At 32.0% G+C, this 57,671-nt stretch carries 54 protein-coding genes and 1 tRNA gene (1 of these 55 running past the window's edge); 19 read left to right on the top strand and 36 right to left on the bottom strand.

What is annotated here, in order from left to right:
• The 6 genes from B2U95_RS01510 to B2U95_RS01535 form a co-directional block, all read right to left on the bottom strand.
• A partial coding sequence (locus tag B2U95_RS01510) for an efflux RND transporter permease subunit (protein ID WP_296311768.1) occupies positions 1-237 on the bottom strand: 237 nt, incomplete at its 3' end.
• A gap of 71 nt (positions 238-308) precedes the next feature.
• On the bottom strand, positions 309-707 hold the full coding sequence (locus B2U95_RS01515) for a hypothetical protein (protein WP_296311771.1): 399 nt from the start codon (positions 705-707) through the stop codon (positions 309-311).
• A 65-nt stretch (positions 708-772) separates the two neighbouring features.
• Positions 773-913: a FeoB-associated Cys-rich membrane protein gene (locus B2U95_RS01520; RefSeq protein WP_296311774.1), complete on the bottom strand. Its 141-nt coding sequence runs from the start codon at positions 911-913 to the stop codon at positions 773-775.
• The gene (feoB, locus tag B2U95_RS01525; RefSeq protein ID WP_296311777.1) at positions 914-3,013 is read right to left on the bottom strand and encodes a ferrous iron transport protein B; all 2,100 of its coding nucleotides are present in this window, start codon (positions 3,011-3,013) and stop codon (positions 914-916) included.
• Positions 3,006-3,239, bottom strand: coding sequence for a FeoA family protein (locus B2U95_RS01530; RefSeq protein ID WP_296311965.1), 234 nt, complete (start codon positions 3,237-3,239; stop codon positions 3,006-3,008). The genes feoB and B2U95_RS01530 overlap by 8 nt, the downstream gene beginning before the upstream one ends.
• 92 nt (positions 3,240-3,331) lie before the next feature.
• A complete protein-coding gene (locus B2U95_RS01535; RefSeq protein WP_296311780.1) occupies positions 3,332-4,012 on the bottom strand; it encodes an SCO family protein in 681 nt (226 codons plus the stop codon).
• A 191-nt stretch (positions 4,013-4,203) separates the two neighbouring features.
• Here B2U95_RS01535 and rseP point away from each other — a divergent pair, with 191 nt between their 5' ends.
• Together rseP and B2U95_RS01545 are read left to right on the top strand one after the other, a co-directional pair.
• Positions 4,204-5,550 (top strand): RIP metalloprotease RseP, encoded by a 1,347-nt coding sequence (gene rseP / locus B2U95_RS01540; protein ID WP_296311782.1) that lies wholly within the window; start codon positions 4,204-4,206, stop codon positions 5,548-5,550.
• Between the two features lie 92 nt (positions 5,551-5,642).
• A tRNA-Asn gene (locus tag B2U95_RS01545) sits at positions 5,643-5,716 on the top strand.
• Positions 5,717-5,890: 174 nt separating this feature from the next.
• On the opposite strand, the gene B2U95_RS01550 is transcribed toward B2U95_RS01545, so the two are convergent.
• The gene (locus B2U95_RS01550) at positions 5,891-6,844 is read right to left on the bottom strand and encodes an NAD-dependent epimerase/dehydratase family protein (RefSeq protein WP_296311784.1); all 954 of its coding nucleotides are present in this window, start codon (positions 6,842-6,844) and stop codon (positions 5,891-5,893) included.
• 167 nt (positions 6,845-7,011) lie between these two features.
• Here B2U95_RS01550 and B2U95_RS01555 point away from each other — a divergent pair, with 167 nt between their 5' ends.
• Both B2U95_RS01555 and B2U95_RS01560 read left to right on the top strand, forming a co-directional pair.
• The gene (locus tag B2U95_RS01555; protein WP_296311787.1) at positions 7,012-7,539 is read left to right on the top strand and encodes a hypothetical protein; all 528 of its coding nucleotides are present in this window, start codon (positions 7,012-7,014) and stop codon (positions 7,537-7,539) included.
• A gap of 102 nt (positions 7,540-7,641) precedes the next feature.
• Positions 7,642-9,711, top strand: a complete 2,070-nt coding sequence (locus B2U95_RS01560; RefSeq protein ID WP_296311790.1) for a M13 family metallopeptidase — start codon at positions 7,642-7,644, stop codon at positions 9,709-9,711.
• 73 nt (positions 9,712-9,784) lie between these two features.
• Here the strand turns inward: B2U95_RS01560 and B2U95_RS01565 are convergent, their stop codons facing one another.
• On the bottom strand, positions 9,785-10,489 hold the full coding sequence (locus B2U95_RS01565) for a hypothetical protein (RefSeq protein ID WP_296311792.1): 705 nt from the start codon (positions 10,487-10,489) through the stop codon (positions 9,785-9,787).
• 68 nt (positions 10,490-10,557) lie between these two features.
• Entirely contained in the window at positions 10,558-11,367 is an 810-nt protein-coding gene (locus B2U95_RS01570; RefSeq protein WP_296311795.1) for an NAD(P)H-binding protein, read from the bottom strand.
• A 115-nt stretch (positions 11,368-11,482) separates the two neighbouring features.
• Between B2U95_RS01570 and B2U95_RS01575 the strand changes: the two genes are divergently transcribed.
• Complete coding sequence (locus B2U95_RS01575) at positions 11,483-11,968, top strand: CBS domain-containing protein (protein ID WP_296311797.1); 486 nt, start codon at positions 11,483-11,485, stop codon at positions 11,966-11,968.
• Here B2U95_RS01575 and B2U95_RS01580 read toward each other — a convergent pair.
• Positions 11,965-12,315, bottom strand: coding sequence for a hypothetical protein (locus B2U95_RS01580; RefSeq protein WP_296311800.1), 351 nt, complete (start codon positions 12,313-12,315; stop codon positions 11,965-11,967). The two genes, B2U95_RS01575 and B2U95_RS01580, sit on opposite strands and share 4 nt — an antisense overlap.
• A gap of 39 nt (positions 12,316-12,354) precedes the next feature.
• Positions 12,355-12,612, bottom strand: coding sequence for a hypothetical protein (locus B2U95_RS01585; protein WP_296311803.1), 258 nt, complete (start codon positions 12,610-12,612; stop codon positions 12,355-12,357).
• A 405-nt stretch (positions 12,613-13,017) separates the two neighbouring features.
• Between B2U95_RS01585 and B2U95_RS01590 the strand changes: the two genes are divergently transcribed.
• A complete protein-coding gene (locus B2U95_RS01590) occupies positions 13,018-13,350 on the top strand; it encodes a single-stranded DNA-binding protein (protein WP_296311806.1) in 333 nt (110 codons plus the stop codon).
• Positions 13,351-13,424: 74 nt separating this feature from the next.
• On the opposite strand, the gene B2U95_RS01595 is transcribed toward B2U95_RS01590, so the two are convergent.
• The 8 genes from B2U95_RS01595 to B2U95_RS01630 all read right to left on the bottom strand — a co-directional run bounded on the left by B2U95_RS01595 (position 13,425) and on the right by B2U95_RS01630 (position 19,926).
• Positions 13,425-14,732, bottom strand: coding sequence for a T9SS type A sorting domain-containing protein (locus B2U95_RS01595; RefSeq protein ID WP_296311810.1), 1,308 nt, complete (start codon positions 14,730-14,732; stop codon positions 13,425-13,427).
• Between the two features lie 675 nt (positions 14,733-15,407).
• Positions 15,408-15,932 carry a ferritin gene (locus B2U95_RS01600; protein WP_296311814.1) on the bottom strand — a complete coding sequence of 175 codons (525 nt, stop codon included), beginning with the start codon at positions 15,930-15,932 and terminating at the stop codon, positions 15,408-15,410.
• A 67-nt stretch (positions 15,933-15,999) separates the two neighbouring features.
• A complete protein-coding gene (locus tag B2U95_RS01605) occupies positions 16,000-16,551 on the bottom strand; it encodes a YceI family protein (RefSeq protein ID WP_296311821.1) in 552 nt (183 codons plus the stop codon).
• 6 nt (positions 16,552-16,557) lie between these two features.
• Positions 16,558-16,920 carry a hypothetical protein gene (locus B2U95_RS01610; protein WP_296311825.1) on the bottom strand — a complete coding sequence of 121 codons (363 nt, stop codon included), beginning with the start codon at positions 16,918-16,920 and terminating at the stop codon, positions 16,558-16,560.
• A 13-nt stretch (positions 16,921-16,933) separates the two neighbouring features.
• On the bottom strand, positions 16,934-17,788 hold the full coding sequence (locus B2U95_RS01615; RefSeq protein WP_296311828.1) for a DUF5777 family beta-barrel protein: 855 nt from the start codon (positions 17,786-17,788) through the stop codon (positions 16,934-16,936).
• Positions 17,789-17,842: 54 nt separating this feature from the next.
• A complete protein-coding gene (locus tag B2U95_RS01620; protein WP_296311831.1) occupies positions 17,843-18,439 on the bottom strand; it encodes a T9SS type A sorting domain-containing protein in 597 nt (198 codons plus the stop codon).
• Between the two features lie 24 nt (positions 18,440-18,463).
• A complete protein-coding gene (locus B2U95_RS01625) occupies positions 18,464-18,844 on the bottom strand; it encodes an OB-fold protein (protein WP_296311834.1) in 381 nt (126 codons plus the stop codon).
• A gap of 11 nt (positions 18,845-18,855) precedes the next feature.
• On the bottom strand, positions 18,856-19,926 hold the full coding sequence (locus B2U95_RS01630) for a hypothetical protein (protein WP_296311838.1): 1,071 nt from the start codon (positions 19,924-19,926) through the stop codon (positions 18,856-18,858).
• 108 nt (positions 19,927-20,034) lie between these two features.
• On the opposite strand from B2U95_RS01630, the gene B2U95_RS01635 reads away from it, so the two are divergent.
• From B2U95_RS01635 to B2U95_RS01645, 3 genes are read left to right on the top strand one after another with little or no spacing between them, the layout of a single operon-like run.
• On the top strand, positions 20,035-20,559 hold the full coding sequence (locus tag B2U95_RS01635) for an RNA polymerase sigma factor (RefSeq protein ID WP_296311841.1): 525 nt from the start codon (positions 20,035-20,037) through the stop codon (positions 20,557-20,559).
• Positions 20,560-20,606: 47 nt separating this feature from the next.
• Complete coding sequence (locus B2U95_RS01640; protein WP_296311848.1) at positions 20,607-21,524, top strand: FecR family protein; 918 nt, start codon at positions 20,607-20,609, stop codon at positions 21,522-21,524.
• Positions 21,508-23,802 (top strand): TonB-dependent receptor plug domain-containing protein, encoded by a 2,295-nt coding sequence (locus tag B2U95_RS01645; RefSeq protein WP_296311851.1) that lies wholly within the window; start codon positions 21,508-21,510, stop codon positions 23,800-23,802. Before B2U95_RS01640 ends, B2U95_RS01645 begins: the two co-directional genes overlap by 17 nt.
• 4 nt (positions 23,803-23,806) lie before the next feature.
• On the opposite strand, the gene B2U95_RS01650 is transcribed toward B2U95_RS01645, so the two are convergent.
• From B2U95_RS01650 to B2U95_RS01675, 6 genes are all read right to left on the bottom strand, one after another.
• Entirely contained in the window at positions 23,807-24,709 is a 903-nt protein-coding gene (locus tag B2U95_RS01650) for a histone deacetylase family protein (RefSeq protein WP_296311852.1), read from the bottom strand.
• Positions 24,710-24,733: 24 nt separating this feature from the next.
• Positions 24,734-27,115 (bottom strand): hypothetical protein, encoded by a 2,382-nt coding sequence (locus B2U95_RS01655; protein ID WP_296311855.1) that lies wholly within the window; start codon positions 27,113-27,115, stop codon positions 24,734-24,736.
• Between the two features lie 117 nt (positions 27,116-27,232).
• Positions 27,233-29,359, bottom strand: a complete 2,127-nt coding sequence (locus B2U95_RS01660; RefSeq protein ID WP_296311856.1) for a Tex family protein — start codon at positions 29,357-29,359, stop codon at positions 27,233-27,235.
• 6 nt (positions 29,360-29,365) lie between these two features.
• Complete coding sequence (gene metG / locus B2U95_RS01665; protein ID WP_296311858.1) at positions 29,366-31,426, bottom strand: methionine--tRNA ligase; 2,061 nt, start codon at positions 31,424-31,426, stop codon at positions 29,366-29,368.
• A 105-nt stretch (positions 31,427-31,531) separates the two neighbouring features.
• Positions 31,532-33,136: a DUF1501 domain-containing protein gene (locus B2U95_RS01670; RefSeq protein ID WP_296311859.1), complete on the bottom strand. Its 1,605-nt coding sequence runs from the start codon at positions 33,134-33,136 to the stop codon at positions 31,532-31,534.
• A 9-nt stretch (positions 33,137-33,145) separates the two neighbouring features.
• A complete protein-coding gene (locus B2U95_RS01675; protein ID WP_296311861.1) occupies positions 33,146-34,603 on the bottom strand; it encodes a DUF1800 domain-containing protein in 1,458 nt (485 codons plus the stop codon).
• A gap of 206 nt (positions 34,604-34,809) precedes the next feature.
• Between B2U95_RS01675 and B2U95_RS01680 the strand changes: the two genes are divergently transcribed.
• Positions 34,810-35,784, top strand: coding sequence for a S66 peptidase family protein (locus tag B2U95_RS01680; RefSeq protein WP_414727652.1), 975 nt, complete (start codon positions 34,810-34,812; stop codon positions 35,782-35,784).
• Positions 35,785-36,459: 675 nt separating this feature from the next.
• Positions 36,460-36,819, top strand: a complete 360-nt coding sequence (locus B2U95_RS01685; protein WP_296311863.1) for a YraN family protein — start codon at positions 36,460-36,462, stop codon at positions 36,817-36,819.
• Here B2U95_RS01685 and B2U95_RS01690 read toward each other — a convergent pair.
• Genes B2U95_RS01690 through B2U95_RS01705 form a run of 4 tightly spaced genes read right to left on the bottom strand, consistent with a single transcriptional unit; the run spans position 36,816 to position 39,268 of the window.
• Positions 36,816-37,154: a hypothetical protein gene (locus B2U95_RS01690; protein WP_296311866.1), complete on the bottom strand. Its 339-nt coding sequence runs from the start codon at positions 37,152-37,154 to the stop codon at positions 36,816-36,818. The genes B2U95_RS01685 and B2U95_RS01690 overlap by 4 nt on opposite strands.
• Before the next feature lie 60 nt (positions 37,155-37,214).
• A complete protein-coding gene (gene nadD / locus B2U95_RS01695; protein ID WP_296311870.1) occupies positions 37,215-37,793 on the bottom strand; it encodes a nicotinate (nicotinamide) nucleotide adenylyltransferase in 579 nt (192 codons plus the stop codon).
• A gap of 1 nt (position 37,794) precedes the next feature.
• Positions 37,795-38,421, bottom strand: coding sequence for a guanylate kinase (gene gmk / locus B2U95_RS01700; RefSeq protein ID WP_296311873.1), 627 nt, complete (start codon positions 38,419-38,421; stop codon positions 37,795-37,797).
• Positions 38,411-39,268 carry a YicC/YloC family endoribonuclease gene (locus B2U95_RS01705; RefSeq protein ID WP_296311878.1) on the bottom strand — a complete coding sequence of 286 codons (858 nt, stop codon included), beginning with the start codon at positions 39,266-39,268 and terminating at the stop codon, positions 38,411-38,413. The genes gmk and B2U95_RS01705 overlap by 11 nt, the downstream gene beginning before the upstream one ends.
• A 134-nt stretch (positions 39,269-39,402) precedes the next feature.
• Here B2U95_RS01705 and B2U95_RS01710 point away from each other — a divergent pair, with 134 nt between their 5' ends.
• Positions 39,403-39,885: an acyl-CoA thioesterase gene (locus B2U95_RS01710; protein ID WP_296311881.1), complete on the top strand. Its 483-nt coding sequence runs from the start codon at positions 39,403-39,405 to the stop codon at positions 39,883-39,885.
• Between the two features lie 5 nt (positions 39,886-39,890).
• Here B2U95_RS01710 and B2U95_RS01715 read toward each other — a convergent pair whose 3' ends face one another.
• The 3 genes from B2U95_RS01715 to B2U95_RS01725 are packed head-to-tail and all read right to left on the bottom strand — an operon-like array spanning position 39,891 to position 42,265.
• Positions 39,891-41,024, bottom strand: coding sequence for a peptidogalycan biosysnthesis protein (locus tag B2U95_RS01715; protein WP_296311885.1), 1,134 nt, complete (start codon positions 41,022-41,024; stop codon positions 39,891-39,893).
• Position 41,025: 1 nt separating this feature from the next.
• Positions 41,026-41,919, bottom strand: coding sequence for a DMT family transporter (locus B2U95_RS01720; RefSeq protein WP_296311887.1), 894 nt, complete (start codon positions 41,917-41,919; stop codon positions 41,026-41,028).
• Positions 41,912-42,265, bottom strand: coding sequence for an arsenate reductase family protein (locus B2U95_RS01725; protein WP_296311890.1), 354 nt, complete (start codon positions 42,263-42,265; stop codon positions 41,912-41,914). Before B2U95_RS01725 ends, B2U95_RS01720 begins: the two co-directional genes overlap by 8 nt.
• Before the next feature lie 115 nt (positions 42,266-42,380).
• On the opposite strand from B2U95_RS01725, the gene B2U95_RS01730 reads away from it, so the two are divergent.
• Positions 42,381-43,628, top strand: coding sequence for a cation:proton antiporter (locus B2U95_RS01730; RefSeq protein ID WP_296311893.1), 1,248 nt, complete (start codon positions 42,381-42,383; stop codon positions 43,626-43,628).
• On the opposite strand, the gene B2U95_RS01735 is transcribed toward B2U95_RS01730, so the two are convergent.
• Positions 43,625-44,344 (bottom strand): DUF3298 and DUF4163 domain-containing protein, encoded by a 720-nt coding sequence (locus B2U95_RS01735; protein ID WP_296311895.1) that lies wholly within the window; start codon positions 44,342-44,344, stop codon positions 43,625-43,627. The genes B2U95_RS01730 and B2U95_RS01735 overlap by 4 nt on opposite strands.
• A gap of 155 nt (positions 44,345-44,499) precedes the next feature.
• On the opposite strand from B2U95_RS01735, the gene B2U95_RS01740 reads away from it, so the two are divergent.
• On the top strand, positions 44,500-45,639 hold the full coding sequence (locus B2U95_RS01740) for a cystathionine gamma-synthase (RefSeq protein ID WP_296311899.1): 1,140 nt from the start codon (positions 44,500-44,502) through the stop codon (positions 45,637-45,639).
• 19 nt (positions 45,640-45,658) lie between these two features.
• On the opposite strand, the gene B2U95_RS01745 is transcribed toward B2U95_RS01740, so the two are convergent.
• On the bottom strand, positions 45,659-46,462 hold the full coding sequence (locus B2U95_RS01745; protein WP_296311901.1) for a THC0290_0291 family protein: 804 nt from the start codon (positions 46,460-46,462) through the stop codon (positions 45,659-45,661).
• A 206-nt stretch (positions 46,463-46,668) separates the two neighbouring features.
• On the opposite strand from B2U95_RS01745, the gene gdhA reads away from it, so the two are divergent.
• From gdhA to B2U95_RS01765, 4 genes are all read left to right on the top strand, one after another.
• The gene (gdhA, locus tag B2U95_RS01750) at positions 46,669-48,012 is read left to right on the top strand and encodes an NADP-specific glutamate dehydrogenase (protein ID WP_296311903.1); all 1,344 of its coding nucleotides are present in this window, start codon (positions 46,669-46,671) and stop codon (positions 48,010-48,012) included.
• A gap of 123 nt (positions 48,013-48,135) precedes the next feature.
• Positions 48,136-50,523: an ABC transporter substrate-binding protein gene (locus tag B2U95_RS01755; RefSeq protein ID WP_296311905.1), complete on the top strand. Its 2,388-nt coding sequence runs from the start codon at positions 48,136-48,138 to the stop codon at positions 50,521-50,523.
• 8 nt (positions 50,524-50,531) lie between these two features.
• Positions 50,532-51,251 carry a DNA repair protein RecO gene (gene recO, locus B2U95_RS01760; RefSeq protein ID WP_296311907.1) on the top strand — a complete coding sequence of 240 codons (720 nt, stop codon included), beginning with the start codon at positions 50,532-50,534 and terminating at the stop codon, positions 51,249-51,251.
• Between the two features lie 24 nt (positions 51,252-51,275).
• Positions 51,276-53,711, top strand: coding sequence for a TonB-dependent receptor (locus B2U95_RS01765; protein WP_296311912.1), 2,436 nt, complete (start codon positions 51,276-51,278; stop codon positions 53,709-53,711).
• 61 nt (positions 53,712-53,772) lie between these two features.
• On the opposite strand, the gene B2U95_RS01770 is transcribed toward B2U95_RS01765, so the two are convergent.
• Entirely contained in the window at positions 53,773-56,766 is a 2,994-nt protein-coding gene (locus B2U95_RS01770; protein WP_296311915.1) for a T9SS type A sorting domain-containing protein, read from the bottom strand.
• A gap of 57 nt (positions 56,767-56,823) precedes the next feature.
• On the opposite strand from B2U95_RS01770, the gene B2U95_RS01775 reads away from it, so the two are divergent.
• The gene (locus B2U95_RS01775; protein WP_296311922.1) at positions 56,824-57,294 is read left to right on the top strand and encodes a regulatory protein RecX; all 471 of its coding nucleotides are present in this window, start codon (positions 56,824-56,826) and stop codon (positions 57,292-57,294) included.
• Between the two features lie 54 nt (positions 57,295-57,348).
• Here the strand turns inward: B2U95_RS01775 and B2U95_RS01780 are convergent, their stop codons facing one another.
• Positions 57,349-57,671, bottom strand: partial view of a DUF6646 family protein gene (locus B2U95_RS01780; protein WP_296311926.1) — the 3' portion only. It continues 169 nt past the right edge of the window; 323 of the gene's 492 nt are visible here — the last part of the coding sequence; its start codon lies off the right edge, out of view; its stop codon occupies positions 57,349-57,351.

A 57,671-nucleotide genomic window follows, 5' to 3' on the forward strand; every position in this document is an offset into this window, starting at 1 on the left:
AACACCAGGAAGATTCGCCATTTCTAATTCCACAGGATAGGTAATAAACTGTTCCATATCTTGTGTAGATAGGTTTCGAGATGTTGTAATAACCTGTACTTGATTGTTAGTCACGTCTGGCACGGCTCCAATAGGGATTTGAGAGAGGGAATACAATCCAAATCCTATAATAAACGACGTAAATAGTAGAATAATAAACTTATTCCGTAGGCTGAATTTTATAATATATGATAGCATAATTCATTGAATAAAATAGTGTCAACTCATTATATAATAAGTTGTAATTAACAAAATTTGATAAAAATGAATTAAGCCTGTTTGGGAGGTTGTAGAAGTTCTTTATCGAGAAGTGAATGATAAAGATTTAAGTAATGAAAGTTAGATTCAGTTGTGTCTAAGATTTCAATATCATCTGAACATAGAAATGAGTGATGAGGCATAAATGCAATTACAGAGGATACATGACCTTGGCATTGAAAAGGTAATTGCTCATGGTCTTTCTGTTCTTCTTGGTGATTTTTGCTATGCTCTGCTTTTAGGTCTCCGTAATGTTTAGATAAAAAGACAAACAAATTATCACCATATTCTTGTTCGTGAAATTGAGCATGTTTCATCAGTTCGTCTAATTGCATGATATCGTCTGCTCCAATATTGAAACTTTGAATTAGCATTAATGCAGAAAGGGATATGGCAAACAATTTACTCACAGTAACAAAGTTACTAAATTTTAAATAAAAAAATATAGGATTATGTGAGTTGTGCTTAAATTAATTTAATGACATCCACAGCCATCATCTCCACCACAGGCTTTAGAAGATTTTTTATTGGGTGACCAAACAAATTTTCTCACTAAAAAAAGTAAGGCAAGAGCCAAAGCTGAAAAAACTAATATATTTTGAATAATTATATTCATCTATTTTAAAACTTGGAAAGCTGTTAATGCTACAATATAGGCAAAAGCTGTCATTATAACGAGTTGATACATTGGCCATTTCCATGAATTGGTTTCTCGTTTTACAACAGCAAGCGTACTCATACACTGCATGGCAAAGGCATAGAATAACAACAAAGATATTCCGGAGGCCAAATTAAATAAAGGCTTACCGCTTTTGACATCGACCTCTTTAGCCATTCTATTGGTAATTGTTTCAACTTTATCGTTACCTACACTATAAATGGTTGCTAAAGTGCCTACAAATACTTCGCGAGCTGCAAAAGAACTGACTATGGCTATTCCAATTTTCCAATCATAACCTAAAGGTCTAATGGCTGGTTCAATAGCATGGCCTGCAATACCAATGAAGGAATGTTCTAGTTTATGTGATGCTATTTTTTGTTGTAATTCATCATCAGTTAAATTTTCTGAAGCATATTGCTCAGTAACAATTTGTTCTGCATTATTAAAATTTTCTCCAGGTCCGTAAGATGCCAAAAACCAAAGCACAATTGAAATAGCAAGTATTATTTTACCAGCACCAAAGACAAAAGATTTTGTTTTTTCGATAACAGTAAGTGCTACATTTTTAAACATTGGTAATTTGTAGTTAGGCATTTCTACGACAAAGAATGTTTTACTTTTTATTTTAAGAATCTTATTTAGAATCCATGCTGAGCCAACAGCTGCACCAAAGCCAATAAGATAAAGTAGCATTAAGGTTAATGCCTGATAACTTAAGCCCAAAAACCGACCTTCAGGAATTACTAACGAAATAATGATTAGATATACAGGAAGTCTTGCAGAGCATGTTGTAAATGGTGTAACTAAAATAGTGATTAAGCGTTCTTTCCAACTTTCAATATTACGCGTGGCCATAATTGCAGGGATAGCACAAGCAGTTCCTGATATAAGTGGCACAACACTTTTTCCGCTCAACCCAAAGCGTCGCATAATCCGATCCATTAAAAATACAACACGACTCATATAACCACTTTCTTCGAGGATGGCTATAAACAAGAATAAAAAGGCGATTTGCGGAATAAAAATAACAATACCTCCAAGTCCAGAAATAATGCCTTCTGCCAATAGGTTAGTAAACGCTCCTGCTGGTAATGTATTTTTTGTCCATTCACTTAATGAAGCAAACGAACTATCAATAAAGTCCATTGGCACACTAGACCAGTCGTAAATAGCTTGAAAAATAGTAAGTAGAATGATACCAAAAATTAAATAACCCCAAACTTTATGAGTTAGTATTCTATCGAGTTTTATTCTTAAATCTTTAGCTGTTTTAAGATCTATAGTTTGTCCTTTTTTTAGTGTTTCATTAATAAATTGGTAACGCTTTATGGTTTCTTTTTGTTGAAGCTTTTTTAAATCTGCTTTAGATTTCGTTTTAAAATTAGAAACCGCATCGATAGTTTTTCTATCGGTTTTACCGAAGTTGACATCTTGTGTAATTACTAACCAAAGCTTATATAATAATTGATTTGGAAATGCTTTTCTTAAATTTTCAAAATACGGCTCGTCTATTGAAGATGCTCTCATGCATGGGTTTGTAGAGAGCTCTTTATAATTGGTTATGAGTTCTTTTAACTCATCGATTCCTTTGTTTTTGCGAGTGCTTATTAAAGCAATTTTAGTTTCGAGTTGTTCTTCTAAATAATCAATATCTAATGAAATACCTTTGTAGGTCATTCGGTCAGACATATTAATTACTAAGACTGTAGGTATTTCTAAATCTTTAATTTGTGTAAATAATAAAAGATTACGCTTAAGGTTTTCAACGTCACTTACGACGACTGCAACATCTGGGAAATCTTTATCATTTTTATTAAGAAGTAATTCTATAACAACATTTTCATCTAGAGAAGAAGCATTTAGGCTATATGTACCTGGTAAATCTATAATATGTGCTTTTACACCACGAGGTAATTTGCAAATACCTTCTTTCTTTTCTACTGTAATACCTGGATAGTTTCCTACCTTTTGGTTTAAACCAGTAAGTGCATTAAAAACAGATGTCTTTCCGGTATTTGGATTTCCAATTAAAGCTACATTAATTTGCTTACTCATCCGTTGTTTCTATTTGAATATGAATTGCAGTTTCTTTTCTAATTGCTAAATGAGAACCATTGATATTTAAATACATAGGATCTGCAAAAGGTGCAACCTGAACAAGCTCTACAGAATTACCTGGTAAGCAACCCATTTCTAGTAGTTTTAATGGAATATGAACCGAAGATACATCTATGATAATACCTCGTTGTCCACGTTTTAATTCTGCTAATGTCAAGCTTATTCTTATTTAGATTAATTTTAAAGAAGTAAAAATAAGTGAAAATTATTAGTGTAAAAAGGATGGTTATAGTTATTTGTTGGCTTTAACTTTATTTAAGAACCACCAAAAGACTTTAAGGTTTCTATATCTTCTAAAAGGCGTTCAATATCTTCAGGTTGAGTACCATCATAAAATCCTCTAATTCGACGTTTCTTATCAATAAGCAAAAAGTTTTCGGTATGTATCATATCGTACTGATCACCATTGCCATCTGTTTTTACAGCCAAGTAGCTTTTTCGTGCCAGTTCATAGATTTGCTTTTTATCTCCGGTTACTAAATTCCATTTACTATCGATGACACCTTTCTCCTTTGCGTATTTTTTTAGCTGAGCAACACTATCAATTTTAGGTGTTACCGAATGAGACAATAACATTACATCATTATCATTAAGAATTTCTTTTTGGATTTGGTACATATGATCTGTCATTATAGGACAAATCGTTTGGCATGTCGTAAAAAAGAAATCTGCAACATATATTTTGTCTTTGTAGTTATCTTGAGTTATAGTCTTTCCATTTTGATTGATTAAACTAAAATTGGCAATCTTATGATATTTTTGTTGGTGTTGAATCGTACTATCCACTAACTCTTGGTTCACCATAGATGGGTTCCATACAGGTAATTGCTGCTTTACATTTAATACATTATAAATAATGGCAATAATAATGATAGAGAGAATAGAAAAGAAAATAGCAAAGTTTTTATAACCTTTAAAGAAGGCGAGAAATGACATAATAGCGAATTAAAAATTGAACAACAAAGGTACGATTTGGGTTAATTTTTCTATGTGTTTTTAACATAAAAAACAGTTGTCTAACCATAGATTTATAAATCTGTGTTAAAAATAAATCGATTGGAAATACAATTATTTTCTAAGTTGCTTTAAAACCTTACTTTTGTCAATCGAAATTTGAAAATGATTACATGGAATTTATAATAAAAATATCTCAATTTTTACTCAGTTTATCTCTACTAATTGTACTACATGAGTTGGGACACTTTATACCAGCGAAGCTTTTTAAAACTAAAGTCGAAAAGTTTTATCTGTTTTTTGATGTAAAATTTTCATTGTTTAAAAAGAAAATAGGTGATACCGAATATGGTATTGGTTGGTTACCACTAGGTGGTTATGTGAAAATTGCCGGAATGATAGATGAGAGTATGGATAAGGAACAAATGGCACTGCCACCAAAGCCTTGGGAATTTCGATCTAAACCAGCTTGGCAGCGCCTTATTATTATGTTAGGTGGTGTAACTGTTAATTTTATTTTGGCCTATGTTATATACGTTGCTATATCTTTTGCTTACGGCGATTCTGATGTTACCGTAGATAGTTTAAATGATGGGTATTGGATAGACAACCCTGCTTTATTAGATATTGGTTTTAAAACGGGAGATAAAATTTTAGCAATTAATGAGACTCCTATTGTTAATGATTCTGACATCGGTTTTAACCTTATTAGTGCAGAATCTGTTACCATTAATAGAAGTGGGGTAGAACAGGTTATTGATTTGCCAGAAGACTTTTTAGGAAAATATTCATCAAGTAAAAGCAAAAGAAACTTTGAGTATCGTGTTCCTTTTATGGTAGGAAAAGTACCAGACACCTCTATAAACGCAAAGAAAGATTTAAAACAAGGGGATATTATTAGGAGAATAAATGGAAAGGAATTGAAATATTTTGACCAACTTAATGATATTGTAAGTGGTCTAAAAAATACAGTAGTTTCTGTTGAGGTTCTAAAAGCAGATAATACTGTTGTACAACAAGAATTAAGTATAGACAAGTACGGAAAATTTGGAATAGCGCCATGGACAAATAATTTCAGTCGTTTTGATGAATTAGGCTATTTAGAAGTTACTAGAAAGCAATATACATTTGGAGAAAGCTTTGCAGCTGGAGGGTATAAATTCACAAAAACAATAACGAACTACTTTGGTCAATTAAAAGCAATTTTTAACCCAAGCACTGGAGCTTATAAAGGTCTTGGTGGGTTTAAAGCTATTTACGATCAGTTTTCACCAGTGTGGAGTTGGCCCTATTTTTGGGGTTTAACGGCCTTTCTATCTATTATGTTAGCTATATTAAATTTATTACCAATACCAGCCTTAGATGGTGGTCATGTTATGTTTTTACTCTATGAAATGATATCTGGCCGTAAGCCAAGCGAAAAATTCTTAGAACGCGCACAAGTTATTGGTTTCTTTATTTTAATTGCTTTAGTATTATTTGCAAACGGTAATGATGTATTTAAAGCCATTACAAATTAATTTTTTTAAACCTCAGATAAAAAATAATATTTCATTTGGTGAGAACAAAAAAAATGATTTATATTTGCGCTCGCTAACGCGAAAAGTAACCTTCCTCTTTAGCTCAGTTGGTTAGAGCATCTGACTGTTAATCAGAGGGTCCTAAGTTCGAGTCTTAGAAGAGGAGCATATAAAGCCATTACGTAAGTAGTGGCTTTTCTGTGTTTAAAAAGTGTTTTATCAGAGACTGATGCTATATTTTTTATTCTAAGAGAAATTTACACCCATACATTGAGAGTATTAAACACAAAAAAACACCATCATTAATGATGGTGTTTTTTTAAAGTATACTATAGAAACTTTAAGATTTATACTTCTTCTTTAATTCCTTAAGCATCACATTTGTCATAGTGTCTAAATCATAACCATACTTCCAATTCCAGTCTTTGCGAGCCACACTGTCATCAATAGAGGATGGCCAACTATCTGCGATGGCTTGTCTAAAATCTGGTTTATATGTTATTGAAAACTCAGGAAGCTGTGCTTTGATACTTTCAAATATTTCTTGTGGTGTAAAACTTAATGCAGATAAGTTATAAGAAGACCTAATGGTTAGGTTATCTTCTGGTGCCTGCATTAAATCAATAGTCGCTTTAATAGCATCATCCATAAACATCATTGGTAAGCTGGTGTTTTCAGATAAGAAACATTTGTATCTGCCCTTTTTAATAGCATCATGATAAATTTCTACAGCATAATCTGTTGTGCCTCCACCAGGCATTGCTTTATAACTTATAATACCAGGATAACGAATACTCCTTACATCTACTCCGTACTTATTATAGTAATACTCACACCAACGTTCTCCGACCTGTTTGGTAATGCCGTAAACGGTTGTTGGCTCAGAAATAGTGTGTTGAGGTGTGTTTTCTCTTGGAGTTGTTGGTCCGAAAACAGCAATACTACTTGGCCAAAATATTTTTTTTATAGTTCCGCCTTTTGCTAAGTTAAGTACATGAAAAAGTGAATTCATATTTAAATCCCACGCTTCCATAGGGTACTTTTCTCCAGTAGCGCTTAATAAGGCAGCCATAAGATAAATAGTATCTATATTATGATTTTTACAACAATCTTTAATCGCATTAAAGTTTTTTGCATCAATAATTTCGAAAGGGCCAGAGTTAACTAAATTTAATTGTCGTGTATTAATATCACTGGCAATTACGTTATCTGTACCATGTATTTCTCTAAGTTTGGTTGTAAGTTCAGTACCTATTTGGCCACAAGCGCCAATGACTAATATTTTTGTAGACATATATGGGTTATTATATTCTCAAAAGTAATAAGAAATAGGGTTTATAATTATGAAAATCATTAAAAAAAAGATGATTTTTTAAGAAATTGATAATCAGGTATTTTAACTGTATACTAATTCTAAAAAATTATAGTTTAAGTATCTTTACCACTAAATTAGTTCAGATCATGAAAGTTATAGTCGTTGTTTTTAGTATTGCATGTTCGTTTTTAATTATAAGTTGTGATAATTCAAAAACAGACCAAACTTCTGCAGTTAAGAATGAATCCCAAACTGAATTAAAAATTTCGGCTAAAGCAATCGAAGGTTTTAAATATGACGACTATGCACTTAGTAATGAAGGACAAGATTTAGTGAACGGATGGGAAAAATATCAAGAGTTATCAATTCAAATTAACTACTTGAAGAAAGCTGATTTATCATTTTTTAATAGTGATAAGAAGTTGCTGACAGATTTTATTTCAGACTTAAATGAAAATGTTCCTGAGCGTTTACAAACTAATTCTATAACTTCTAGAGTTTTAATTGTTGAAACTAAATTACTAAAGCTCAATGAAAATTTAACTATTAGTAATATTACCACCGAGACCAAGCTTAGCAGTATTAAAGAAGTCCTTGTAGCATTTTCTAATCTTATTTTTCAGATTAATTGGAAGTTAGAATTTGATGTTTACAACAAAATTGAGGCAGAATAACTTCTTAACAGCTCCTTAAATTTTTGTTAAATTGTAACATTTTTAGGATTCTTAAGTCTTATTCATAGTTACTTTTAATTAAAACTAATCAATATAAACATTATGAAAACTAATCTTAGTCGCTTACTAGCGATAACAAGTTTGGCTTTTTTTACTATGGTCGCATGTAAAGACGAAGCCAATAAAGATTCTGCAATGGCAGAAACGAAGATTCCAGGGATTATCCTAGAAAACATGGATACTTCGGTAAATCCTAAAGACGATTTCTATAATTATGTTAACGGAAGTTGGATGAAAACTAATACAATACCAGTTGAAGAAGCAAGTTGGGGAGGCTTTGGTGTTTTAAGAAAATCTACACGAAACGATGTATTAGAAATTGTAAGAACGTCTAAAGAACTCGGTACTTATGCAGAGGGTAGTGATCAGAAAAAAGCACTATTGTTTTTTGAATCTGAATTAGACACTATTGCTAGAGATGAGCTAGGTATAAAACCAATACAACCTTTAATGAAGGCTATTGACGGAATTAAAAACCTATCTGATATGCAAACTGTATTTGCTGAAACTATTGGTGTAGGTGCTCCATTTTTTAGTCTTCAAATATTTGCAGACATAAATGATAGTAGTATTTATGCACCTTATATAACGCAAGGTGGTTTAGGATTGCCAGATCGCGATTATTATGTATTACAAGATGAAAAATCTAAAGAGCGTCGCCAACAATATGTAGATCATGTTACAAGAATGATGCAGTTTATAGATTACGATTCAGCTGAAGCAAAGGAGGCTGCCGAAATGATTTTAGCATTAGAAACTAAATTAGCAGAGCCTCAATTTGACAAGACGGAGCGACGTAACTTTAATAACTTTAATAATCCTAGAAGTATTGAACAACTTTCAGAATTAACACCAGCTGTTAACTGGAATAAATTTATATCTGAGATGGGAGTAGAACAAAAAATCGATACGGTTTATGTTGTTGAGTTGAGATATATGAAAGCGCTTCAAAATATCTTAAAATCCACTCCAATAGAAGATATTAAGACTATAATGAAATGGAACACTTTAAATTCTAACTCAGGGTTTTTAAGTACTCAAATTGAAAAGGCTAATTGGGATTTTTACAGTAAAACGTTAAGAGGAACAGAAACACAAAGACCAGCTCAAGACCGAGCAATGGATAATGTTACAGGACGTGTTGGAGAAGCTATTGGTAAATTATATGTAGATTCTAAGTTCCCTCCAGAAGCTAAAGAAAAAGCAGAGAAAATGATTGCTAATGTAATCAGCGCATTTAAAGCTAGAATAAATAAGCTAGATTGGATGAGCAATGAGACCAAAGTAAAAGCTATTGAGAAACTCGATAAATTTACGGTTAAGATAGCATACCCTAATGAGTGGAAAGATTACTCTGAATTAATGGTTAAAGAGGGTAATAGTTATGCGGATAACATGATGGCTTTTTCTGAGTGGTCAATGAAAAAAACTTTAGCTGATTTAGGTCAGAAAGTTGATAAAGCAGAATGGAATATGCCGCCACAAATGGTAAATGCATACTTTAATCCATTAAATAATGAGATTGTTTTTCCTGCAGCGATCTTACAACCTCCATTTTATAACTATACAGCAGATGAGGCTGTAAACTATGGTGGCATAGGAGCTGTGATAGGACATGAGATTTCACATGCTTTTGATGATCAAGGCTCACAGTTTGATAGTGACGGGAATTTAATTAATTGGTGGACACCAGAAGATTTAGCAGAATTTACTAAAAGAGGAGATGCCCTTGTTGAGCAATATTCGGCAATAGAATTATCCGAAGGTTTATTTGTAGATGGTAGAAATACTATAGGTGAAAACATTGGGGATTTAGGTGGAGTTCTTGGAGCTTACGATGGCTTACAACTGTATTTTGAGGAAAATGGAAGACCAGATGATATTGATGGTTTTACCGCAGAGCAACGTTTCTTTATGTCTTGGGCTACTGTATGGAGAACTTTAAGTAGACCTGATGCTTTAGAGACTCAAGTAAAAACAGATCCACATTCTCCAGGTGTAGTTAGAGCAACACAACCACTTAAAAATATTGATGTCTTCTATGAGGCTTTTGGTATTAAAGAAGGTGATGCTATGTACTTAGCGCCAGAAAAACGTGTTAGAATTTGGTAATAGATTTAGCGCTTAATTAAAAAAAAAACGCAACCTAAGGGTTGCGTTTTTTTATACTATATACACAAGAATTTTAATTCTTAGTAGTTGTGGTTTTCTGAGCTTTTTGTGCTTCTAAAGCATCTCTACTTATTCTTGCTAAATTAAAGTTTGGATCTACTTCTAAAGCTTCATTCATTAATTTTAATGCTACATTTAGATTTGTATCTTGGTTTTCTTTGAATACCAATAACCCTTTTAGACATAAAAAAGCAGCTTTAAGAGAGGCTTCGTAAGGTTGTTGGGTCTCATAGAAGGCATGTTTCATATCATCCTTAACGTTAGTTAGTCCATATTCTATATTAGACTTTGCACCTACTAAATCATCAACTTGAACTTTCATATCAGCTATTTCATAAGCTAAAGTTGGATTAGGATCTCGTTTAAATAAAACTTCATAGTGCTCTAAGGCAAGTTTAGGTCTATTTAAGCTTTTTAAAGCTAAAGCCTTAACCTCTGTATTCATATTTGAATCACCTTCATTTTTTTCAATACCAATAGTGTTAAGTGCTTGCATATAATTACCATTAGATAAGTATAAATAAGCTAAGGTATCTTTTCTTTCAACCGATGGCTCTAAAATATCTAGATGCGTATGTGCGTTAATAACACCTTGAACATCACCACGAGTTTTCATAGTTTCAAGGAACGTTTTATAATGCTTTTTTAAGTCAGCATTAGTTTGTGCAAAAACTCCTACTGAAAGTAGTAACGCCATTGCCATTGTAATATGTTTCATTTCATTTTAATTTAAGTGGCTAAATCTATAAAAATTAATTATAAATGGACTTAAAAATCTATTAATTTCTATGGAGCCTGTTTAAAAGTATATTTCAAATTTTGTACCAATATAGAACTATCAATTATTTTGCCCTTACTTTTTTTAGCTTTATTAAATTTAGGAAGTGCCAAATCGGCTTTTAAACAATACTCAGAATAATATCCTTTTTTAGTTGGATGTGCTGGGTATGTTGCATTTATCGAGATATTCCAAGTGTTTTTTCTAAGTAGCATAGCTATTATTTCAATACAATCTTGTTTGTGTATAAGATTAATAGGTGCTTCAGGGTTTGCGATATTTGTTTTCCCTGATAAATATTTTGCAGGATGACGCTTATCATCAAACAGACCACCAAAGCGCAAAATCGTAGTTTTAAACTTAGCGTTTTCACGAAGAGATTCTTCTATTTCAATAAGTTGTTTTCCATTATTTGAATTGGTATTTGGTAAAAGATCTTCAGTAATTTTAGAGAAGTTAAAATCATCTTGATAAACAGAGATAGAACTAATAAAAAGTACATTTTTTATGGAGCTTTTTTCAATAGCATTAATTAAATGTATTAGTTCTGCACTATGATTTTTATTGGGACTTTTTCTTAATCCAGGCGGAATATTAATAATTATAGTAGTGCTTCCTTGGAGAAATTTAGAATAATTGCCAATTAATTTATCCTCATCTAGTTCAATTAAAAAAGGATCTATTCCGTTAGATTTTAAAGTACTTAATTTATCCATCGAAGTTGTAGAGCCTTTAATAGAAAAGCCTTCATTTATTAAGGCTTTTGCTAAAGGAAATCCTAACCATCCGCAGCCTATTATACTAATTTGATCTTTCAAAAAATTAAAAAATTATAGTCAATAGCAAAAGTACAATTATCCTTTATGTAAATACCACATGTTTTGTTAACCCATTAATTTTTAGTAACTTTAGTTGAATACAAAATATAAGATTATGGGAATTAAAAGTTTTCAAGGTTCACGAAGACAGCAAAACACGGTAGAACCTAATGCTCTAAAAGTAAGAGATTATATGACTACTAATCTTATAACGTTTACTGCTGACCAGTCTGTGCAAGATGTTGTAGAGGCTTTAATAAAGTTTAAAATATCTGGAGGACCTGTTGTTAATGATAAAAATGAACTCGTTGGTATAATATCTGAAGGGGATTGCTTAAAACAATTAAGTGAAAGCCGCTATTATAATATGCCTTTAGATCACGATAATGTTGAAAAACGTATGGCTAAAGATGTCGAAACCATTGATGGTAATATGAATGTTTTTGATGCTGCAAATAAGTTTCTTCAGTCTAAAAGAAGACGATTTCCTATAGTTGAAAATGGTAAATTAATTGGTCAGATAAGCCAGAAAGATATTCTAAAAGCGGCACTTAATTTAAAAGGTGTAAATTGGAATAGCACTACTAAAGGAAATTCTTAATCGTCGCGTTTTACTAAAGCATAATAATCCCCTTCTAAAGGTAAATATCCTTGATCGTACACAAAATAATAAGTAGTACCAGCCTTTGTAATATAGATACTAGTAAAATAATTAAAGTCGAATCCTTTTTCTATGAGCTTAGCTCTTGAGCATTTTGTCTTTTTATTAGGATTTAGTGTTTCAAGTATTCTATAATTTTTTCTTAATCTGTTATTAGTGTTTCTAATAAGGTTTTTAGAATCTTTATTAATGCGATTATTAAAGGCATTTCTACAGCCATCGCTGCAGAATTTTTTATCCATTCTACCCACAATCCTATCACCACATTCAGGACATTGTTTCTGCATAACTTTTAATTAAGAACCACAATATAGTTATTATATCAGTTATAACCCACTGGCTATTATATTGGTATTGTTTACTTTTTTGTAAACAGTTGTTGCATACACCTTAGATTGTAAAAATGAGGTAATATTATCTATACTAGATTTTGGTTTGTTAGTCGTAACAGATGCATTAAAAACACTATGACCTTTTAAGGTTTTGATTTTAGGATAGCTTCTCAGATTATGAAACTTACCAGGTACGACTAGATCTATATATAGATCGACAATGATTAAATCAAAAGCCTTAACATTAGCCATTATAAAATCGATCGCATCAGCGCAGTGTATTTTTAAATTTGTATCCTCTATTAGATCAATTTCAACGGCTTCAATTTTAAAATTCTTTGTAAAGAACCCTAATTGTAGTTAGCTTTTTCAGAGTTTAAGTTTTTTTTTCGTTGTATTACGTTATTTCTAAAACACCACTATATTTAGATTTTACAGTTTTTGTGACAGGGTAAATATAGCTGAGAAGTCTTTTCATTGCTGGTAAATATAAGTTTTATAATGGCATCTATATACAATTTTAAACGACTACAAGTATTTACAAACGAATTTAAATATGTAACTACCGAGTAAGATTTGGTAAGCATTACATCTTTGCAGTGTTGAATCAATGAAGGTTCAATAGTATTAACTGTTTAACATTAAAATTTAGAACACATGAACACATTAAGAAACAAAGTACAGTTGATTGGTAACTTAGGAAATGACCCAGAAATCACCAATTTTGAATCAGGTAAAACTTTAGCAAAATTTGCAATTGCAACTAACGAGAGTTATAAAAATTCACAAGGAGAAAAAATTACAGATACCCAATGGCATAATATAGTAGCTTGGGGAAAAACTGCACAAATTGTAGAAAAGTATATTACAAAAGGAAAAGAGGTTGCAATTGAAGGTAAACTAACAACACGTTCTTGGGAAGATAAAGATGGTATGAAGCGTTACACTACAGAAGTGGTTTGTAGTGAGCTTTTAATGTTAGGAAAGTAATATCTTTTCTTTTAAAATAGGTAATAAAAAGAGCAGCCAATTGGCTGCTCTTTTTTATTTAGAATATAAATTTTTTATTTTTTTACTATTTTTTTGGTAATGCTTTGTCCATTACTAACGTTAGTTAATTTCATGAAATATAAAGCACTAGTTAAATTATCTAAGTTAGAAAGTGTTAAACTACCATTAGAAGCAGTTTTACCTTCACTTAAAATAACTCTTCCATTGATATCAATAAGATCTAAAGTATAATCATCAGAGAAGTTATTTGCTAGCTTAACTGTAATTGATGACATAAATGGATTTGGGCTAACCTCTATCCCAGCCAAATCAAATTCTTCAACAGTTAATGAACCACCACAAATTGACCAACCCATATCTTCAAAAAATCCAAGTGTCATTGGTCCAGGATTATGATTTGCTTCACCTTGACCTATCGCAAAGGTCATTAAAGAATTAATAGTGCCGTTAAAAGTAGATTCATCCCAGTGACTATAACTAGAACCTTGATTCCAAGAAGTAGGAAGATATAATTTAGGCGCAACACCACCATTTTGTCCTGTGGAAATAGCGCTAATATTAAATAGATCATTACCTGTTAATTGGTCACCTAAAGCGATACTAGGATCTGTAAAAGATAGTATTGCATCACCAGTTCCGTTTTGTATAAATGTGTCATAGACTATTGGAATATTATTAAACCTAATTTCACCTTCTCCAGCACCATCTACACTTGCTCCGCCAAAAAAGCCAAGCCCGTGACCCAACTCGTGTAATACAACAGATACAAAATCAGTTTGATTACCTGGAGGGTTTGCATCTAAACCAAAATACCAGTTGGCAGTACTACTAAAATTTGCATTAATATCAATCGTAACTCCACCGAATGTGTCAGATTCCATATCTTCAATTTTCTCCCACAATGCACGAGCATAAAATACGTTTGGAATAGCATCAGGGTGGTTAGATGTGAAAGCACTATTTGAACCAGCACTACCTAATACTCCAGGAGATAAAGCGGCAAAAGTAGCATCTACCCTAATTGGTTGGCTAGATTCTATTGACATTGACCATATATCTACCGCAAATTGAAATGCTGTTTGCGCTTCAGGGAAAGATTCGAATCCATTGTATGTTACTATAAAGGTAGAACAAGCTGTTCCTCCTCCTTGCATTTTTTGAATAACATTTTGAGATCTAGGTATTGAAATAAAACCGTTAAATTCTCCTTCATAAAACACACATGCTGGTTCTGTGGGTGTATAAACTTCTGGAACAAAGTCTAAAACCTCTTGGCTTGTTCCTACAAAAGAACATAGTAGTAAGCCAAATACAGAAAGTGGCTTCATAAAAGTATTCATATTTAATGTAATTTTATTCATAGTATTATTGATTTTTGCCATAAAAATAAGATAAATTTAATTAATAGCTCTTAAAATATAATTATCTTAGTTTAACGCACGTAATACCGCATAAATCTTAATAAAGATAGGTTTTACTTTATAATTAAAGTTTATTAAGGCTACGAATTGATAGTTTAGAAGTAAGTATACACACCTTAAGTATTTAGTTTAGTAGTCTAGGGTTTTTAGTATCTACTACTTTAGAAAAATATGCTGTTATAATATAAGCCTTTGTCTTAATACAATACTTTCAGAGCTTATCTAAACAGCGGTATAGTTACTAACCAATTAGTGTGGTAATATAAAATGAATTAAAGTATTAAGCTGCTTTTTTAAGAAGATCAAAACAAGGACATTTTTTACAACGCTTATTCTCACTTTTTTTAAATTTCTTACAGCATTTAGACTTTACTTTAACTAAAGTGTCAAAACCAGAAGTTTCAAGAACTTTAAGACGTTCTTTTTTTAGCTTTTTGTTTTTCTTGCCCATTGAAAAATTAAATCAATACCACAAAAATAACTATTTTTATTTATTCTAAATAAGATTTAGCTTAAATTCTACTGTTTCATTACTTATTATTAAATTAATGAAACAGTAAAATAAAACTTTAAAGTAGTTTAAAAAAGAATTGACTTCTTATACTATAAATTGGTCTAAATGCCAGTACCAGGAACTTGAGCTGCAGAATTGACCGTCATTTGTTGAATATCTCTATCAAATAAATAGAGTCCGCCTTTATCGTCACCAATCATATTTACTTTATCGAGTATCATTCTTGCTGTAGCTTCTTCTTCAATTTGTTCTGCTACATACCATTGTAAAAAGTTGTGTGTTGCATAATCTTTTTCTTGAAGTGAAATATGAACCAATTCATTAATACTTTCTGAAACAAATATTTCGTGAGCTAATAGTTTTTCGAACATTTCTCCGTAAGAATTGAACATCACGTTAGGCGCATTTAATTCAGAAACATGAGCATGTCCACCACGTTCGTTAACAAACTTTACAAGTTTTAACATGTGCTCGCGCTCTTCATCAGACTGGTCGTACATAAAGTTTGAAATCCCTTCTAGGCCTTTGACCTCTGCCCAAACGGCCATGGCTAGATAAGCTTGAGAAGACTCAGCTTCAATACGTATTTGTTTATTTAATGCAGATTCAATTGTTTTAGATAACATAGCTTTAATATTTTCATCAAAGATACGTAGTTAAAAACATAAAAAAGAACAGGAGTTTTAGATTAGATTATTTTTTTACAAGCCTAAAATTAAAAGTAACAGAGACTTCATCCGATAATTTGTTTTTAACGATTTTAGGAATTTCAATATTAAAACCTGAAACTAAAACTTTAAAACTACCGGATAAAATAATTTTGTCATCTACTACTTTAATAATTAGAGGAATATTATTTATAGGCTTTGTAATTCCATGAAATGTTAGAGAGCCATTTAGCGATAAAGAACTATCAGTTTCACTTAAATCACTAAAAGCAAAATTTTCTATTTTACCTCTAACTGTGGCTTTTGGGTGCATGTCTGATTCTGCATAGTTTTCGTTAAAATGCTCTTCCATTAATGCATTTTTAAAACGAAAAGCTTTTACTAAAGCTAAGGCTGCAAAATCACCATTTTTACTATTTAATATGGCTGTGACTGAGCTATTTTTTGCTGCAACCTCTTCAAATGAAGGTACGGAAGCTTCAAAATTGAGTGAGCCAGTTTTGGTTAAATATTTATTCTGACCAATTACTGTACTAATACTAATAATAGCGACTAATGTAAAAATTAACTTTTTCATAATATTCTAATTTTCTAACAGACCTTCTTGTTCCCATTGGATAATAAGATCAATTAAATTTTGTGGCAATCTTGGGCCTCCAAAAGGCATTCCAAATCCTACATCAGTAGATGAAACACGACCAATTAAATTTCTATTTTCAATAGCTTCAATAACATTACTATGAGTTGTTAGCGACATTGGCGCACCATTAACAGGCGGATTATTATGGCAAGAAATACAGTTGTTATCTATTATTGTTTTGATATTAGCATCATAAGTCACTATATCATCTATAAGTATAACTTCTGTTAAATCGTCTTCATTAGAATAAGAACAACTATAAAAAAGACTCACAATTATTAAACAGAATAGGTATGTATGTTTCATAATAGTTTAAGTTTTAAAAAACACGACTTAAGTTAAATCCGAAATAAATATTGCCGTCGCTCCAATCACCAGTAGCTTGTCCTAAAAACCCATTGGTGTTCATAGCTTGTGCATTAGAAAAATGCATCTGAAATACATGGCCACCAGTCTCTAAATCGAAACCAATTGATAACGGATTTTTAAAAGGTGAATTTTCTGCTCTATTAAGATGCCAGCCGTAATCTACATTTATTGACCAACGCTTGCCTAATTTTTGTCTTCCACCAAAACCCAATGCGTATTGTGAGTTGTGTTGCTTGTTATAAGCGACAAAATTATCGTGAAAAAACGTTGGGGCTAATTCTAACGATAATTTTGAGCTTACTTTTTTAGATATTAGTAGTTGCACTGTATATCCTAGACGATCCCTAAATTCTAACTTCGGTAAATTTTCTTTTTCAAATGATGTATTTATTAGTATTGAATTAAAGGCAACTATGGTAAATGGAAATACGTTTTCTCTTTGTCTAACAAGTCTAAATTTTGCTGAGGCTTCATAGATTTTTTGAAATGAGCTTCGCGATACTCCAATATTTATGGCATCTGTAATACCATAAACAAAGTTGAGTCGTGTTACTGCATCATCTAATCCGAAAAAACTGTCAAAACCATTTTCTATACTACCAAATCTATGAGAAACTATAAGCGTCATTTCCTTTTTTGCAACCAATTTGGTAGATTCAAAATTTACAATTTTTAATCCTTTAAAAGCAGCTGACGCGTAGTTGTTAATCACAGAATCTGTATCAATTTCACTTAATAAGTCATCTTCTTGAGCCCTTAAAAAAAGATATAGGAATAGTGATAGAAATAATAGTGAATATTTCATTTTTAAATATTAGAGTGTAAAAAGTGTTTGTTAGACTAGATAGTTTTCCTCAGCTTATTGTTTTATAAAACGTTTTACCTGTGTCTTGTCTTCTGAATTTACCTGAACAATATAAAGGCCACTATTAAGTAAAGAAACATCTATTGAAGCACTGTTTGTGTCCGTTAATTTATTGGTCATAATGATTTTCCCAAGTAAATCAATAATTACGAGTTCTCCGTTAGTTAAGTTTTTTGAAAAAGTGATGTCTAAAACTTCATTAACAGGATTTGTATGGATACGAAATGCGTTTCGTGTTTCGTCTTCAACTCCTAAATTATTTTCAACGGTTATTTTACCAGACATACTACCAGCTCCGTGAACTCCACAGAAATAATCGTTATCACCAACTACTGTAAATGTGTAAGAATATGTTGATCCCACTGGACCAAGAAAACCACTTGTGAAGGTTTCTACAGAACTTCCTGCTACATTTTCAACAGTGTGGTTAGCATCTAACCAAGTCCAAATAACGGTATCACCAGTTTCAATAGTTAAATCAGCAGTTCCGGTTCCGGTAACATTTCTTTCCCAATTAAGATTGTGTGTTGTTTGTGCATTGGTACTTAGTAACCCTAAGGCTAATGCGATAATGAGTAATTTTGATTTCATAATTTTTAATTTATTTATTATTTATTATTTGACTATTTTGCATTGATCTAATTTTACTTGTTCTAACAAGTTATCGTAACCAATAACACGACCTTTAATCTTTATTTTGTAATTATCTACAAATGAAGACTTTATCTCATTTGTAAATTGACAGAAGACTTTATCGTCTATTGTAATTTCATTAGTATTCAGTTCTGATATTAGTCCTGAAACTTCAATAGTTTTATTTAAAAATTTCTGTTCTGAAGCGATCGCATTCTCAGAAAATAATTGGGCAATTTTATTAGAAGTCATTTCAAACTCTGCACTTTCATTTTCAATATTTCTATGATCTTGGTAGATATAGTTATATGCAATTACAGCTGTAATAATTAAAATGATTAGAACAATTAATTTTTTGCGCATAGCTTCAATTATTAAATACAATTATTTTCGTATTGTAACCTATCATTGTCTCCTACTCTAAAATCTACTTCAGTCTCGACACTGCAAGTTCTAATTTCTTGTAAAATCCAATTATTATTACATAATGGTAGACTTGGGATATCTATTATAACTTCTAAATTATTACCGTTACCATTAGTAATCCAAGTTCCAAAAACTGTGGTTGAATTCCAGTAAACAGTTAGTGTTCCGTCAGCTAAAAAGTTAAAAACATAACCGTCATATATCGTGTCATAATCTGTGTTATCGCGTTTTAATCTATTTACCTGCCAATTAGAGCAGTCGGTAAGTAAGGTTTCTATTAGCACACTTGTACAGTCATCACAGTCATCGTCTTCGTAATCATAGTCGTCATCCTCATCGCATGTATTGTCTGCATTTAAGATTGCAGATTCTAATTCGTTAAAGTCGTTAATACTAATTTCAGAACTATCTGAACTTACAGCAGTAATAGGGAAATTAAAAGTTACAATATCACTAGTACTAATATCACCAATAAAATTATACAACTGATTATCATTTTCAAGATTTACAGTATCTAATAGTTCACTTACAGCGTTGAAAGTAGAGGCTTCTATAGGATATTGAAAATCTAAACATTCAATATCATTATCATCAACATTTTCGCCACTACAATTAGCTGTAAAACTGTTTAATTCTGTACTATTAGTTACTTCTACTTCGGTAAAATCGGTTTGTATTATAGTTATGGGAAATACAATACTTAAGTTATCTGTGTCAGCATCAGACTGATCAAAAATACATTCTACAGTTGCAAAATCAGTATTAGAGTTGAGTATAATCTGCTCACTATTTGCATTTACAGTGTAAGGGAACGCAATATCAAAACAATTGGCTTTGTCTATTATATTATTAGATGAGCCGTCATTAGATGCAGTGCGTTGCAGAAGTAGAGCTATGCTAGAGTTAGCAACCAGTACTTCTTCTTCGGGTGTTTCAATAAATTCTGTTTCCTCTGTTCTACAAGATGTAAACATTAGTGTAGTTAATAAAAACGATAAAATGTAAGGTCTTAAATTCATGATGGCTGTGTTTTGTTTGTTGCCATTTAATATATAACAACTAACTTTTAAAAACTACTGAACTTTTCTGAATAAATATTTATCTACCTTTAACCAAACTAAATAATTTTGTCTAAAAGTTTAAACGAAAATATTTGCGAAGCCAAGACCTTTGAGCGTGTATACAATGAGCACTTAGACGATGTGCATAATTTTTTATACTATAAATATGGTGCGCAATTTAACCCGAGAGATAAAGCACAAGATGCCTTTATTAAATTATGGGACAACTGTAAAAAAGTAACATTTGCAAAGGCCAAATCTTTTTTATTTACTGTTGCTAATAATATGATGCTAAATGAAATTAAGCATCAGAAAGTAGTTTTAAAACACCATAAAACCGAGCCAAAACATTATACCAACGAAACACCAGAGTTTATTTTAGAGCACAACGAGTATTTAAATAAATACAATAAAGTACTCTCTAATCTAAAAGAAGAACACCGTGTTGCGTTTTTGCTGAGTAAAGTAGAAGGGAAAAAGCATAGTGAGATAGCCGAGTTTTTAGGAGTGACACAGAAGGTCGTAGAATATAGAATTTACAGTGCTTTTAATATTCTAAAAAAAGAGATCGAAGGATTTAAGATAAAATAATAAGGAGAAATAGAACTTAGGTTGTTATGTAATTAATAAGACAGTTTATGATTGAAGACGATTTATTAAAAAAGTGGTTAAACGAAGATCTTACAGATGCAGAACAAGATGCATTTAGTAAGCAAGATGACTATGAAATAAATCGAACAATAATAAATAGAGCGAAGTATTTTAAAGCATCACAATTCTCTAGTGGTCATGATTTTGAAACTTTTAAAAAGGCCTATGAAAATAAATCAGTCAAAACAAGAAAAACGACATTTCATCTGATAAGACCATTTTTAAAAATAGCAAGTGTACTTGTTATTTGTCTTGCCGTTTATTTTACTATTTTTAATAGTAATACAATTGAAGAATTCACTTTAGCTAGTGAAAAGATAACCATTAGTTTGCCAGATTTATCTAAAGTAACTTTAAATGCAGATTCTAAAATAACCTATGATGCTGATATTTGGAGCCATAAAAGACGTTTGAAATTAACAGGTGAAGCTTATTTTAAAGTAGCAAAAGGAAAAACGTTTGATGTTATTACGCAAACAGGAATGGTTACCGTTGTCGGAACCGAGTTTAACGTAAAACAACGTGATAATTATTTTGAAGTAAAGTGCTATGAGGGTATAGTGAAAGTAACATCAGATACTATTACAAGACAATTATTAGCAGGTGATACGTACCGAATTCTAAATAATAAATTCAGCCAAGATAAAATATTAGATGTTGAGCCAGAATGGACTACTAATAAAAGTAGTTTTAAGTCTATTCCTTTTGCAGAGGTAGTTAACGAGTTAGAGCGTCAGTACAACATAAAGGTTACGTTTAAGACTATAGATTCTACAAGAGTTTTTTCAGGTGCATTTATGCATAATAATTTAGAGTCTGCACTTTCTGCCATAACACAACCTATGAATTTAGCTTTCGTAATTAGTTCACCGAACCAAGTACTAATTCATGGTAAAACAAATTAAGCGATTTAGTTTAGCACTACTTCTAAGCCTCCTTTTTTCTCTTAAAGTTAACGCACAAGACGTTAGTAATAAATTGCCTTTAATTGAAATTTTAACTGCATTAGAAACCCAATTTAATATTCAGTTTAATTATGCTGAAGATGCTATTTCTAGTCTAGTAATTGCAGCTCCACCAAAAGAGATATCACTAAAGAATGTTTTAATCTATTTAGAAGATAAAACTGGGTTTATGTTTTCACTAACTAATGATAATACGGTTTTGGTAATTGCCACAAATAATTCTTTAGAGCTTCAAAAATTATCGGAAATAGTAGTTGAAGGCTATATTGTACGCGGTATTAATAAATTAAGTGACGGATCTTTTGAAATTGACATTTCAGATTTTGATATACTTCCAGGTTTAGTAGATACAGATGTTTTACAAGCAGTGCAAGCATTTCCTGGTATACAGAGTATTAACGAAACAGTATCAAATATTAATATTAGAGGAGGAACACACGATCAGAATCTTATTTTATGGGATGATATTAAAATGTACCAATCTGGTCATTTTTTCGGTCTTATTTCTATGTTTAATCCCCAGATAACGCAGCGTGTATCTTTAACTAAAAACGGATCACAAGTAGAGTTTACCGATGGGGTTTCGGGTATTATTTCTATGGAAACAGATAAAGAGGTGAGTGATGAGTTTAAAGGCAGTTTAGGCATTAATTTTATAGATGCGAATGGTTTTGCAGATGTTCCTATTAGTGAAAAATCGTCATTGCAAGTTGCCGTACGAAAGTCTATAAGTAATTTCACAGAAACACCAACTTATAATAATTTTTTTGAACGTATTTCACAAGATACAGAGGTAGAAAACAATACAATGGATATTCTAAATTCCGATAAAGAATTCGATTTCTATGACATTTCATTACGTTGGCTTTACAGAATAAATGACAAAGAGGAATTAAGAGTCAATTTTATAAATACAGCCAATGAACTACTCTTTAATGAGAATACAACTATTAATACTCTAGAAGATTCTAGAGAGAGCAGCTTAAGACAAAATAGTATTGCAGGTGCGATTGCATATTCAAAGATTTGGAATGATAAGTGGCAAACTTCTTTTGAAGGCTATGAAACAGATTATAAATTAAAATCTGAAAATGCTAATATTCTGGATACACAACGTTTTCTTCAAGAAAATAAGATTTCTGAAACAAGTTTAAAACTAAAGGCAAATTATAAAATTAAAGAAAGGTTGCAATTACAGAGTGGCTATCATTTTGTAGAAACTAAAATTACTAATTTAGATGATGTAGATAACCCTATTTTTAGATTATTGGTGTCAGAAATTGTTAGAACACATGGTGTTTTTTCGCAATTATCATATAAATCTGAGGATAGGAAAACAAATTTAAACACAGGCTTTCGTTATAACTATATTGGAAAATTTGACAAGCATTTATTAGAACCAAGAGTAAGTTTATCTCATAAGTTTTTTAATTATTTTTCTTTTGAAGTTTTAGGTGAATTCAAACATCAAAATACATCTCAGGTTATTAATTTTCAGAATGATTTTTTAGGTATTGAAAAACGAAGATGGCAATTGTCTAATAATAGAGATATACCAATTATAAGAAGTAGACAAGGCTCCGTAGGTCTTTCATTTAATAAAAGTGGATGGCTTATTAGTGCTGAAGGCTATTACAAAAAAGTAAAAGGTATTACAACGCAAAGTCAAGGGTTTCAGAACCAATATGAGTTTGTAAAAACTGATGGAGAATACACTGTAAGAGGTGTAGATTTTATAATTAGAAAACAATTAACTAATTTTAATACATGGTTGAGTTATTCTTACATGAATAATAATTACATCTTTAAATCATTACCGGAGTATTCTTTTCCTAGTAATTTTGATGTAACACAAGCCTTTACTTTAGGTACAAATTACACTTCAGAGCGTTTGAAAATCGCTGCTGGTTTAAATTGGAATTCTGGCAGGCCAACAACACTTCCAGAAGTGGGTAACGAAATGAGTAATGGAGACATTAATTATAGCGAAACAAATTCTAATCAATTACAAGATTATTTAAGGGTAGATTTATCAGCCATGTACGATTTTAAATTAAGCAAAACAACTACAGCAAATCTTGGTCTGTCTGTGTGGAATCTTTTAGACAAAAAGAATATTATTAATAGTTTTTATAGACTCAATAATGGCGTGGTAGACGCCGTCAACCAATATTCTTTAGGTATTACACCTAATGTTGTTTTTAGAGTTAACTTTTAGAAGTTTAAAAGAAGATATCTTGTGCTAATCTAAAGGTATTGGCATGCGCATCTACAATAACTTTAATGTCTGGTGAGTAACCACCTCCCATACTACACATTACAGGTATATTGTTGTTTTTACATAGCTCTAAAACAAACCGATCTCGCTCTTTGCACCCTTTTACCGTCATGCCGAGTTTCCCTAATTTATCTGAAGTTATTACATCTACTCCACAGAGATAATATATAAAATCGGGTTGTTGGTCTTCAATTAGTTTTGGTAATGTATCCTTTAATAATTTTAAGTAGGTATTATCATCCGTTTTATTTTCTAATGCTATATCTAAATCGCTTTGCTCTTTTTTAAACGGGTAATTATGTTTACCGTGCATAGAAAAGGTAAATACGGAAGTATCATTTTTAAATATTTCTGCAGTGCCATTGCCTTGGTGTACATCTAAATCTATAATCAATATCTTTTTTGCTAAGCCTTTATTTTGGAGATAGCGTGCTCCAATAGCCTGGTCGTTAAGTAAACAAAAAGCTTCGCCACGATTAGTGTAAGCATGGTGTGTGCCACCAGCAATATTCATTGCAATACCATGTTTAATAGCAAATTCGCTGGCTTTTATAGTGCCATCTGCAATAATGATTTCGCGTTCTACTAAAATTTCACTTAGCGGAAATCCTATTTTTCTGGCAGCACGTTTGTCTAAAGTAATATTGACTAAGTCATAGTAATACTCAGGCTCGTGTACGGCAAGGATAAACTTGTCATTAGGGCGTTCTGGTTCAAAGAAATTATCATCACTGCAAGTCCCTTCATAAAGTAACTGCTGTGGCAGCAAGTCGTATTTCTCCATTGGGAAACGATGTCCTTCTGGTAGTGGGTGTTTGTAGATACGATGTAATGCTATTTTCAGCATAAATTACTAAGCAATTTTAATCACCTAATTTAAGGATATAGATTTCTCCTCAAAAACAAATGAACCATCATTTGCGATACCTTCTATAAATAATGTTATTGGAGTTTTTGGTCTTTTTATCTTTATACTAATTGTACCATTTTCATCTAATTTTAGTTGAGGTTTCCAATCAACAATACCATAACCTTTATAAAAGGGGTCATCATAATATTTATATTTAGGCACATAAAATTTTTTCTCTTCACTAAACGTTAAAGGAATAGTATAGACTTGTGCTGATTTGTTGCTTCCAAGTGCTCTATAAACACTAGTGTTAATTGTGTATAATTTTAGTTCACCGTTATTACCTCTAATACCTCCGCCTATACCACTTCGGTTTATTTCTATATAGTCTATTTCATTTAAGGACATTCTATATAGCATACTAGTACCCATTAAAGGTTGATCATTTAAATATACCATCATAGGGTTATCTGATCTTCCACTAAAAAAAGTAACTTCACCTGTGCTACTAGTTTCGGTTTGAACTCGATTGGCTCTTAAGTAATCCTCTAATATGTAAAATGCATAACGGTCTTCGTCTGTAATAATTTTAATTGTTCCATATCTATTTTTACCTAACTCACGTGTTCTAATTCTCAATTTATCTAAATCTGATACAACAAGTACCTCTTCTAATTGCTGTACTTCATTTAAATTTTGATAGGCTACCGAATTTATGTTTAATTCAATATCTAATTTATTTGATGCGTTAGGAATAAGTATGTTTTGTTTAGTTTCTAAGGCTGGTATTCTACTTGGAATAGATTGTAAATAAAGTTTTGCTGGTAGTAACCCGTCATCACTCTTTAAGCGCGATAAATAAATTTTATCAGTTTCTGAGATAAAAATGTTTGGTATAAAAAAAGCATTTTCACTTTCATTAAACTCAAACATAGTAGGTTCCCATTTGGGTGTTGCATGCAACATATACTTAGCAACTTTATCTTCTTCATTACCATTAACATTAGCTTTTAGCGTTATACCTTGTTCAAAAGGGAAAAATTGATTAGTAGCATCACTATATATTTTATCCCAACTATAGCTACTCCAACCTTGAGTTAATAGCAAATCATCTAATTCATATTTCTTTTTTTCATTAACATTAGTAAAATAGTACTTTCCTCTTTCTATGGATCCATTTACATACGGTTGTAAATAGGTGTGAGATAAGATATTGTGATGCTTTTTATAAGAAAGCGTTGCTTCTGGAAGTACAGAAATACTCAATGAATTAAATTGAGAAGGATTAATTGTTTTATAACTCAAGTTAATAGTTAAAGAGTCATATTGTTTCTTAGCAGAGACAGCATCTGAACTTATGATATTTATCCCTTGGTGGTTAAAAAATAAACGTTCTGCTATCGGTTGATCTTCCTCATTGAAGAGCGTTAATATATTAGTGCCTGCTGGGCAATTACTAAAATCAATAATCTTAGTAACGGCTGTCTTGTCATTAAAATAAACGTCGAGTACTTCGTAAAAATCTCCATTATGGATTAATAAAGTATGTCTTTTGTTCCTAATTTTTTCTAAAGTCACATCATTGGTTATGATAGATAAAAAAGCTTTAGTTTTTTGTCTTTTTAAGGATAGAATAATTCCATTTGGTTTAATCCTTTGATTTATTTTAAAGTTTAAATCAGCATCCTTATAATTTATTTTTACTCTATAGCTGTTGTTTATATCTGCAAGTAATTGAAATTTACTAATTCCAAACTGGTTGGTTGTAAATTCAGATAAAACCACATTATTTTTATCTAAAACCTCACCTTTCAGGTTTGGTATCCCAAGTCCAGATTTATCTTTAATAATAACACCTACATTATTAACGACACTATTAAGTATGTGTCCGCTTTCTGGTAAAAACTGAGCGTCTATATTATTCCCTGTTTCAGCGTTTTCGACATATTCTTCAGCCGCTGGATCAATGATTCTTATGGACTCTGTATAATAGTTTTGCTCATCAAAATTAAGCATCCAATTGGTGTAAGCTTTAAACGTGTAATAACCAGATGAAAATGTAGAATCTAAGCTTATTGCATTTATAGCAACACCTTTATCTACACGGATCAGTTTTTCTTTAACAATAGTGTTGTTTGCATCAGATACGCTTATATATAAATTGGTAGTAAGTAAAGATGGTTTTTTATCTTTTTTATCTAAAACATAAGCCGTAAAACCAATATCCTCCCCTTTGATATACGTAGATTTGTTAAGATGGGCATATACTATTTCTCTTGCAGCTTCTGTATAATCTTCATAAGCGTCTACTAGATCAGAATCTTCTTGCGAATTTGCAGAGAAGTTAGGTGAGATAAACAAGATAAGTATTAAAGGAAGTCTAAGTAAGTTAAGTATTTTCATAATGGCTGATTTTTATATAAAAATATCAAAAATTACAACATTGCTTATGGGTTTTAACTAATCTTTAGGTCAATAAAGACCTATTTACGAAGCTATACAAAATGCTGTTTTAAAAATCTACTTATGAAGCTGAAGCTGAATACGTTTTCTAGCCACATCAACTTCTAAAACTTTTACGATAATTTGCTGATGAAGATGAACGTGCTCATTAACATCTTTAACAAAAGTATCTGATAAATTAGAGACATGTATAAGGCCACTTTCTTTAATACCAATATCTACAAAACAACCAAAGTTGGTTATGTTATTGACGATTCCCGGTAATAACTGTCCTGTATGTAAGTCGTTAATCGTCTTTATACTTTGATTAAAAGTGAAGACTTTCGCTTGTTCTCTAATATCTAAACCAGGTTTTTGTAGCTCTTTAATAATATCTTGAAGCGTTAGTAAACCAATAGTTTCTGTGTAATATTTTTTTAAATCTATTTTTTGAAGAACCCCTTTGTTTCCAATTAATTCATCAAGAGAAATTTTCTCGTCCTTTGCCATTTTTTCAACTATTTTATAAGCCTCAGGATGAACAGAAGAATTATCTAGCGGATTTTTAGCATCATGAATTCTTAAAAAACCAGCAGCTTGTTCGAAAGCTTTTCCACCCAAACGCGGTACTTTTTTAATTGTATTTCGCGATGTAAATACGCCATTTTCGTTTCGATAATCAAAGATATTTTCAGCTAGTTTTGGTCCAATACCAGATACATAACTTAGTAAAGAGGTACTTGCCGTATTAATGTTAACACCAACAGAATTTACACAATTTTCTACCACAACATCTAATCGCTTCTGAAGTTTCGTCTGATCTACGTCGTGCTGGTATTGACCAACACCAATAGATTTAGCGTCAATTTTTACTAATTCGGCTAAAGGGTCTTGTAAACGTCGTCCAATAGATACCGAACCTCTTACAGTTACATCGTAATTTGGAAACTCATCACGAGCAATTTTTGATGCAGAATAAATACTAGCTCCAGCTTCACTTACCACAAATACTTGAAGTTCGTTCTTAAACTGAATCTTTCTAATCAACGCTTCAGTTTCTCTAGAAGCAGTTCCGTTACCAATCGCAATGGCTTCAATTTTATAGGCTTCAGCTAAAGATGAAATCTTTTTTATAGCACCAATACTGTCACTTTTTGGCGGATGTGGATATATTGTTTCGTTATGTTTTAAGCCACCTTGTGCATCTAAGCAAACGATTTTACAACCCGATCTAAAACCCGGATCTATTGCTAAAACCCGTTTTTCGCCAAGTGGAGAGCCTAGTAATAATTGTTTTAAGTTTTTAGCAAAAACAGTAATTGCAGATTCATCAGCTTTTTCTTTTGCATTTTGAAGTGCTTCGTTACTAAGCGAAGGAAATAATAAGCGCTTATAAGCATCAGAAACAGCCAATTCTATTTGGTCGGCACAAGCATTTTGACCTCGTATGAGTTTATTATCAATATAATCTAAGGCTTTTACAGCGTCAATTTCAATTTTTACACGAATAAATCCTTCATTTTCTGCACGTAGAATAGCTAATAACCGGTGCGATGGAATACGACTTAAAGATTCTGACCAATCAAAATAGTCTCTAAATTTTTGCGCTTTCTCGTCTTTAGCTTTAGTTTTTACAATTTTAGTAGAAATTTGAGCGTAACGCTTAATTTGGTTTCTTAGGTTATTTCTAATATCGGTACGCTCATTAACCCACTCGGCAATTATATGTCTTGCACCTTCTAAAGCATTTTCAACAGTAATAATAGCTCCTTTTGTATATCTTAATGCAATAGATTCTAGATCATTTGCATTTTGACTCATTATGATTTTGGCTAAAGGTTCTAAACCATTTTTACGAGCGGTTTCGGCTTTAGTTTTACGCTTTTTCTTAAAAGGCAAATACAAATCTTCGAGTGTTACTAAATCTTGAGAATTTTCAATTTTTTGTTTTAACTCGTTGCTTAAAACATCTTGTTCTAAAAGTGCCTTTAAAATGGCAGATTTTCGTTTTTCTAAAGTTTCAAATTCATCTTTGTACTTAACGATATCACCAATTTGTACTTCGTCTAAATTTCCTGTTGCTTCTTTTCTGTAACGCGAAATAAAAGGAATTGTACAGTCTTCGTTTAGTAAAGCTATTGTGCTTTTAACAGAGACTTCTGTTAATTGAGTTTTAGAAATTATGAATTTTAATAATTGAATCATTATAGGTTAACTAATTTTTAACCCATTAGCAACATTATCAATATCAGGATTCACAAATACTAAATTACCGCCTTCGTCTTCAGTCATTAATATCATTCCTTGACTTTCTACTCCTCTCAGAGCTCTAGGTGCTAAATTCACTAAAACCGTAACACGTTTTCCAATAATATCTCCTGGTTTAAAGCTCTCTGCAATACCAGAAACTATGGTACGTGTATCTATACCAATATCTACTTTTAGAACTAAAAGCTTTTTGGTCTTAGGCACCTTTTCGGCTTCTAAAATAGTACCAACTCTAATGTCTAGTTTTGTGAAATCGTCAAAAGTAATTTCTTTTTTTTGAGGTTCTAGGGTTTTTTTAGCGGCTTCGTTCGCTTTTTTACTTGCTTCTAATTTATCACGTTGTTTTTCAATTTCTAAGTCTTCGATTTTTGAAAATAATAATTCACCTTTCCCTATTTGATGTGAAGCAGGAAGCAATATCTTTCTAGTCGAAACCTCATCCCAAGTAGATTCAGAATCGAGTGTAGAATGGCAAAGAATACCTTTCAGTTTTTTTGAAGTAAAGGGTAAAAATGGTTCACACAATGTGGCTAATGCTGAAGCAATTTGAAGCGCAACAAACATTACTGTTTTAGTACGTTCTGCATCTGTTTTAATAGTTTTCCAAGGCTCTTCGTCTGCTAAATACTTGTTTCCTAATCGCGCCAAATTCATTAACTCTTGGCTTGCTTCTCTAAAGCGATAACGCTCAATAGAACTAGATATAACCGCAGGATATGCTCTAAGCGTTGCTAAAGTGTCTTCATCTATGACTTTAAAATCAGTAGGTTGAGGTACAATACCTTCATAATATTTATTAGTAAGTACAACAACACGATTTATAAAATTTCCAAAAATTGCAACGAGCTCATTATTGTTTCTTGCTTGAAAATCTTTCCATGTAAAATCATTATCCTTTGTTTCTGGTGCGTTTGCAGTTAATGCATAACGCAACACGTCTTGCTGATTCGGAAAATCAATTAAATACTCTGGTAGCCATACTGCCCAGTTTTTTGAAGTTGAAAGCTTATTACCTTCTAAATTTAAAAACTCATTTGCTGGTACATTTTCTGGTAAGATGTAAGAGCCTTCTGCTTTTAACATTGCTGGAAAAATAATACAGTGAAAAACGATATTATCCTTACCTATAAAGTGCACTAAAGTAGTGTCTTTGTCCTTCCAATAATCTTCCCAGTTCTTACCTTCTCTTGCAGCCCATTCTTTAGTTGCAGAGATATAACCGATAGGTGCATCAAACCAAACGTATAAAACTTTGCCTTCTCCACCTTTAACTGGTACAGGTATTCCCCAATCTAAATCTCTTGTTACTGCTCTTGGTCGTAAACCGTCATCAATCCAAGATTTTACCTGACCATAGACATTTGGTTTCCAATCTTTTTTATGACCTTCTAATATCCATTTTCTAAGAAATTCTTCATGTTTATTTAGCGGTAAAAACCAGTGTTTTGTTTCCTTTAAACTCGGTACATTTCCTGTTATCGCGGATTTAGGATTTATTAAATCTGTAGCATTATGACTTGTACCACAGTTTTCGCATTGATCTCCATAACTTTCTTCATTACCACACTTTGGACAAGTTCCGACAACAAAACGATCTGCTAAAAACTGATTGGCTTCTGCATCGTAAAGCTGTGCTGAAACTTCTTCAACAAACTCATTTTTATTATACAAGGTCTTAAAAAACTCCGAAGCCGTGTCATGATGAATTTTAGCTGATGTGCGTGAGTAATTATCGAATGAAATACCAAACTCTTCAAAAGATGTTTTAATAATTTCGTGATATTTATCAACAATATCTTGAGGTGCTACTCCTTCTTTTTTAGCTTTTATTGTAATTGGTACTCCGTGCTCATCACTGCCGCAAATAAAAGCAACATCATTACCTGTTAACCTTAAATATCTTGAATAAATATCTGCAGGCACATAAACACCTGCTAAATGACCAATGTGTATAGGTCCATTAGTATAAGGCAGGGCAGCAGTAATTGTATAGCGTTTAGACATGAAGCTTTATTTAATTAGACGTCAAATTTACGATTTTACGGCTAGTTAATAAAATAAAGACGCCTTTAGGATTAACTAAAGGCATCTTTATTTTTAAGAATCAATTTATCTAATGATTAGTGGTTTACTAAAGTTTTGATTCCCTACCGAAATCCTATAAATATATTGACCTACATGAAGTTTTTGTGACACTGTATCTTTTATACTTATATTGTGCTCACCAGCAAAAAGCATTTCATTTTTAAGGGTTGCCACATCTCTTCCCATAATATCATAAAGTTTTATCACAGTGTGTTGTGTATATGGATTCTTAATATGTAATATGGTATCTAAATCTGTGTAAATTACCTGATGCTTAAACCTGTTTTGATTAAATTCGTCTACGGACAGTAAGCTACAATTAAAGCCTAAATCTACTCTTGCATACGTCTGATTAAGTAAAGCTTCATCAACTAAATTACTATCTATACACAACCATTCTTGCATAATGGTAGCATAAACTTCTCTAAAATCTTGGGTATAGTTAAGATTACCGTTAGTTAAGTTGCTGAGATCGGGATGGTCACTTATAAAGCCATTGCCTTGTAATGCTGGTCCAAAGAGCATCATCGGAGCCGCAGTTCCGTGATCTGTGCCATTAGAACCGTTCTCATAAACACGACGTCCAAATTCGCTAATTGTCATTGATAATACTTTATCATCAAAGCCCGCTTGAGCTAAATCTTCATAAAATGTTTTCATAGAATTAGATAAATCCACCAATAAATCTCTGTGATTATTTACCTGATTGGCATGTGTGTCAAAACTACCCAAAGTTACCATATAGACTTTAGTGCCTAAGTTTCCTTTAATTAAACGTGAAACTATAGAAAGTTGTCTCCCTAAATCGGAGTCCATATATTCTGAAGTATTTACACCTTCGGTATAAGCTTCATGTATAGTGCCAGCATATTGATATGTCGTATTTGTAGTACCACGCATAAACTCTAATTGTTCACCATAAATACATTCTGGAAAACTAGACATATCATGTACAGTTCCGTTTTCTGCTATAGCTTGCAGTTGATCGGGATTTGCGACTGAAAACGCATAATTACTAGAGTCACTATCAAATATTAAATTACCAACACTACCAATTTGTATAGCCGCTGGTACATTTGGTGGATTAATTAAATATTCTGGATATAATTCTTCAAAATGTCTACCTAACCAACCAGACTGCGCTCCATTTGTAGGGTCTGTTGATGCCCATATATCGGAGCCTGCAAAGTGAGATTGACTTGAGTTTTCGTAACCAACACCGTTAACTACTTTCATTCCTCCATTATTCCAAAGGTCCAATAAATCATCCATATAACTTGGGATACCAAAATCTGGTGTTAATGCCGTTATTTGGTTTTGGTAATGTCTAATATTTGGACGGTAAGCAGCATAAGTATCATAGTCGTAAAGAGGCACTATAGTATTAAGTCCGTCGTTACCTCCTTTGAGTCTTATAATTACTAAAATTCTATCTGTTTCTGAGTTGCTAATAGCTGCTGCAAGTTTAGAACTGTTTGATGCTGATAGTGGCATTCCACCTACCATCATGGTACCTGCACCTGCAAGACCTAAGGCTTGTAAAAAAGAGCGTCTGTTCCATTTTTTATGTTCCAAATCGTGCTCACTAGTGCCAAATTTGGTGTCTTTGTTTGAGTTGTGTTCGCACATAATAGTAGGTTATTTAAGTTGAAATTCTGGGGTTTTAATTAAATGAAGTAGTAGAAGTACGACTTGATACGGAACAGACTCATATTGTAAATTCCATATTTGGTCCTCGTAGTAATTTTCAGGTAAATTATGCTTAAAAATATCTGTAGCAATTTGATAATCTTCTACAGAATATAATTCTAAAGGTATAAAGCGATCAATAATACTTTTAGCAATTATGTAGACATCATTGCTATTATCTGAACTTTCTATTGCAAATGTTCGCAGTTCTTCATTAAAATTATTCCAAGTATGCCAAATGATCCATTTTAAAATTTGCCATCTACCAGTTAATGTACTTGCGTTAATCCAATCTCTATCTCCTTGCCAACCAGCAACATCAATAGGTTCAAACATTTGTTGTCCAAGTACATTGTTAAACCAAACCATACCTTCGTAATGGTCTTGTTGCATACTAAAATTTGTAATATTTAAGTAGGCCATTGTCATATCATATGGACTCTTAATTTGAATACCAATAGTTTTTGAATCAAAAAAGTGGTCGCTTTTAAACAGTATTCTTAGAATGTTAGCAATATTAAAATCTTGAACAAAAACAGAAGCCATATCAGCAATAACATCTTCGTTTACGGTTGCACTAACAAAATAGGTGTATAGTTTTTTACAAATATGCGCTGCTATTTGAGGTGCTCTTTCTTGAAAAAGGAGGTTAATAAGTCCATCGTAATCCCAGTTCCCTTCTTGACCAAAAATAATTTTATCAGAATTATCAAAAGTACTAGTATCGTAATAAATTGGATACGTCCAATTTTCTCTGTGATTATAGCCAGTTAAAGCTTTGGATGTTTCTACAATATCTTCTTGTGTGTAACCATTATCAACTCCAAGCGTAAATAGCTCGTAAAGTTCGCGAGCGTAATTTTCGTTAGGACTATTGTTTGTGTTTTCAAATCCATTGAGAAAAAGGAGCATAGCTGTTGTTTTTCCTATATCTCCAACAAAGTCTTGAAAATTACTTAACATGTGCTCTTCTATAGTCCTATAGTATTGGTATAAATGATTACTGGCATAATAATCTTCTAAACGTGTTACAAAATGATTACTCCAAAACAATATTAAACGGCCTTTTAAACCGGTTGTTTGCATTTGGTTCATCAATTCTAAAAAAACTTCTTTGTGATTTAGTTGGGTTTGTTCGTTAAAATCAAATCCTAAATTAGAATAATCATCATTGGTGAAATCTGCCCATACTGGTTCTGGCCAAGCAGGTGCATTTACTGATTCATCTATAAGTTGGTCAATTAAGTCATTTGGATTCAATGCTAAAGCAGAGTTAATTGTCGCTTTATTAGCGTCATAACCAAGGCGTCGGTAAGCATGCCTTATTCGTTCAGCATTCCAAGGGTTTTCGGTGGATGGTACATACGGCTGTAATGTACTTGTAATACAAGAAGTAAACACACTCATAAGTAGAATTTTTTGGTTAAACGGGTCTAAAAACTACGAGGGATGTTGTTAATATACGATTACCTTGTGTTATTTGGATGTTTTCTGTTAAAAAAATATTAAAATAGCATTATTCACTACTTCGTGTATAACTTTTTTATCTTTACAAAAAAGCAGTTTTTATGATTTTAAGATCATCATTAGTAGTTTTTATTTGCTCTATTTGTATGCTTATGAATAGTAATGCTTATACTCAAAATAAAACTGAAAATTTTACTAAAATGACATCTACTTTAATTCAACCACCTTATTTAAAAGCAGGAGATACTGTCGCGATCGTTGCGCCATCTGGCGTTCTAAAAAATCGACAACGTGAAGTACAGCAAGCTTTAGATTTACTAAAAAGCTGGAATTTGAATGTTATTGTTGGAAAATACGTTTTTAGTAAGTCTAATCATTTTGCAGGTACAGATGAAGAGCGATGCGAGGACATGCAAAATGCAATGGACAACCCTAACATAAGTGCCATTTGGTGCGCTAGAGGTGGTTATGGTACAGTTAGAATTTTAGATAAATTAGACTATACTAAATTTAAAGAAAAGCCCAAATGGCTTATCGGTTACAGTGATATCACAGCATTGCATAACCAAATTCATAATAATGGATTCCAATCTTTACACGCTATAATGTGTGTGAGTTTAACTAAAGATTTAACTGAGATAAACAATTCAATTAAAACACTTAATGCAGCCTTATTTGGTAAGCTAACTAATTATAAATTAGAGTATTCATCATATAATAAATTAGGGAATGCTAGTGGTCAATTAGTTGGAGGAAATTTAACAATGTTACATACCATGTTGGGTTCTGATACTAGTATTGATACTTCTGGAAAAATTTTATTTATTGAAGAAATTGGAGAATATAAATATCATATCGATAGGATGTTACAAAGCATGAAACGTGCCGGTTATTTTGATAACTGTAAAGGTCTCATTGTTGGTGACATGTCTAAAATGCGAAAGAACACCACGCTTTGGGGAACTTCTGTTGAGCAATTGATATTAGATGTTTTGGCGGAATATGACTTTCCTATTACTTTTAATATGCCAGCAGGTCACGAGAAGGATAATAGAGCTTTGGTATTAGGTAAAGTTGTAGCGTTATTTGTAGGTAAAGAAAAGTCCACTTTAGAGTTTTAAAATATTTTTTCTAAAAGTTAAAAAATAAAATTGCTCCTAAACAATATAGAATAGTATCTGAAATATCTCTTGTATCACGTGTGCTTATTTGTGTCACAAGCCATTCAAAACAGATAGCGAAGTAAGTGGTTAGCGCTAAAACTATAATAAGTGGCACATATAGTGTTTCGGGTTTTTTAATGATTCTTAAAACAGCTAAGCAAAGACTTAATATAATAGGCATGCACAAAAAATCATTGATGTAAAAATTAATCCAATTAGGGATTGGTAGTTTTAATTGTTGTGCTAGATATATGGTCAATGCTATGAAACCGCTAATATAGAAAATAAGATGTTTTTAAATTTTCATACTACAATGGCTCTAATTAGCTAGGCTATAAAGATTCTCGCCTTTTTTATATGATAAAAGTGTGTTGCAATTTGTACAATAATCTACATCTGTATTATAGATTCTACAATTTGGACATTTAAATATAACGAGCCATTTTGGGAATTTTAAAAGAATTACAAATGTATGGCTTATTGTAAGATTTTTAAAGGTTTGAAATAAATATGCGAGTACGAAGATTATCTACTATGATCTCAGGATAAAGCAATTTTGTATATTGATGGTAACTAAAAAGTAGAATCAGTTCAAATAGCTTTTTATTGAACACTGTGACTGAAAACTAAATAATGGCACAACATAACGAGCTCGGCAAAAAAGGTGAACAGTTAGCTGTTAATTTTCTTATAAAAAATAATTACGATATTATTGAGCGTAATTACCGTTTTGATAAAGCTGAGGTGGATATCATAGCTCAAAAAGGTGATATTTTAGCTATTGTTGAGGTAAAAACACGGTCTAATATAGATTTTGGGAATCCGCAAGATTTTGTAAAACCAAAACAAATTAAAAATTTGGTAAAAGCTGTAGATGAATATGTAACAGAAAATGATTTAGATATAGAAGTTCGCTTTGATATTATAGCGATTGTAAAAAAGGGTAAAGGATTTGAAATTGAACATTTAGAAAATGCTTTTTATCATTTTTAGATATATAAATGCATCACAATAAAGAATAAACTATAAAAGCATAAGTTAAGTAAGACATCTTTTGTTTTAAGTAACTTAAAACGCTTTAGCTCTTTTTTTATAACATTAAATGATAAAACAGAAGCTATTATTACAATTCCTAGAAAAATAAACCAATACAGAGATTGTGGATATGGTAAAGTTATATTAGTGATAAAAAATAAAATAAATAAACCACCAGTAATTAACAATCTTTTCTCCTCTTTAATATTTAAATCATTTCTTTGAGAAATATCTCTTACTTTAAAAATGATTAAAGTAGTGATAATTATTATAAAAATTATAGTGAAATTCATACGCTAGCTTTAAAGTAAATCTAATAATTTAAGATTAATTTCAGAAAATAAATATTAAGTTTATTTATAGAAATTCATTTCGTCTAGATAATGCCACACATTATCGGATAACATAGGACGAACATTCCTTCCTGCTTTAATTTCTTTTCTTATAAACGTAGAAGATAGCTCCATTATTGGTGCAGAAATGTTAAAAATCTTAGGGTGATTTATAAATTCCTCATTTACAGTATTTTCTGATAATCTCGGATAAACATATATGCTGTAATTCTCTAAAATAAGCTCATAATTTTTCCATTTATGAAAACTTTTCAAATTATCTTCTCCCATAATTAATGAGAAATGATACTCTGAAAATTTTTCAAAAAGATGCGTTAAGGTATCAATAGTATAATTGGGTTGTTTTAAGCCAAACTCAATATCACTAGGTTTTAACTTTTCATAATCTTTTGTAGCACGATACACCATCTCTAGCCTTTGGTTATTATCTAATAAGCTGCTCTTCTTTTTAAAAGGACTCAATGGAGTAACTACAAACCAAATTTGGTCTAAGTCGCTATGCTCTGCTAAATGATTTGCAATAGTTAAGTGCCCAATATGTATTGGGTTAAAGGTGCCAAAGTATAAACCGATTTTCATTCTATTTAGCTATAAAATCTGAAACTAAAGTATACGCATCTTTTAATGCATCTTCCAAATTAGCGTTAACTACGATAGTATCAAAAAGTGGAGCTGTTGCTAGTTCCGCAGGTGCTTTAGCAACGCGCATACTTATCTTATCCTCACTTTCTTCGCCTCTATCTTTAAGACGCCTCACCAATTCATTTAAATCTGGTGGTTTAACAAAAACAGACAGTGTTTGCTCTGGGAATTTGCGTTTTATACGAAGACCGCCAGAAACATCAATATCAAAAATCACATGTTTCCCTTTTGCCCAAATCTTTTCAACTTCAGTTTTTAAAGTGCCATAGAAGTTATCTCTGTAAACTTCTTCCCATTCTAAAAACGCATCTGCTTTTATGTTATTTTTAAATTCTTCTAGCGATAAATAGTAATAATCTTTACCATGTTGCTCATTTCCGCGCGCAGCTCTCGAAGTAGCTGAAATGGAAAACTCTAAATTGAGTTCTTTTTGTTTAAGTAAATGACGAACAATAGTTGTTTTTCCAGAACCGGAAGGCGCTGAAAACACAATGAGCTTACCTTGTTTTATGTTGTTTTCTTCTGACACTGATACTAATTTTACTGCTAACTGATTAAAGGACATTCAATAATTGTTCCTTAATTTTTTCAAGCTCATCTTTCATCTGCACTACCAATTTTTGCATTGGAGCATGGTTAGATTTAGAACCTATAGTATTAATTTCTCGACCTATTTCTTGAGAAATAAAACCTAGTTTTTTACCATTAGAATCTTCAGAATTTAAAGTTTTAATAAAATAATCTAAGTGATTATCTAACCTTACTTTTTCTTCTGTGATGTCAAATTTCTCGATGTAATAAACCAGCTCTTGTTCAAAGCGGTTTTCGTCTACTTTTTCTTTAATATCAGAGATGCCTTTTTCTAAACGTGCTCTAACTCCATCAATACGATCAGGATCCATAGTAATCACAGCTTCTAGAAGTTGTGTTAACGTTTCAATTCTATTTTCGAAATCTTGTTTCAGGGTCGCACCTTCATCCTTACGGTAAGCTACTATTTTGGTGATAGCCTCATTAATTTCACTATTAATTAAAGACCATTCTTCTTCATCAATATCATCGCGCTCAGTAGTAATTGCGTCTGGCATGCGTACAGCCATTTTTAATAGCTCTATAGCGTCACCATTAACTATATCTTTAAGTTGCTTTATGTACTCATTAACTACAGTTTTATTAATCTTAGAACTAGTGTCCTCACCTGTAATTTCTACAAAGAGTGAAAAATCTACTTTACCTCTGCTAAGATGTTTTGCAATATGTTTTCTAATACCGAGTTCTTTTGCACGATACATTGATGGCATACGAGCGTTAAGATCTAAACTCTTACTGTTAAGTGATTTTAATTCGATAGATATTTTTTTGGTAGGGAGCTGAAGCACAGATTTCCCGTAACCTGTCATAGATTGTATCATTAATATGATGCGATTAAAGTTGCCGCTAAGGTACAAAAATGAATGGTTTTAAAACGTGATTAAATAGTTTGAAAAGTACTTAGTTGAGACCTTAGACTTTTTTAACTTTGCAACCTCTTTTGAAAACAAAAACTATGTATAAAAAACAATTTGAAATTCGTTGGAGTGATGTCGATGCCAATGGCCATTTAGCCAATTCTGCATACACTAATTTTATGAGTCATGCTAGAATGTCTTTTTTTGGTGAACAAGGATTTTCAATGTCCGAAATTAGAACGCATAATGTAGGGCCTGTCGTTTTTTACGAGCACATGTTTTACTTTAAAGAATCTTTTATTGGAGCTCCAATTACAGTAACTATTGAAGTTTCTGGTTTAAGTGAAGATGGTATGCTATTTATGTTTGAACATAATTTTTACAATGTCAAAGGCGAAAATTTAGCGTATTGCGAAATGCAAGGAGGTTGGATAGATTTAAAAGCAAGAAAACTAACAGGTCTGCCAATACCTTTATTAGAATTGGCTAAAAAATTCCCAAAATCTGAAAGTTTTAAAGTACTTATTAAGGAAGATACACGTAAGCATGGAGTAAGGCCAAAACCCATGGTATTAAAGTAAAAGCACTATTTAAAAGGCTGGTGCTGCTTAAAAGACTTAATCTGCACGTTTTTTATAAACGGTTTTAAAATTTGATTAGCCAAATACCTTTTATGTTTACAATAACAGGTTAATGTTTTTGGCTCTGCGCCTAATGTACTTTTTATTTCTGAGGCTGTTCTGCCTAAATTAATCTTATGAGATTTTGTTGCGATACCGAGTCTTACATAGTCATTTAAAATACGCGTATAAATTCCATATTCTTTATTATTAGAATAATCAATACCTATAAAATGAGCATCTAAATTGGTGTCGTTTTGCATGGCTGATAGAAACCCAACCAAGTTGTCATTTAAAAAATAACCTTTTACAATAAACTTTTCTTTGAAGGTGCCTTTAAGGTGAACATAGGTTTCGAGATTTAAGATTTGCGCATTAAAATCCGCATTCTCTATAGTATTTTGGTACAATGCCTGAAGTTCATTTCTATGTGATTTAATATCTTCAACAGAAAATAATTTAATATCTAAAGTTTCACTTTTTGCATCTGCTCTGTTTGCTTTTACACGATATTTAGATTTTAATGCACTCGTGTAATCTCCAAAAGACGTCCATTCGGGCTTCAATGTAATGATCATATTTGGCTCTACTTTCATAGCTGCATAATCATAAGATTTTAATTGATCTGTAATGTAGAGTGACTCATTTTTAAAGTCTTTAACAAAAATAGAGCTTAACTTTTTTGTGGTTTTAGATAGTTTTTTTACAGCTTTAGCAATGGCGTTAAAGGTTTCAATTTTAGGCGCGCCGCCTTTTAAAAATGTACCATATTCTCCACTTAGAAATACGTTACCACAAAATAAAACTCGAATTTTATTATTGCAAAACGTGTTATTTAGAACACGTCTTACCTTACCTGACATTTTAATATTTTTTGTAATGGTTTCTACACCAATGGTTACAATCTGTGTATTGGCAAAGGCAACGGCTTTTTTATTTTTTAAAATAAAAATATAATTAAATTCAATATCTGTATTTGCAATTTCAAATGCTTTTAAAAACTCAGGCGAATAATAAATATTAGTACAACAATTAACATTATCCCAATATTTTTGTGGAATGCTATCTATAGTTTTAAATACGTCTGATTTTAAATGCAAATTAATTCGCTTTTTTTGGTTTTATAGTAACAACGTAGACCCCTAAAAAGATGATAATCATAGCTCCGATTTTTATAGCATCTATAAAATCTGCGCCCATAATAAGCGCAAAAAGTCCGGCAATTACGGGTTGAAGATAAATAAACATGCCTACTGTAGATGCTTTTAATTTGTTTAAAGCGATTGGATTAAATAAATACGTTCCGAAGGTTGCTCCGATAATAACAAATAAAACTGAGAAGGTTGTGTAGGGAGTAAATGTCTCCCATTCTATAGCATTCAGTTCATCGTAACCAAAAGGAATAAGTATTATTAGGCCAAATAGAAACATCCATTTAATAAATGTAAAAGGATGATATTTAGCGGTTAGTTTTTTAATCAATATCACATAAATACTATATGAAATTGCATTTAAAAATATAAATAGATTACCTAACAGGACATTGTCTCCTGGTCGCCCAGATTTACCATAAATTGTTAAAATTAAAGCGCCAACTAAACCTAAAGCAACACCAAGTATTTTTAGTTTAGTTACGTTTTCCTTCAAAATAATTGCAGAAAGAATTAAGATTATAATGGGCACAATAATCATTATAGACGAGGCATGTATTGGAGTTGTGTACTCTAAACCTTTAAAAAATAAAAGCATATTTATAACTACACCAAAAAGAGCAGCGACAAAGAATTTTAAATAGTCTTTTTTATCAATTTTCTGCTTTGGTAAAAAAAGACTTATAATCCAAAACAACAATGTGGCACCAGCTACTCGCAATAAAACAAAGCCAAAAGGTTTAATATAATTTTCATTCATCACAGTTTTTGCAATCGTGTAATTAAGTCCATATAGTAGCTGAACCATAAATAGTGCGAAAATGGCAAAGCCTCTACTATTCATGTATGGCGATTTTTGCAGTTTCAACTGTTTTTTTAGAATTACCTATAAAAACCTGCTTGTTATAAATAATAACAGGTCGTTTTAGAAACGTATAATGTTTTAAAATATAGCTTTTGTAATCGTTTTCAGAAAGTGATTTTTCTTTTAACTTTAATTCTTTATATAATCTTGCGCGTTTGCTGAATAGGTTTTCAAAACTACCGGCTAATGCTTTCATTTCTTCAATTTGAGATTGAGTAATTGGGTCTGTTTTTATATCTTGAATTATAAAATCATCAGTTAAGTTAATCATATTCATAATACGTTTACAAGTGTCACAAGTACTTAGGTAGTAAATCTTTTTCATGATTATTTGAATAATTTCTAAAGTGCAAATTAACTTCATTTAAATCTAAAACAGATTAGATTTAGTAAATAAAGTACAATACAGTATTTTTACCATAACGAATTTATTACACCTTATGGATTATTACTCAATAGCAACAATACTTGTCGTCTTATCGGCCATTTTTGGATACATAAATGTCAGATTTTTAAAACTACCAATTACTATTGGTCTAATGCTAATCACTATTGTGTTTACTTTAGTATTAGTTGTTATCGGTCAGTTTGATGACACGTTACTTTTGAGAGAAAAAGCCTTTGTAGAGCAAATAGATTTTGAAACGGTACTCCTAGATATTATGTTAAGTTTTTTACTTTTTGCAGGTGCTTTACATACCAATTTCGACCAGCTTAAAATACAACGTGGTCCAATTTTAGCTTTTGCAACCTTTGGTGTGCTTACATCAACGTTTCTAGTTGGGATTTTTATGTACTACCTTTTACAATTGGTAGGTTTAGAAGTTTCGTTTATTAACTGTTTACTTTTTGGGGCTTTAATTTCTCCTACGGATCCAATAGCTGTTTTAGGCATATTGAAAAAAGCTGGCGCACCCAAAAAACTAGAAACTAAAATTGTAGGAGAGTCTCTCTTTAATGATGGAGTTGGAGTTGTGGTATTCTTAACCATATTCGCGATTGCTGCGAAACCTAATGTTGCAATTGAGCTATCTGAAATAGCAAAATTATTTGGTCAAGAAGTTTTTGGCGGTATCATTCTGGGAGGTTTACTAGGTTGGGTAACCTACCGACTAATGCGCTCTATAGATAATTATGAAGTCGAAGTTATCTTAACTATTTCTGCTGTAATGGGAGGCACAATGTTAGCACACCAATTACACTTATCTGCTCCTTTAGCTATGGTAACCGCAGGTTTAATTGTAGGAAACGATACGGTTAGAAATTCTGCCATGTCAGAGATTACAGAAACGTATGTAGATAAATTCTGGGAGCTCATAGATGTACTACTAAATACTATTTTATTTATAATGATTGGTATGGAGATGTTAGTACTCACTTTTAAAGAAAACTATATCTATGCAGGTTTATTGGCTATACCTTTAATTTTAATGTGCCGTTATTTATCGCTTTGGTTACCTGTTAAATTCTTTTCTAAACGTTTAGATTTTGTTCCAAAGACCAATTTAATAATGACTTGGGGAGGCTTACGCGGAGGTATATCAATTGCTTTAGCTTTAAGTCTTACAAATGATATGGACCGAGAGTTATTTTTAGTTATTACTTATATAGTTGTAGTTGTCTCTATTGTAGGACAAGGTTTAACTGTAGAGCCAATAATTAAACGATTAACGAGGAATGCAGATTAATTTACTTTTAAATAAGGCTTTGCGTTAGAAAAGGGAATTACAAATTCTGTATAACCTTGGTCGTAAGATGCAATTTCGTAAACATTGTATAAAAGCACCAAACCATCATCTGTAAACCCAATATTTTTAGGTAGTTGAAATGGTTCACCAAAAAAGAAATCTTCGATATTTGATTTATCTGAGTCTTCAGACTTTAAAGATGATTTAAAATGTTTTTCAGCTAGCGTTTTAAATGCCTCAGTGTTCTCAATAATATCTTGTATTGCGAATAGGTTTCCGGTGTTTGGATCAAAATTTAAGAAGCTAATTGTGTCGTTGCCATGCGCTCCACCTTTATCCGTATATATACTAAGTGCAATAGTTACAATTTCGGTAGATATGTAGGTGACTTCAGACTCAATATTTAATGACCAAGATTGTTCTCCTTCAGGGAAATCTTTCTTAAAATTTACAAATTCGGTGTTAAATGTACTTAGCGCTTCGTCTAAAGTTTTGATGTTTTTTGAATCTGAAATAGCTTTAATTATTTCATTCTCAATTGTTGTATTAATGGCATTAGATATATTATTATCTGTAGTCGCTTTAGTCAGAATTACAGTAATTTCAGCATCAAAGGCTTTAGATATTTCATTTGTTTTAAATGTGAGCGGTTTAATTTCTTCATCACATGAAAAAAGAACCACTACAAAGACTATTAAAACTTTAATTTTTTTCAAAACTTAAAGGCATTTTGTTAAACAAAGACTAAAGGTATTATATAGATTTGAATAGAACGAATTATACTTTAAATTCTTGTACTCAAAAAAGACGTCTTTCTATCTATTAAGTTAATTTTAAAAAAAGAGTTTGAGCACGCTAAATATTTTTATTTATGAAATTTAATACTAAAACAATACATGGAGGTCAAAAACACGACCCTGCTTATGGTGCAGTAATGCCACCAATTTATCAAACGTCAACTTATGCGCAAACGACTCCTGGTGATCATAAAGGCTATGCATATTCAAGAACAAGTAACCCTACACGTAGTGCTTTAGAGCATGCTTTTGCAAGTATAGAAAATGGGAATTATGGCTTAGCGTTTGGCTCTGGTTTAGCCGCTATTGATTCTGTTTTGAAATTATTAAAATCAGGTGACGAAGTTGTTTCTACCAATGATTTATATGGCGGTACTTACCGTTTGTTTACAAAGATTTACGAAGAATTTGGTATTAAGTTTCATTTTATAGGTATGGAAAATGTAGAACGTATTGAAGACTATATTAATGAAAACACAAAGTTGATTTGGGTAGAAACACCAACGAATCCAATGATGAATATTATTGATATTAAAACTACGGCTAGTATTGCTAAAAAGCATGACGTATTATTAGCAGTAGACAATACATTTGCAACACCATACTTACAGCAGCCTTTAGATTTAGGCGCAAATATAGTAATGCACTCTGCTACTAAGTATCTAGGAGGGCATAGTGATTTAGTTATGGGCGCGCTTATTGTTAAAGATAAAGCATTAGCGGATCGCTTGTATTTTATACAAAATGCCAGTGGTGCGATATGTGGACCACAAGATGCATTTTTAGCACTTAGAGGTATAAAAACACTACATATACGTATGCAACGCCATTGCGAAAATGGTAAGGCTGTGGCAGAATTTTTAGCCAATCACCCTAAAATAGAAAATGTATATTGGCCAGGATTTGAGAGTCATCCTAATCATAATATTGCAAAGTCTCAAATGAAAGATTTTGGAGGTATGGTATCGTTCACAACTAAAGGGAATGATTATGAAGAAGCAATTAAGATTGTAGAGAACCTTAAGATTTTTACATTGGCGGAATCTTTAGGTGGTGTAGAATCTTTAGCAGGCCATCCAGTTAGTATGACACACGCAAGTATTCCGAAAGAAGAGCGAGAAAAAATAGGAGTTGTAGATTCTTTAATTAGGTTGAGTGTTGGTATAGAAGATGAAGATGATTTAATTGCAGATTTAAGGCAAGCAATCGGATAAAACGGATTGGTAATTTATTTTAATCGAGATAATATATATAACCAAAATTTAGCCAAACATTCCAATCATTATTTTTATTTGATGGTAAATTATGGTCTAGTCCATCTATAAAATCATTGAAATAATATTGCCCTCTAAGCTCAATAAATAAATCTGATAAGACAGAAAGCTTATAGCGCGTTCCTACACTTGCAACAACAGACCATGTGTTTCCTCCTTCAGCATCTATAAACGGATCTCCATTAGCTGCATCACCCCAGAAATTATAAAAATTGTCGTTATTGTTAATGTTTCCGTTACCAAAAGTTGTATTAACAGAAGGATTATAAGACACAAAGTGTGCACCAGCAGCTATAAAAGGTGCAAAAGAATAAACACCGGCAGAAAAAGCTCTAATACTCATTGGGAAATACTCTAATTGCATACCAACATCCCAGTTTTGAGCTTCACCTGTATGAGCCCTAAGCTGATTAGCTTCTTCACTTGTTCTGCTATTATCTACCCATTTTCCTATATGTTCTAGTTCTGTCTTGTTCCAAGAAATTTCACTTCTAAGTTTAAAGTGGTCATTAAAATAAGTATCTGTAGAATAACAATTACAATCTGCACGATATGCAAAGTTTATATAATGTACAATACCAACAGCAATACCCGTATTACCTGCATTAGTACTAAAATTATTTCGGACTCCAAAATCAGATTTAAACGCCACAGATCCAACAAAAGCACCTATTTCGTGAGAAAAACCTAACTGAGAATAGCTGTTCTGGACTGAACAAATTACTAACAAGAAAAGGAAAAGTCCCTTAAAATATTTAATCATATTAATCTGTATTGAAGTGCTTTGCCAACAAATATATAAAAACTCGACAAAACATAAAGTAAAACGGATAAAATGCAGAGTTTATTGTTTTTGGGGATAATGCAATCTCACAAATTATTATTGAGAATATAAAAAAATAAGTTATTATTTTTACAGATAATGTATCTTTACACCCATTAAATCATAAATTCTTAACAATAATTTATATGAAAGATAAAATTGAAGCTTTTTTAGATCTTGTAAAGGATCGCAATGGTCACGAACCAGAGTTTTTACAAGCTGTTCAAGAAGTAGCAGAAGCAGTTATTCCTTATATCGCTAAACACGACATTTATAATGGGAAGAATATTTTATTAAGAATGGCAGAACCCGAACGGTTAATTTCTTTTAGAATTTGTTGGGTAGATGATTCTGGTGAGATACAAGTAAATAGGGGTTATAGAATACAGATGAATTCTGCAATTGGACCATATAAAGGCGGATTGCGTTTTCATCCAACAGTGAACGCAAGTATTTTAAAATTCTTAGCTTTTGAGCAAGTCTTTAAAAATTCACTTACAACATTACCAATGGGTGGTGGTAAAGGTGGTTCTGATTTTGACCCAAAAGGAAAATCAGACAATGAAATTATGCGTTTTTGTCATGCTTTTATGAGTGAATTATTTAGACATATTGGCCCAAATACAGATGTGCCTGCAGGTGACATTGGAGTTGGTGGTAGAGAGATTGGCTATATGTTTGGTATGTATAAAAAACTTTGCAACGAATTTACAGGTGTTTTAACAGGTAAAGGTGCTTCTTGGGGAGGATCATTAATTAGACCAGAAGCTACAGGATACGGAAACGTATACTTTGCGCAGAACATGTTAAAAGCTAAAAATGATTCATTTGAAGGAAAAAAAGTGGTTATTTCTGGATCTGGTAATGTTGCGCAGTATGCAGCAGAAAAGGCGATTGAATTAGGCGCAACTATATTAACATTGTCAGATTCTGGCGGATATATAGTTGATGAAGATGGTATAGATTCAGAAAAGCTCAAATTTGTTATGGACCTCAAAAATATTAGAAGAGGTAGAATTAGCGAATATGTTGAGAAATATCCTAATGCAAAATATGTGGTAGGAGCAAGACCTTGGTCTGTAAAATGTGATATTGCTTTGCCATGTGCAACGCAAAATGAACTAAATGGTGAAGAAGCAAAGCAATTAATTGAAAACGGATGTATGTGTGTATCTGAAGGTGCAAATATGCCTTGTATGCCAGAAGCTATTCACGAGTTTCAAAAAGCTAAAATCCTATTCGCACCAGGAAAAGCCTCTAATGCTGGTGGTGTAGCTACTTCTGGTTTAGAAATGAGTCAAAATTCGTTACGCCTAAGTTGGACAAGAAAAGAAGTAGATGACAGACTTAAAGATATTATGGAAGACATCCATGACTCTTGCGTACAATACGGAAAAGAAGATGATGGATCTATTGATTATATCAAAGGAGCAAATATTGCTGGTTTTGTAAAAGTTGCTGATGCAATGATAGCCCAAGGAGTTATTTAGTAATAGAATAGTTATAAATTTTAAAGTCTCTATAATAATTATAGAGGCTTTTTTTATCACATAATATAGGATTGGTCATATATTATCGTTAGTATTAAATATATTTGAAAAAATTAATTTTTAATGCAAAGAGCTATTATAAAAGTTGTTCTATTAGTACTGCTAGTCTCAACCAAAAGTTATGCTCAAGATTTTTCAGCGCTTTGGGAACCACATTTTTCTTATAATAGGGTAGTTGATGTTGTTGCTGGTGAAAATAAAATTTATGCTGCGGCACAGAATACAGTTTTTCAATTCGATATACTTTCCCGAGAATTAAATACGATTACTACTGTTGAGGGACTTTCTGGTCAGGATATTACAACTATCTATTATAGTGAAATCTATCAATATGTACTTGTTGGTTATGGCAGTGGTTTAATAGAACTATACTCAGAAACAGACGGTTCTGTACTAACGATAGTAGATATAGTAGACAAGACTAATATAACGCCAGAGAATAAACGTATAAATCATTTCTATGAAAATAATGGTTTAGTATATATATCAACAGATTTTGGGGTCTCTGTATATGACTTAGAACGTCTAGAATTTGGCGACACCTATTTTTTGGGTAATGGAGGGTCACAAATAACAGTTAATCAGGTTGCTCTTTTAAATAATGAAATTTATGTGGCTTGTAGTAATAACAATGGGATTAAAAAAGCGGAGCTTACAAACCCTAATTTAATTGATTTTGCGCAATGGGAAACTATTTTAGCAGGTAATTACCGCACCATCAATACATTAAATAGTAAAGTGTATTCGGTAAGGACAAATAACCAGCTTTACGAAATAGATGAGACTAATATAAATATACTATTTAGTTTACCACAATCACCAATAGATGCAAAAACAACAGATTCAAATTTAATATTTACGTTTACAAACGCTACTCGAGTTTATGATACTAATATACAATTAGTCAATACCTTTGAACCAAATACAGAGTTTGATACTAGTTTTACGTCAGCTACAATAGTCAACGATTTGGTTTATATAGGAACAGAAGATTTGGGAGTTCTCGAAATTCAAATAACAGAAAATAATCTTTATACTGAGATTAAACCTAATGGCCCATTATTTAATAGTGTGTTTAGAATCGATGCGGATTCTGAATCTGTTTGGGCGTCCTTTGGTGATTATACAGCGTCAATTAATCCATCTCCATTCAGAAGTCGAGGAGTTAGTTATTTAAATGATGAAGAATGGGGTAATATACCATTTGATAGTGTTTTAGGAGCTCGTAACTTATCTGAGATTTCAGTTAATGTATTTAATCCAAATCAGGTTTTTATTAGTGCTGTACATGATGGTCTGCTAGAAATTAATGACTTTGAACCTACTGTATTATACAACCAAAATAACAGCGGATTAGAATCGTTAATTGTGCCTAGTTCGCCAAATTTTAGCAGTATAAGAGTTACAGATACAGAATTTGATACTAATGGCTTATTGTGGTCTGTAACCAGCAGGGTAGATAGAGCTCTAAAATCCTATGATCCAATAACAGGGAATTGGCAAGGTTATAGTTTTTCTAGTTTAATTGAGAATCCATTATTAGATGACCTTGGTTTTTTTGAAATAGAAATAGATAATAATGGGACTAAATGGATAGGCTCTTATTCTAACGGATTACTAGCATATAATGAGAATATAGCATCTATCCCTTTACGGAATATAAATTCTGAAGCACAAAATGTGCCTCCGTTTGCTAGGTTTGTTGCTTTAGCTTTAGATGATAGAAATCAATTGTGGATTGGAACAACAAGGGGACTACGAGTGTTATTTAATACTGCAGGCTTTTATGATGACCCTAATCCAAGTTTAAACAGAATTATTATTTTGGAAGATGGTATCCCTAAAGAGTTGTTAGAAGGACAATCTATTACAGATATTGAGGTAGACGGTTCAAATAATAAATGGGTTGCCACGTCAGATTCAGGAGCATTTTACTTTTCATCAGATGGGCAGAATACAATTTATCACTTTACAACAGATAACTCTCCATTACCGTCAAATAGAGTTAATGATATCGCAATAGATTCAGATAATGGTATTGTATACATAGCAACTACAAGAGGATTAGTTGCATTTAAAGCTGGAGGTTCAAAACCAGAAGAGACTTTAGAAAATGCTTTTGCTTACCCTAACCCTGTAAGACCAGAGTATAATATTCTTGGATTTAATGATTTAAACGATATTAATAAGGGAGTTAAGATAAGCGGTTTAACAGACCGAGTTAATATTAAAATAACAGATATCGAAGGTAACTTAGTTGCAGAAGCACAGTCTAATATTAATCTAAGATCCTCTAATGCAAATTATAATTTTGCTATAGATGGAGGTACAGCGATATGGAATGGTAAGAATCTTGGAAATGCTGTAGTTAGAACAGGCGTATATTTAGTAATGATTTCAGATTTAGTATCTTTTGAAACTAAAGTCATCAAAGTTCTTATCGTTAGGTAGTAGTAGACATGCACTCAAGAAATAATTGTATTGTTCTTTCAAAGTTAAAGTATAGAGATTATGATCTTATCGTAAAATGCTATACGCAAGAGCGTGGTGTTGTGAGTTATATTCTAAGAGGAGTTTTGAGGTCTAAGAAAAGCCAAGCCAAAACTGTTTATTTTCAGGTATTATCTCAATTACAAATCGAAGAAAGTTATAAGCCAAATTTATCGTTACATTCTATAAAAGATATAAAGCTTAATTATATTTATAAGAGCCTTCACACCAATATCTATAAAAGTGCCATTGTTTTATTTCTATCCGAGATTCTTTCGACCGTTCTTAAGGAGGAAGAAAAAAATTTAGATTTATATAATTATATAGAAACTGCACTCCAGTATTTAGACAATGAAGATAAATTCTCAAATTTTCATTTATTGTTTCTTTTAAAATTGACTCGCTATCTTGGTTTTCAGCCTGAGAGTCAGTTTAATAAATTTGACTATTTTAATTTAGAATCTGGGGTATTTGAAAATGTCGAAAGTGGAATTTATTCCATCTCTGGCGAAAATTTAACACTATTAAAATCTTTGTTAGGCATAAATTTTGACGCCCTTTCTTTAATAAAAATTAGCGCAAAGCAAAGACAAGATTTCTTGAATATGTTATTGCATTATTTTCAATTACATTTGGGGGGGTTTAAAAAGCCGAAATCTTTACAAGTGCTCAATGATGTATTTCATTAAGTCAATTTATAAGAAAAGAATTTTATGTCTACTAATTTGAAAGTAAAGTACTTTATAGTCTTACCTTTTTTTTGTTTTCTTTTTACGTTAATTAGTTCTGCACAAACAATTACGGTATTAGAGGAACTCACAAATGAGCCTATTCCTGGAGTAGTTTTATATAATTTAAAGAAAAATAAATCTGTTGTAACAGATATTAATGGAAAAGCATTGCTAGAAAAGTTTGGTAGTAATGAAACCATTTTCTTTCAAAGTATTTTATACATAAAAACACAAATAAAAAAATCAGAAATAGAACAGAATAATTACATCGTTTATCTTGTCCCTAGTGTAGAAAGTTTAAATCAGATTGTAATATCTGCCTCTAAATTCGAACAAAGTAAGCGCGATATACCTCAAACAATCGTAAGTGTAAGCGCTAAAGAAATAGCGTTTGCAAACCCACAAACAAGTGCAGATTTACTAGAGAATACAGGTAATATTTATATACAAAAGAGTCAGTTAGGTGGAGGTAGTCCAATGATTAGAGGTTTTTCTACTAACAGATTATTAATTACTGTTGATGGTGTAAGAATGAACAATGCCATCTTTAGAGGCGGTAATCTACAAAATGTAATTTCAGTAGATCCATTTACAGTTCAAAATACAGAAGTAACTCTAGGGGCTGGTTCTGTGGTTTACGGAAGTGATGCCATAGGTGGGGTAATGAGTTTTTATACTAAAAAACCGCAATTGTCTTATAAAGATGATTTGTTTCTAAGTGCTAATGTTTTAACAAGATACGCAACTGCTAATACTGAGAAAACAGGTCATTTTGATTTTAACTTAGGTTATAAAAAATGGGCTTTTTTAACAAGCGTAAGCTATACAGACTTTGATGATTTAAGAATGGGAAGTAATGGACCTAGTGATTATCTTAGAAATGAATATGTGGTAAGAGAGAATGGAGAAGACATTATCCGATTAAATCCTAATCCGCAAGTACAAGTGCCAACAGGATATAGCCAAATTAATTTAATGCAAAAAGTAAGATATGAACCGTCAGATAATCTCAATTTTGATATAGGGTTGTATTTTTCTACAACATCTGATTATCCTAGATATGATAGATTAATAAGGCCAAGAGGTGAATCATTACGCTCAGCAGAATGGGAATATGGGCCACAACAGTGGTTTATGGGAAATTTTCAAGTAACCAAAGTTAGTAGTAGTTCTAACTTTTACGATAAGCTGCAAGCAACAGCAGCATACCAGAATTTCCAAGAAAGTAGAAGCGATAGAGATTTTCAATCGGCATTGCGTGAGGTTAGAGCTGAAAATGTAGATGCGATATCATTCAATTTAGATTTAGAAAAGAGTTTAAGTTCTAAAACCACTTTATTTTATGGTCTAGAGTATTTATATAACACTGTAGGTTCTAAAGGACAAGAAGATAATATAGATACAGATACAAGTATTGCTACTGTTACACGCTATCCTAATGGCTCAACATGGCAATCTATAGCAGGTTACGCAAGTCTAAAATACAAACCAAATCCAAAGTTTGTATTTCAATCGGGTTTACGATATAATCAAGTTATTGCAAATGCAGATTTTACAGAAAATAATGTGTTTTTAAATCTTCCGTTTGATGATGCCCAAGTAAATACAGGAGCACTAACTGGTACAGCTGGTATTACATGGTCGCCAAGTGATATGATACAATGGAAACTTAATGCGTCTACAGCTTTTAGAGCACCAAATATAGATGATGTTGGTAAGGTGTTTGATAGTGAGCCTGGCTCTGTAGTTGTTCCTAATAAAGACTTAAAAGCTGAGTATGCTTATGGAGGTGAGTTGGGTTTAAAATTGAATTTTAATGATAAAGTTATTTTTGATTTAGCGACCTATTATACGTTCTTAGATAATGCTTTAATTAGAAGAGATTTTGAACTAAATGGAGAAACTGAAATTATATATGATGGTGAATTAAGTAATATTCAGGCCATACAAAATGCATCACAGGCTTGGATTTATGGTTTTGAAGTTGGTGTAGAGGTTAACTTTACTGAGTATTTAAAGTTGCGTTCTCAATACAATATCATTGGCGGAACAGAAGAAAACGAAGGTATTGAAGTCCCAATTAGACATATTGCACCAAATTTTGGTAGGACTCATTTTATTTGGAAAAAGAAGAAACTTCAATTAGATGCATTCTTAGTATATAATAATGAGTTGTCATTTAATCAATTAGCACCTTCTGAAGTGGGTAAAGATTACATCTATGCTTCTGATGAAGACGGAAATCCTTATGCTCCATCATGGCAAACGCTTAACCTGCGTACACAATACCAATGGACTGATAATTTCAGTATTACAGCAAGCTTAGAAAATATTACAGATCAACGTTACAGACCCTATTCTTCTGGTATTTCTGCTGCAGGTAGAAATTTAATTTTAGCTTTAAAATATACCCTGTAAATATTTGCTTAAAAAAAGCTTCATTTTATAAATTAAGCTTTTTCTATTTTGTGTAGTAAGCCTATTTTTGCTTTACAGCTTTCTTGCTAATTACTTGTCCGTTAGACAATGTAACTCTAGCAATATATGCTGCTTTACTTAGTTTAGATAAGTTATAGACTTCAGTTGAGTTGCTTCCGCTTAAGTTATACACGCGTCTGCCTAACATGTCTAAAATCTTAACATTAGTTATTGTTAAGCTATTTGTTATTTTCACTTCAACATCACCATTAGCTAGCTCAACAAGAGTTAAATCATTTGAGTCAACTTGGTTATCATCAATAGAAAGTATATTGTTGTTAAATACAATTTCAAAGCGGTTATTAAACTCACCAACTTCTGATGTAAAGTTATAATTAGAATCTTTAAGATTATGAATGCTACCTAGCAGATTGTCTTTTAAGTAAATAGTATTAGCGTTATAAAAAGCACCTTCAAATTGTGCGATTGAAACGTTATATATAGTAGGCACCTCTATTACAGCATTAAAGCCAAGCTCAATAACTTCGTTAATATTTAAACCAGAAATTGCTTTACCTTGTATGACAAATTCATCCGTACTATTATCTATAATAGAATAAAGTTTTGCAAAGTTTTCAGAAGACACATTTCGTTTAACGTCATAGAATGAACCGTCATTATTGTCTGTCGCTCCATCGATATGAGCCACAGCAATTTGACTAAACACACCATTGTCTGATGTTAGGTTTAACCATAGTACCTCACGATTAGTCGTTGTAACGTTTGAATTTCTAAAAAACTGATTATTATCACCTGTAACACGCATAGCATTATTAAATGTAACATTTGTGCCTGATAATGCCTCAACAAAGAAACCCTGTCCTGAAGGTACAAAGCCATTAGGTGTTATACCAGATGCACCAGCTGTACTAACTCCACTAGCAGAAATTATAGCATAATCTGCAACAGAAAAATTTTCTTCACCATTACCAGAAGCATTAGCATTTAAAGGTGTTGCTTGGCTCCATAAAAAGAGATGGTCTACTATACCAGCATTAGTAGTAAAAAATATCGCTGCATCTATAGCACTAGGATAAGGATTACCAATAAAATTCCAATCACTATAAGTTCCACCACTTGCATTAGAAATAGCAGGAGTAATAACACCATTATTAAATGGGCCTTCAAATGTAAATTGTTGAGGTGCTGGAAGCATACCAGCAGGCACTGCAGTCGTTGCATAACCCACACCTTCTGTCATCACACCAGAGGCAGCCTGCCACGCGTTACCATCATCATCAATATCATCTTGTCCAGGGGCAAAAGTATTTGTATTATTTACTTCCGCAAAAAGATCTACAAAATTAGCGGCATTAAATACAAATCGTCTACTCACCGGTACGTTTGCAAATGTGTTTTCAATAGTTTCACCGTTAACTGGTGAACTCCAATATGTATATTCAAAATAACTGTTTAGAAGTGATGTTTCTTTTTGAACTGTAATTGTTCCATCAGCAACTGTTGATGCAAAATTGCTAACTTGAACAACTGAACCTCCTGGAAAAACAGTTATATCTCCATTAGCAATAATATCATTTTGTACTTCAATAAAAGTACCATTTTGAATATTTATGAAGTTGCCAGCGTTTACTGTTAAACTACAAGCACTAAAGCTGGTTTGCAAACTACCAACAGAAGTATCAAAGTTACCATCAATAATAACTGTAGTATTAATATTAGGCACACCATTATCCCAGACTAAACCATCCCAAGTTGTGGTGGCAGTACAACTTGTACTTGAGGAGATGCAAATATTGTCAAATGTTGCTGTAGGACCTGCATTTGCATTATGTTTCCAAAGTGCAGAAATAAAATCCAAGCTAGAATTTGTATAGGTGTTATCTATTGCATTACCAATAAGATTACCTGCATTTAAAGATATTGGATTACTAAAAAAGGCACCATCATCTCTAACATATAATTCCCAATTATCTGTTACTGGGTCAAACACAACACGCATACTTAAATAGTCATTATCATATTCAGTAATATCTGCAACTATATTGGTATGGCTAGCATTGCCATCTATTCCATTAGTAAACCTAACCAATCTCACAAAATCAGGTACGGTATTGTTGCCAGGTGTACCTAGTACAACTGCGTAACCATTTCCTTCTAACATATCAGATTCAGTATTACCTAATACAAATGCTATACCATTAGCATTACCATTAAATCCATTCGGGTTTCCTACACTTGATCTCATATTAAACTCCCAAGTAATAGGGTTTGCAAGAGAACTCAATGTTGTATTATAAAATGCAGATACATCCTGGTAAACATAATCGTAACCAGCTACTCCGCCAGTACTAATCGACAATTCATTAGCTACAATAGATACATCGCCACCAACAGAATTCCATTGAGCATCAATTGTTGTTGCAGAAAAATTATCTGAGATTGAACACGTTATAGTTGCTATTGCAGAAATAGAACCATTTACAATGATATCATTGTTTGCCCCACTAGCACCTAGTCTACCATTACCTCCATTCGTATTGGCTGTACCATAAAGTCTATATGTAACTGCAAAAGCATTATTAGTTTGTCCAACATTAAACGTTACTGTTTGAGAATTTGCTGTTATGGGAATAATTTCATCAATATTAGTAGCATATCCATCTAAAGAACTCCTTAAGGCTACAGATGTAAAACCATTATTGTTACGTCGTGTTTTGAATAGCATCGTAGTGACATCAAATTGAAAGCCAGCATTTGGTGTTATTGTAAATTCTAAGTAATCATTATTAGTTACTGCATCTGAAATGGTTGTAGTAGTCCAGTTGGTTGATGCAAAACTATTATTATTCTCTAAAGCATTTAAACCTGCTCCTCTAGATATTGTAGAAGATGTTAGTGCAAAGTTATTAAAATTTGATACTACAGCATCAGCTACACCATTATTACCATTAAATTCAAAGGTTAACAACTGACAATAGCCAAAGTAAAAGGACGCTAATAGTATAAGTAGCGAAATGGAATATTTTTTTTTCATGAAAAAATATTATAGGTATAATTGCCAACTTAATTAATTAGCTATTATTTTTGCTATATGAACGCCGAAAAAACCTATTCTGTCGACGAAGCGCAAAAAAAGCTTGAAAATTATTGCGCATATCAAGAGCGATGCCATAAGGAGGTGCGATTTAAGCTTAGAGAGATGCGAATGATACCGCATGTAATTGATACTATTTTGGTGCATTTAATTCAGCACAATTATCTTAACGAAGAACGCTTTGCTAAAGCTTATGTACGAGGTAAATTTAGGATAAAAAAATGGGGAAAAGTCAGATTAATCAGAGAGTTGAAATTTAGAGATATATCAAAATATAGTATGGATGTTGCGCTAAAGGAAATTGATTTAGAGGACTATTATAATACACTTGATGAACTCGTAAATAAGCGAATAGAACAGGTTACCGAGAAAAATAGATACAAAAAGAAAAAAAAAGTGGCAGATTATCTTTTATATCGCGGTTGGGAATCCCACCTCATTTATGAAAAACTTAATGAATATTTATAAAAAGAGCCTTTTCGCATAGCGAAAAGGCTTTTTTTAATTCTAAAAACTTAGATTCTATAAGTTAAAAGTAGCTCCGAAATTAATGGTAAATTGATTGTGTAATTTTTCTACAGGTGATAAACTACCAGAATCGTAACTTGCTAAAGGTGCATTTAATTCTGTGTAAATACCAAAGCCAGTAGTAAATAAATAACGTGCACCTATATGACCACCAAAATTCTTTAAACCAAAGCTTAAGCCAGGATATAAATCAAAATTTTCGTCTATGGCTAAAACGTTTCCGATATTAGCATTAAAACGTGCTCTTATATCGATGCGATCACTAAAATCTGGATCTAATTTTTCATCGACACCCAAAAGATAAGTAGACGATAATC

It is taken from the genome of Winogradskyella sp. UBA3174 (assembly GCF_002364335.1).
Taxonomy (GTDB): domain Bacteria; phylum Bacteroidota; class Bacteroidia; order Flavobacteriales; family Flavobacteriaceae; genus Winogradskyella.

What these genes read in the sequence shown, in the direction of transcription:
- B2U95_RS01675 (WP_296311861.1), bottom strand. Translation starts at nt 34,603, where the DNA reads ATGAGTGTGTTTACTTCTTGTATTACAAGTACATTACAGCCGTATGTA.
- B2U95_RS01625 (WP_296311834.1), bottom strand. Translation starts at nt 18,844, where the DNA reads ATGCGCAAAAAATTAATTGTTCTAATCATTTTAATTATTACAGCTGTA.
- B2U95_RS01595 (WP_296311810.1), bottom strand. Translation starts at nt 14,732, where the DNA reads ATGAATAAAATTACATTAAATATGAATACTTTTATGAAGCCACTTTCT.
- B2U95_RS01620 (WP_296311831.1), bottom strand. Translation starts at nt 18,439, where the DNA reads ATGAAATCAAAATTACTCATTATCGCATTAGCCTTAGGGTTACTAAGT.
- rseP (WP_296311782.1), top strand. Translation starts at nt 4,204, where the DNA reads ATGGAATTTATAATAAAAATATCTCAATTTTTACTCAGTTTATCTCTA.
- B2U95_RS01610 (WP_296311825.1), bottom strand. Translation starts at nt 16,920, where the DNA reads ATGAAACATACATACCTATTCTGTTTAATAATTGTGAGTCTTTTTTAT.
- B2U95_RS01590 (WP_296311806.1), top strand. Translation starts at nt 13,018, where the DNA reads ATGAACACATTAAGAAACAAAGTACAGTTGATTGGTAACTTAGGAAAT.
- B2U95_RS01725 (WP_296311890.1), bottom strand. Translation starts at nt 42,265, where the DNA reads ATGAAAAAGATTTACTACCTAAGTACTTGTGACACTTGTAAACGTATT.
- B2U95_RS01555 (WP_296311787.1), top strand. Translation starts at nt 7,012, where the DNA reads ATGAAAGTTATAGTCGTTGTTTTTAGTATTGCATGTTCGTTTTTAATT.
- B2U95_RS01685 (WP_296311863.1), top strand. Translation starts at nt 36,460, where the DNA reads ATGGCACAACATAACGAGCTCGGCAAAAAAGGTGAACAGTTAGCTGTT.
- B2U95_RS01705 (WP_296311878.1), bottom strand. Translation starts at nt 39,268, where the DNA reads ATGATACAATCTATGACAGGTTACGGGAAATCTGTGCTTCAGCTCCCT.
- B2U95_RS01660 (WP_296311856.1), bottom strand. Translation starts at nt 29,359, where the DNA reads ATGATTCAATTATTAAAATTCATAATTTCTAAAACTCAATTAACAGAA.
- B2U95_RS01550 (WP_296311784.1), bottom strand. Translation starts at nt 6,844, where the DNA reads ATGTCTACAAAAATATTAGTCATTGGCGCTTGTGGCCAAATAGGTACT.
- B2U95_RS01770 (WP_296311915.1), bottom strand. Translation starts at nt 56,766, where the DNA reads ATGAAAAAAAAATATTCCATTTCGCTACTTATACTATTAGCGTCCTTT.
- B2U95_RS01745 (WP_296311901.1), bottom strand. Translation starts at nt 46,462, where the DNA reads ATGATTAAATATTTTAAGGGACTTTTCCTTTTCTTGTTAGTAATTTGT.
- B2U95_RS01640 (WP_296311848.1), top strand. Translation starts at nt 20,607, where the DNA reads ATGATTGAAGACGATTTATTAAAAAAGTGGTTAAACGAAGATCTTACA.
- B2U95_RS01720 (WP_296311887.1), bottom strand. Translation starts at nt 41,919, where the DNA reads ATGAATAGTAGAGGCTTTGCCATTTTCGCACTATTTATGGTTCAGCTA.
- B2U95_RS01680 (WP_414727652.1), top strand. Translation starts at nt 34,810, where the DNA reads ATGCTTATGAATAGTAATGCTTATACTCAAAATAAAACTGAAAATTTT.
- metG (WP_296311858.1), bottom strand. Translation starts at nt 31,426, where the DNA reads ATGTCTAAACGCTATACAATTACTGCTGCCCTGCCTTATACTAATGGA.
- B2U95_RS01575 (WP_296311797.1), top strand. Translation starts at nt 11,483, where the DNA reads ATGGGAATTAAAAGTTTTCAAGGTTCACGAAGACAGCAAAACACGGTA.
- B2U95_RS01655 (WP_296311855.1), bottom strand. Translation starts at nt 27,115, where the DNA reads ATGAAAATACTTAACTTACTTAGACTTCCTTTAATACTTATCTTGTTT.
- B2U95_RS01560 (WP_296311790.1), top strand. Translation starts at nt 7,642, where the DNA reads ATGAAAACTAATCTTAGTCGCTTACTAGCGATAACAAGTTTGGCTTTT.
- B2U95_RS01565 (WP_296311792.1), bottom strand. Translation starts at nt 10,489, where the DNA reads ATGAAACATATTACAATGGCAATGGCGTTACTACTTTCAGTAGGAGTT.
- B2U95_RS01645 (WP_296311851.1), top strand. Translation starts at nt 21,508, where the DNA reads ATGGTAAAACAAATTAAGCGATTTAGTTTAGCACTACTTCTAAGCCTC.
- B2U95_RS01520 (WP_296311774.1), bottom strand. Translation starts at nt 913, where the DNA reads ATGAATATAATTATTCAAAATATATTAGTTTTTTCAGCTTTGGCTCTT.
- feoB (WP_296311777.1), bottom strand. Translation starts at nt 3,013, where the DNA reads ATGAGTAAGCAAATTAATGTAGCTTTAATTGGAAATCCAAATACCGGA.
- B2U95_RS01605 (WP_296311821.1), bottom strand. Translation starts at nt 16,551, where the DNA reads ATGAAAAAGTTAATTTTTACATTAGTCGCTATTATTAGTATTAGTACA.
- gmk (WP_296311873.1), bottom strand. Translation starts at nt 38,421, where the DNA reads ATGTCCTTTAATCAGTTAGCAGTAAAATTAGTATCAGTGTCAGAAGAA.
- B2U95_RS01580 (WP_296311800.1), bottom strand. Translation starts at nt 12,315, where the DNA reads ATGCAGAAACAATGTCCTGAATGTGGTGATAGGATTGTGGGTAGAATG.
- B2U95_RS01765 (WP_296311912.1), top strand. Translation starts at nt 51,276, where the DNA reads ATGTCTACTAATTTGAAAGTAAAGTACTTTATAGTCTTACCTTTTTTT.
- B2U95_RS01710 (WP_296311881.1), top strand. Translation starts at nt 39,403, where the DNA reads ATGTATAAAAAACAATTTGAAATTCGTTGGAGTGATGTCGATGCCAAT.
- B2U95_RS01585 (WP_296311803.1), bottom strand. Translation starts at nt 12,612, where the DNA reads ATGGCTAATGTTAAGGCTTTTGATTTAATCATTGTCGATCTATATATA.
- B2U95_RS01670 (WP_296311859.1), bottom strand. Translation starts at nt 33,136, where the DNA reads ATGTGCGAACACAACTCAAACAAAGACACCAAATTTGGCACTAGTGAG.
- B2U95_RS01775 (WP_296311922.1), top strand. Translation starts at nt 56,824, where the DNA reads ATGAACGCCGAAAAAACCTATTCTGTCGACGAAGCGCAAAAAAAGCTT.
- gdhA (WP_296311903.1), top strand. Translation starts at nt 46,669, where the DNA reads ATGAAAGATAAAATTGAAGCTTTTTTAGATCTTGTAAAGGATCGCAAT.
- B2U95_RS01600 (WP_296311814.1), bottom strand. Translation starts at nt 15,932, where the DNA reads ATGTTATCTAAAACAATTGAATCTGCATTAAATAAACAAATACGTATT.
- B2U95_RS01690 (WP_296311866.1), bottom strand. Translation starts at nt 37,154, where the DNA reads ATGAATTTCACTATAATTTTTATAATAATTATCACTACTTTAATCATT.
- B2U95_RS01630 (WP_296311838.1), bottom strand. Translation starts at nt 19,926, where the DNA reads ATGAATTTAAGACCTTACATTTTATCGTTTTTATTAACTACACTAATG.
- B2U95_RS01535 (WP_296311780.1), bottom strand. Translation starts at nt 4,012, where the DNA reads ATGTCATTTCTCGCCTTCTTTAAAGGTTATAAAAACTTTGCTATTTTC.
- B2U95_RS01730 (WP_296311893.1), top strand. Translation starts at nt 42,381, where the DNA reads ATGGATTATTACTCAATAGCAACAATACTTGTCGTCTTATCGGCCATT.
- B2U95_RS01755 (WP_296311905.1), top strand. Translation starts at nt 48,136, where the DNA reads ATGCAAAGAGCTATTATAAAAGTTGTTCTATTAGTACTGCTAGTCTCA.
- B2U95_RS01650 (WP_296311852.1), bottom strand. Translation starts at nt 24,709, where the DNA reads ATGCTGAAAATAGCATTACATCGTATCTACAAACACCCACTACCAGAA.
- recO (WP_296311907.1), top strand. Translation starts at nt 50,532, where the DNA reads ATGCACTCAAGAAATAATTGTATTGTTCTTTCAAAGTTAAAGTATAGA.
- B2U95_RS01740 (WP_296311899.1), top strand. Translation starts at nt 44,500, where the DNA reads ATGAAATTTAATACTAAAACAATACATGGAGGTCAAAAACACGACCCT.
- nadD (WP_296311870.1), bottom strand. Translation starts at nt 37,793, where the DNA reads ATGAAAATCGGTTTATACTTTGGCACCTTTAACCCAATACATATTGGG.
- B2U95_RS01615 (WP_296311828.1), bottom strand. Translation starts at nt 17,788, where the DNA reads ATGAAATATTCACTATTATTTCTATCACTATTCCTATATCTTTTTTTA.